The sequence below is a fragment of the Streptomyces sp. NPDC048507 genome (assembly GCF_043199995.1).
GTDB lineage: Bacteria > Actinomycetota > Actinomycetes > Streptomycetales > Streptomycetaceae > Streptomyces.
On sequence record NZ_JBICWZ010000013.1, the window covers coordinates 1 to 56,616 of the forward strand.

Here is a 56,616-nt window from a genome sequence, read left to right on the forward strand (position 1 = left end):
GGCGTGCCGGGCGGAAGCCCTCGTACTGGACGTACTCGGGATTTCGCCCGGTGCGGCGAGAGTGCGTGCCGGGCGTCGCGGGGCAGACACGACTTCGACGACAGCCCCTAGGGCGCCCCCGCCCGGCCGTGCGGGGCGGGGCGGGCGTTCCTACGATGGAACCGACCGTGCTCGGGGCCTCGGGGAGCGGAGGCGAGCCACCATGCCCACACCCCGACGCGCCGCCCCGCCCCGGCCCCGGCCCCGCACCCGTCGCGGCGGGGCCCCGGCGGCCGTCGCGGCCGCGCTGCTGCTCGTCCTCGCGGGCGCCGGAGCCGCCCCCGCGGCCGCCGCCCCCGCTCCCGCCACCGCCACGGCGGTGCGCGCGGACCTCGACCCGGTTACCGTGCGACGGCTCGACGCGGCGATCGGGGCGGTGATGGAGAAGACCGGGATCCCGGGCGTCAACATCGGCCTGTGGATTCCCGGGCGGGGCCAGTACGTGAAGGCCTTCGGCGTCGCCGACACCAGGAACCGCACGCCCCTGAAGACCGACATGTACAGCCGGATCGGCAGCGTCACCAAGACCTTCACCGTCACCGCGGTCCTCCAGCTCGTCGACCGGGGCAAGGTCGGCCTCGACGACCCCGTCTCGAAGTACGTCGACGGGGTCCCCGGCGGCGAGCACGTCACCGTGCGCCAGCTCGCCGCCATGCGCAGCGGGCTCTACAACTACACCGAGGACCCGCGGTTCCTCGACGCGCTGCGCGCCGACCCGCACCGGGCCTTCACCCCGCGCCAGGTGCTCGGGTACGCCTTCGCCCATCCGCCGAACTCCGCGCCGGGCACGAAGTGGCAGTACAGCAACACCAACACGGTGCTCCTGGGCCTGCTGGTGGAGAAGGTCTCCGGGCAGCCGCTGGCCGGTTACCTCCGGGAGCACGTCCTCGACCCGCTGAAGCTGTCCGCCACCTCGCTGCCGGCCGGGAGCGCCCTGCCCGAGCCGCACGCCCACGGCTACACGGACTTCGCCCCCGGCGGGGCGGTGGTCGACGCCACCGACTGGAACCCGTCCTGGGGCTGGGCGGCCGGGGCGATGATCTCCGGCCTGGAGGACCTGCGGACCTGGGTGCCCGCCCTGGTCGGCGGCGCCCTGCTGAAGCCCGCCACGCAGGCGGAACGGCTGCGCATGGGCCCGACGGGCGTCCCGGACCTCGGGTACGGCCTCGGCATCGCCGACTTCAACGGCTGGACCGGGCACAACGGCGACCTGCCCGGCTACGAGACGATCGCCGCCGGCCTGCCGGGGAACAAGGCCACCCTGGTGATCCTGATCAACTCCGACACCGACCGGGGCGGCTCGCTCAGCAGCCAGGTCGCGCACGCCGTCACGCGGATCGTCACCCCGGACCACGTGTGGAGCGCCCCCGCCCCCGTACCCGACACCCAGAGCTCGCCCTAGGGCCTTCCCGGCCCGCCCGCCGCCAGGTCGAGGTCGGCAGCGACGCGGGCCGCGACCTCCTCCGCGTACAGGGCGTCCGCGCGGTCGAAGGCGGGGCGCGAGGGGCCGCGCAGGAAGGTCAGGGCGCCCAGGGTGCGGCCGCGGCTGCGGAGCACCGTGCACAGGGCGTGGGCGGCCCCCTGCGGCCATTGGCGGGCGCCGGCCCAGTCGTCGGCCGGGCCGCCGGCGGGGGCGCTGGCCCGCACCGGGCCGATCCGGTCCAGCGCCTGGAGCGCCGGGTGGGAGGCCCCGTAGCGGACGGGGATCGCGCCGGGCCCGGGCAGCAGCAGGGCCAGGCCGGAGGAGGAGACGCCCGAGCGGACGAGCCGCCGCTCGGGGCCCGCCGTCCGCACCAGGTCGACCAGCGCGTGTTCCGCGAACCCGGCCAGCGCGAAGTCCAGCCGGACGGCGGCCGCCTCCGCCGGGTCCTCGCACTCGGCGGCGGCCCGTCCCGCGCGGTACAGCTGGTTGGCCCGGAACCGCAGCTGCCCGGTGTCCAGCTCGGCCTGCCGGGCCTCCGTGACGTCCTGGAACAGCCAGCCGACCCCCAGCGGTACGGGCTCCTCCGCGAGCGGCGAGGACAGCCGCAGGAACCCGCAGCGCCAGCAGCGCCGGCGCACGCCCTCCGGGGTGTTCACCGACACCCACAGCTCCATCGGGGCGGGCGGCGCCCCCTCGGCCAGCACGTGCTGGAGCGCACCCTCCAGTTCCTCGACGCCCTGCGCGAGCAGGTCGGCGAGCGGCCGTCCGAGCAGGGCGGTGCGGCCCGCTCCGAAGGCGCGGGCCGCGTGGGTGTTGACCACCGCCGGGCGCAGGTCCACGTCGACGAGGACGACCCCCCAGGAGGCGTCGTCCATCAGCGCCTCGCTGAGGGCGATGGAGCGTTCCAGATCGATCTGGGCGTGCACCTCGCTGAAGGCGCAGTAGACCCCCGCCGGTTTCCCGTCGGCGCCCGGCACCCCGGCGGACTGGGTGCGGACGAGGATCCGGCCACCCTCCTTGGTCAGCAGGGCGAACTCGTGGACCTGGCGGCCCGCCGCGTGCTGGGCCGCCATCAGCCGTTCCTGCACGTCGTCCGCGTCTGCGGGGCGCGCGGCCCAGCCCGCGAAGCCGCGGCGGCCGACGGCTTCGGCGGCGCTCCAGCCGAGGACCCGCTCGGCCTCGCGGTTCCAGTGGGTGATCACGCCGTCGGAGTCGAACGCGCACAGGGCGGCGTCCATCCCGTCGAGCAGCGCTGCGAGCAGATCGTCGGCGGCGGTATCGGAACGTCCGGAAGCACTCACCTGGCACCCCCTGCAGGTGTTCGCGTGTGCGGCACGTCAGATCATTGAACTGGAACGTGACCCACACCACACCCGCTTCCCGGAATCGTCCCGGAATGTCCGCCCGGCCGGGCGCCGGTTTCCGGCGCCGTCAGTCGAGGCTGACGATCAGGACCAGCGCGACGACGAAGACCACGAGGAAGATCCCGCAGCCCCACAGCATCCCCGCCATCACCCGGCCCTCCCGGACCACCTGGCGCTCCATCCGGGCCCGCGCCCGCGGGTCGGGGGCCCAGTCCGGGCCGCGCAGCTCCTCCCAGGCGGCCCTGATCAGGCCGATCTCGCGGACGACGTCCACGTGGTTGTCGTCCACGTACATGAGCTGGACCCGGCGCCCGGTGGCGTCGTACGCGTACGAGATCGTGCGCGGCTGGTTCTTGGCCATGGCCGCGCCGGGATTGGGCACGGCCCGGATCTCCTGGATGTCCTCCCAGGCCAGCCGACGGCTCCCGGTGAAGCGGCGCACCCTGATGCCCTTGAGGTCGGCGGAGGTCGCGCAGCGCTTCGAGGCCCACAGCAGCCAGCCGAAGAGGGCCAGCACCAGCGCGATGAGCAGCAGCTTCACCTCGCCGGGCGCGCCGTCCAGGGTGACCACGGACAGCACGATCCCCGGCGTGCCGATCCCCGCGGCGACGTAGACGGCGGACATCTGCTGGGACCGGATCCGGTAGTCGCGCGGCAGCAGCTCGGCGTTCATGACACCCCTCCCCCGATGGCGGAGGAGCCAGTGTAGGGACCGACTCCCTTGCGGAGAAGGGTAGTTGGGAGGGCCACTCGAAGCCGAGGGAGGGGCGCGGAGGGGCGCGGAGGAGGGCCGGAAAAATAAGGTTGAGGACCTCCGCGGGGAGGCCTAGGCTCTGCCGTACACGAGAAGGGAGGTGGTTCCCGAAATGTACGGAAACCGGACGCGTGAGGTGACTGCGGGCTAACGGCCCGTCGTCGCACGCACCCAGTGCGGTGCCCGGCGGGTTCGCCGAGCGCCAATCCCAAGCAGTCACCCGACCCGCGGGCTCGCCGGTACGTCCGGCCGGCTCCTCTCACTGCAGGAGAGGAACCCGAGCCCGCGGGTCGTCTGCATGTCCCGGCCCTCAGGGGCAGAGGCGCTCCACGTGCCACCTGCCGCCGTCCAGGACGTAGCGCAGCCGGTCGTGCAGCCGGTTCTCGTGGCCCTGCCAGAACTCCACCGCGTCGGGCACCACCCGCACCCCGCCCCACTGCGGCGGCACCGGGACCTGCTCGCCCTCCGGATAGCGCGCCTCCAGCTCCGCGTACCGGCGGTCCAGCTCGGCGCGCGAGGCGATCACCGCCGACTGCTCGCTCGCCCAGGCGCCCAGCTGGGAGCCGTGCGGACGGGACCGGAAGTAGGCGGCCGTCTCGTCCCGGCCGGTCCGGGCGGCGCTGCCGGTGACGATGACCTGCCGGGCGATCGGATGCCAGGGGAAGAGCAGCGAGACGTACGGGTTCGCGTCGATCTCGCGGCCCTTGCGGGATCCGTAGTTGGTGAAGAAGACGAAGCCCCGCTCGTCGAACTGCTTGAGCAGCACCGTACGGGAGCTGGGGCGGCCCTCGGGGGTGGCCGTGGAGACGACCATCGCGTTGGGCTCGAAGACGTGCGCGACGGCGGCCTGCTGGAACCAGCGGGCGAACTGCGCCATGGGCGTGTCCGCCAGGGCCCCCTCCTCGACGAGCTCGGAGCGGTACTGCCTGCGCATGACGGCGGGGTCAAGGTCCTGATGGGTCACGCGGGCCATCCTGCCGCAGGACGGCTGCGGCGGGTGTGCCGTATGTCACGCTTCCGAAGCCCGGGCGGACCGGACAAAATCTTGGGGCCGGTCCGAGGGTCCCCGCACGGATGACCATCGGCCGTGCCGGGCATCAACGGGGATGACCGCGCCGGACCGCGAATCACGCCGGGAGCCGCGCGTGTTCGCACTATCTGAGGAGCCGCCTGATGTCCGATTTCGTACCCGGACTCGAAGGGGTCGTCGCGTTCGAGACGGAGATCGCCGAGCCCGACAAGGAAGGCGGATCGCTCCGCTACCGGGGGGTGGACATCGAAGACCTGGTCGGCCACGTCTCCTTCGGGAACGTCTGGGGCCTGCTGGTCGACGGTGCGTTCAACCCCGGCCTGCCGGCCGCCGAACCCTTCCCCATCCCGGTGCACTCGGGCGACATCCGCGTCGACGTCCAGTCCGCGCTCGCCATGCTCGCGCCCGTGTGGGGCCTGAAACCGCTGCTCGACATCGACGTGGCGACCGCGCGCGACGACCTGGCGCGGGCCGCCGTCATGGCGCTGTCCTACGTCGCCCAGTCCGCCCGCGGCCAGGGCCTGCCGATGGTCCCGCAGCGCGAGATCGACAAGGCCGAGTCCGTCGTCGAGCGGTTCATGATCCGCTGGCGGGGCGAGCCCGACCCGCGCCACGTCAAGGCCGTCGACGCCTACTGGACCTCCGCCGCCGAGCACGGCATGAACGCCTCCACCTTCACCGCCCGGGTGATCGCCTCGACCGGCGCGGACGTCGCCGCCGCGCTGTCCGGCGCGGTGGGCGCGATGTCCGGGCCGCTGCACGGCGGGGCGCCGTCCCGCGTACTCGGCATGATCGAGGAGATCGAGCGCACCGGCGACGCCGTGGCGTACGTGAAGAAGGCCCTGGACAAGGGCGAGCGCCTGATGGGCTTCGGGCACCGCGTCTACCGGGCCGAGGACCCGCGCGCCCGCGTGCTGCGGCGCACGGCCAAGGAGCTGGACGCCCCGCGCTACGAGGTGGCCGCCGCGCTGGAGAAGGCCGCGCTGGAGGAGCTGCACGCCCGCCGGCCCGACCGGGTACTGGCGACCAACGTGGAGTTCTGGGCCGCGATCATGCTGGACTTCGCGGAGGTCCCGGCGCACATGTTCACCTCCATGTTCAGCTGCGCCCGTACCGCCGGCTGGTCGGCGCACATCCTGGAGCAGAAGCGCACCGGGCGCCTGGTGCGGCCGTCGGCCCGCTACATCGGGCCGGGCCGGCGCAACCCCGCGGACATCGAGGGGTACGCGGACATCGCCGAGACCGCGTAGGCCCGCGGCGGGCGGTCCGGACGCGGCGCCGTGTCCCGATGGGGGCGCGGCGCCCCGGGTCGTCCGGGGGGCCTCGGGGCGCGGGCCCGGCGGGCCGCCCCGGGGGCCTCGGGTCAGGGGCGGGCCGTGAAGAGGGCTTCGGTGATCTCCGTGACCTCGCTGAAGCCGAGCCTGCGGTACAGGCCGACGGCGGTGGCGTTGTCCGCGCGGACGTTCAGCCCGATGTGGTCCACGCCCCGCGCCAGCCGACGGCACAGCTCGGCGACGCACGCGCCGCCGGCGCCCCGCCCGCGCACCCGCGGGTGCGTGGCGACGTTCCCGATCGCGGCCACCCGGTAGGTGAGCGAGTGGACGTGCACGCCCGCCACCGCGACGAGCCGTCCGTCCTGCCTGGCCCCGACGTACTGGCCGGTGTCGAGCATCCGGTGGTCGAACCAGTTGCCCGGGTACGCCTGCGCGAACAGCTCGGTCAGCTCCGGCAGGTCGGCACGGGACAGCGGGGCCGGCCGCCACGGTCCGGCCGGATGCCGCGCGGCCCGGTCCGGTTCGGTCAGCTCCATCCGCAACAGGGTTCCCTGCGGCCGTACCTCGTACGCGGACTCCAGCGCCTTCGCGGCGGTTCCGGTCAGGTGCCCGAGGAAGCGCCGGGGCAGCACGGGCAGCAGCGCCTCGGCCAGTTCCTCCAGGGCGGCGGCCCGCTCGGGGCGGGTGAAGCCGAGCAGGGTCGGCGTCTCGCCGACCGTGTACAGCAGCGCCACCGGCCCGTCCTCCCCGACCGTGTACCAGCTGGTGTGCGGCCACAGGAGGTCGTCCAGGTCACCCAGCTCCATCAGGTGCAGGGCCGGATCGCGGGCGAAGCGGTCGGCCAGGGCGGATCGGTCGTGCAGGCTGCGCAAGGTCACCCGCACACCCTACGGGCGGCTCAGGCGAGGGCCGCGTCGAGGATGCGCGACCACTGCGCGACCACCCGGGCCCGGCGGGCCGTGTCGTCGGTGAGGACGTTGGCCAGGCCGAGGCCCCGGGCCATGTCCAGGAGGCCCTGCACGGTCTCCCGTACGCCGGGCACCGACTCGTCGGCGCCCAGCAGCTCCACCGCGATGCGATGGGTCTCCCGGCCCACGCGGGCCTCCAGCTCGGTGACGCGGGGGCGCAGCTGCTCCTCGTTGGAGGCCGCCACCCAGAGCTGGAGGGCGGCCCGGAAGAGGGCGCCGGTGTACAGGTCGATCAGGGCCTCGACGACCGCCGGACGTGGGGCCGGAGCGGCGTGGAACAGCTCTCGCAGGGCGGTGGAGCGCTCCTCGGCGACGTACTCGACGGCCGCCGTGAAGAGCTCCTCCCGGGTGCGGAAGTGGTGCTGGGCGGCGCCGCGCGAGACCCCGGCGCGTTCGGCGACCACGCCGACGGTGGAGCCCGCCCAGCCGTGGTCCGCCAGGCAGGACACCGCCGCCTCCAGGAGGTGGCGGCGGGTGACCCTGCTGCGGGCCTGCTTCGGCTCCTGGCGGGGGGTGGCGGCGGGCTGGGGGGCGGCGCTGGGCCGGGGGGCGCTGGGCTGGGGGGCGCCCGTGGTCAGCGTGCCCACGAGGGCTCCCGGCGTTCGAAGCGGGCGGTGATGCCCTCGCGGGCCTCGTCGGAGGCGAAGAGCCGGGCGGAGAGTTCGCTCAGGCGGGAGCCCTGCTCAGCGAGGTCGGCCCGGAGGCCGGCGGTGACGAGCGCCTTGGTCTGCGCCAGTGCGCCGGGGGCGGCCTTGCGGAGCCCGTCGAGGACGGGCCGCAGGGCCTGGTCGAGGTCCTCGCCGGGGCCGGTGTGGAGGGTGAGGAGGCCGATGCGGGCCGCCTCGGCGGCGTCGAAGCGTTCGCCGGTCAGGAAGTAGCGGTTGGCCGCGCGCGGGTCGAGCCGGGGCAGCAGGGGGATCGAGATGACCGCGGGGGCCAGGCCGAGGTGGGTTTCGGTCAGCGCGAACGAGGCCTCCGGACCGGCTGCCGCGATGTCGCAGACGCCGAGCAGGCCGAGGCCGCCCGCCCGGACGTGGCCGCTCACGCGGGCGACGACCGGCACGCGCAGCTCGGCGATCTCGCGGAGCAGGGCGAGGAAGTCGGCGGGGTCGCAGGGGGACTTGAGGTCGGCGCCCGCGCAGAAGGTGGTGCCGGTGTGGGTGAGGAGGACGGCCCGGGTGGCGGGGTCGGCCGCGGCGGCGGCGAGGGCCGCCCGGAGGGCGGCGACGAGGGTGCCGGAGAGGGCGTTGCGGTTGGCCGGGGAGTCCAGGGTGAGGGTGGTGATGCCGGACGCGGGGGCGGCGGCGTGCACTGGTGGGGCCATGTCTCCTCCGGAGGGGGGCGGGTGGGGCGGGGGCCGGGGCGGGTCGGGGGTGGGGCCGGGGCCGGTGCCGGGGCGGGGCACCGTCCGGGACGGGCATGATTTATGGCGCCCTGTCCGCGTCCGAGTGTGCGGGCGGCACCGCGCGCCAACAAATCACGTTTTAGTCCCGGACGGCACCCCGCCCCGTCCCCGTCCCCGGCCTGGGGAGCGGACCGTGGGCCCGTCCGTGGCCTGGGCCTGGGGAGCGGACCGTGGGCCCGTCCGCGGCCTGGGCCTGGGGAGCGGACCGTGGGCCCGTCCGCGGCCTGGGCCTGGGGAGCGGACCGTGGGCCCGTCCGCGGCCTGGGCCTGGGGGCGGTGCGGTCAGTACGACTTGGGGAGGCCCAGGGTTTGGTGGGAGATGAAGTTGAGGATCATCTCGCGGCTGACCGGGGCGATGCGGGCCACGCGGGAGGCGGTGATGAGGGAGGCCAGGCCGTAGGCGCGGGTGAGGCCGTTGCCGCCGAGGGTGTGGACGGACTGGTCCACCGCCTTGACGCAGGCTTCGCCGGCCGCGTACTTGGCCATGTTCGCCGCCTCGCCCGCGCCCATGTCGTCGCCCGTGTCGTAGAGGTGAGCCGCCTTCTGCATCATCAGGCGGGCCAGCTCCAGGTCGACGTGGGCCGCCGCGAGGGGGTGGGCGACGGCCTGGTGGGCGCCGATGGGGTCCTTCCAGACCTGGCGGGTCTTCGCGTAGTCCACGGCCTTGGCGAGGGCGTAGCGGCCCATGCCGATCGCGAAGGCCGCCGTCATGATCCGCTCGGGGTTCAGGCCCGCGAAGAGTTGCAGGAGGCCCGCGTCCTCGTCCCCGACGAGGGCGGAGGCGGGGAGCCGGACGTCGTCCAGGGTGAGTTCGAACTGCTTCTCCGCCGCCTGGAGTTCCATGTCGATCACCGAGCGGCCGAAGCCCGGGGCGTCGCGGGGGACGATGAACAGGCAGGGCTTGAGGCGGCCGGTGCGGGAGTCCTCGGTGCGGCCGACGATCAGGGTGGCGTCGGCGATGTCCACGCCGGAGATGAAGACCTTGCGGCCGGTCAGGAGCCAGTCGTCGCCGTCGCGGCGGGCGGTGGTGGTGATGCGGTGGGAGTTGGACCCGGCGTCGGGTTCGGTGATGCCGAAGGCCATCGTGCGGCTGCCGTCGGCGAGGCCGGGGAGCCACTCGCGCTTCTGGGACTCCGTGCCGAAGCGGGCGATGACCGTGCCGCAGATGGCCGGGGAGACCACCATCATCAGCAGGGGGCAGCCCGCGGCGCCGAGCTCCTCCAGGACGATGGAGAGTTCCGCTATGCCGCCACCCCCGCCGCCGTACTCCTCGGGGAGGTTGACCCCGAGGTAGCCGAGCTGCGCGGCGTCCGCCCACAGCTCGTCGGGGTGGCCGCCCTCGCGGGCGCGGCCGGCCAGGTAGTCGCGGCCGTACTTGCGGCCGAGGGCGGCCACCGCCGCGCGCAGGGCCTGGTGTTCGTCGGATTCGATGGGGCTCATGCTTCCTCCTGGACTACGGCGAGCAGGGCGCCGAACTCGACCTGTTGGCCGGTGGCGGCGTGGAGCGCGGTGAGCGTGCCGGAGGCGGGGGCGAGGATGCGGTGCTCCATCTTCATGGCCTCCAGCCAGAGCAGGGGCTGCCCGGCGGTGACGGCGGTGCCGGGGGCGAGTCCCTCGGCGACGCGGACGACGGTGCCGGGCATGGGGGCGAGCAGGGAGCCCGGTGCGGTGCGGTCCTGGGGATCGGGGAACCGGGGGACGGGGACGAGGGCGTGGGCGCCGAGCGGGGAGTCGACGTAGACCGTGTCGGCGGTGTGTTTCACGTGAAACACGCGCCGGACGCCGTCGACTTCGAGGGTGACCAGGGCGGAGGTGGCGGCCAGGACCCGGACCCCGGGGTGGTCCACGGGCCCGTACTGGACCTCGTACTCGGTGCCCGCGGCGGTGTAGCGGCGGGTCTGCGGCTGCGAGCGCAGGTTGCGCCAGCCGCCGAGGCGGGCGGCGAGCGGGGCGCCCTCGGCCGGGGCCGCGCCGGCGAGGGCGGCGGCCAGGGCCGCGAGGGTGGCGTCCGGGGCGTCCCCGGTGAGGGCCGGCAGGTGGCGTTCGTAGAAGCCGGTGTCGGGCGCTCCGGCGGTGAACTCCGGGTGGCGCAGGGAGCGCACGAGGAGGTCGCGGTTGGTGGTGAGGCCGTGGATGCGGGCGCCGGCCAGGGCGCGGGCCAGGACGCGGACCGCCTCGGCGCGGGTCGGTGCGTGGGCGACGACCTTGGCGAGCATCGGGTCGTAGTGGATCCCGACCGGGTCCCCGGCGCTGAAGCCGGTGTCGACGCGGACCCCGTCCGGGAGGTCGAGGGTGTGCAGGGTGCCGGTCTGCGGGCGCCAGTCCAGGGCCGGGTCCTCGGCGTAGAGACGGGCTTCGACGGCGTGCCCGGAAGGCTCGGGGGGTGTGGGCGGCAGGGCCGCGCCCTCGGCGATGCGCAGCTGGAGGGCGACCAGATCGAGGCCGAAGACGGCTTCGGTGACGGGGTGTTCGACCTGGAGGCGGGTGTTCATCTCCAGGAAGTACGGGCGGCCGTCGGCGGTGACGAGGAACTCGACGGTGCCCGCGCCCCGGTAGGCGACCGCGCGGGCGGCGGCGACGGCGGCCTCGTGCAGGGTGGTGCGCAGGGGGGCCGGGAGGCCGGGGGCGGGGGCTTCCTCGATGACCTTCTGGTGGCGGCGCTGGAGGGAGCAGTCGCGGGTGCCGAGGGCCCAGACGGTGCCGTGGGCGTCGGCCAGGACCTGTACTTCGACGTGGCGGCCGCGCTCCACGTACGGCTCGGCGAAGACCTCCCCGTCGCCGAAGGCGGAGGCTGCTTCGGCGGTGGCCGCCTCCAGGGCCTCCTTGAGGGCGTCGAGGTCGCGCACCACGCGCATGCCGCGGCCGCCGCCTCCCGCGGCGGCCTTCAGGAGGAGGGGCAGGTCGGCGGGGGTGGCGGTGGCCGGGTCGACGGGGTCGAGGAGCGGGACCCCGGCGGCGCGCATCAGGTCCTTGGCCCGGGTCTTGGAGGCCATGGCCTCGATGGCCCCGGGCGGCGGCCCGATCCAGGTGAGACCGGCGGCGATGACCTGCCGGGCGAAGTCCGCGTTCTCGGAGAGGAAGCCGTAGCCGGGGTGGACGGCGTCGGCTCCGGCGGCGAGGGCCGCGCCGATGACCAGGTCGGCGCGCAGGTAGGTGTCGGCGGGGGCCGCGCCGGGGAGGCGGACGGCGGCGTCGGCGGTGCGCACGTGCAGGGCGTCAGCGTCGGGGTCGGAGTGGACGGCGACGGTGGCCAGGCCGAGGGCGCGGGCCGTGCGGAAGATCCGTACGGCGATCTCGCCCCGGTTGGCGACGAGGAGGGAGCTGATCGGGTTCGTCATCTGCGGGCTCACATCCGGAAGACGCCGAAGCCGCCACGGGCGCCCTCGACGGGGGCGTTGTGGACGGCCGACAGGCACAGGCCGAGGACGGTACGGGTGTCGCGGGGGTCGATGACCCCGTCGTCGTACAGCCGCCCGGAAAGGAAGAGGGGGAGGGATTCGGACTCGATCTGCGCCTCGACGAAGGCGCGCATCCCGGCGTCCTGTTCCTCGTCGTACGGGAGGCCCTTCGCGGCGGCCGACTGGCGGGAGACGATCGACAGGACGCCGGCGAGCTGGGCGGGGCCCATGACGGCGGACTTGGCGCTGGGCCAGGCGAAGAGGAAGCGGGGCTCGTAGGCGCGTCCGCACATGCCGTAGTGGCCGGCGCCGTAGCTGGCGCCGATGAGGACGGAGAGGTGCGGGACGCGGGAGTTGGACACCGCGTTGATCATCATCGAGCCGTGTTTGACGATGCCGCCCTGCTCGTACTCCTTGCCCACCATGTAGCCGGTGGTGTTGTGGAGGAACAGGAGCGGGATGTCGCGCTGGTTGGCGAGCTGGATGAACTGGGCGGCCTTCTGCGATTCGGCGCTGAACAGGACGCCCTGGGCGTTGGCGAGGATGCCGACGGGGTAGCCGTGGAGGCTGGCCCAGCCGGTGACGAGGCTGGTGCCGTAGAGGGGCTTGAACTCGTCGAAGTCGGAGGCGTCGACGAGGCGGGCGATGACCTCGCGGGGGTCGAAGGGGGTCTTCAGGTCCGCCGGGACGATGCCGAGGAGTTCCTCGGGGTCGTAGAGGGGTTCGGGGGCGGGCGGCGGATCCTGGTGCGGTTTGCGGTGGTTGAGGCGGGCCACGATGCGGCGGGCCTGGCGGATGGCGTCGTACTCGTCGACGGCGTAGTGGTCGGCGAGGCCGGAGGTGCGGGCGTGCATGTCGGCGCCGCCCAGGGACTCGTCGTCGCTCTCCTCGCCGGTGGCCATCTTCACGAGGGGCGGACCGCCGAGGAACACCTTGGAACGGTCCTTGATCATGACCGTGTGGTCGGACATGCCGGGGATGTACGCGCCTCCGGCGGTGGAGTTGCCGAAGACGACGGCGACGGTCGGGATGCCGTCGGCCGAGAGCCGGGTGAGGTCGCGGAAGACCGCCCCGCCCGGGATGAAGATCTCCTTCTGGGAGGGCAGGTCGGCGCCGCCGGACTCGACGAGGCTCACGCAGGGCAGCCGGTTCTGTCGGGCGATCTCGTTGGCCCGCAGCGCCTTCTTCAGGGTCCAGGGGTTGCTGGCGCCGCCGCGGACGGTGGGGTCGTTGGCGGTGATCAGGCAGGCGACGCCCTCGACGGTGCCGATGCCGGTGACCATCGAGGCGCCGACGGGGTGGTCGCTGCCCCAGGCGGCGAGCGGGGACAGCTCCAGGAACGGGGTGTCGGGGTCGAGGAGCAGCTCGACGCGCTCGCGGGCCAGCAGCTTGCCGCGCTGCCGGTGGCGGGCCGTGTACTTCTCGCCGCCGCCCGCGAGGGCCTTGGCGTGCTCGGCGTCGAGTGCGGCGAGGCGTTCCAGGGCGGCCGTACGGGCCCGCTCGTGTTCGGGGGCGGCGGGGTCGACGGCGGTGCGCAGACGGGTCATGAGCGGGGCCCCTCCGGGGTGGCTGACGGGTCGACGGGGGCGGGCGCGGGGGCCGGGGCGGGGGCCGGGGCGGGCGGCAGGAGGTGGGTCGGGACGTCCAGGTGCCGGGCGCGGAGCCATTCGCCGAGGGCCTTGGCCTGGGGGTCGAAGCGGTGGCCGGACGCGACGCCGTCGCCGAGGAGGCCGGGAACGGTGAAGTTCAGCGCGCGCAGGTTCGGGAGTTCGTGGCGGGTGACGGGCAGCGCGGCCGTCTCGGGGAGCAGCGCCTGGAGCCGCGCGGTGGTGAGGGTGGCGCGCAGCCACGGCCAGGCCGCCTCGTCGGCGGCCCAGACGCCGATGTTGGCGTCGCCGCCCTTGTCCCCGCTGCGGGCTCCGGCCACCAGGCCGAGGGGGGCCCGGGTGGTGGGCACCCCGGGATCCGCACCGGGGGCCGCTCCGGCGGGGCCGGGGTCCGTGGCGGGCGGGTCCGTGGCGGGCGGGTCCTGGGCGGGCCGGTCCGTGGCGGGCGGGTCCGTGGCGGGCGGGGCCGTGGCGGGCGGGTCCTGGGCGGGCCGGGCCGTGGGGGGCGGGTCCTGGGCGGGCCGGGCCGTGGGGGGCGGCGTCCGGGACACCGGCGGGGCGGGCGGGACCGGGAGGCGGGCGCCGTCCGGGAGGACCGCCGTGTGCGGGACCCGGCCGGCGGGGACGGTGGCCGCGGTGAAGACGCCATAGGGCTGGGCCGGGCCGGGCGGGGAGGTGACGTGGAAGCCCGGGTAGCTGCCCAGGGCCAGTTCGACCGCCGCCGAGGTCAGGGCGCGGCCGACCCGGTCGGGAGAGGCGTCGCGGACCACCAGCCGCAGCAGGGCGCTGGCCGTCTCCTCGGTGGCGGCGTCCTCGTGGTCGGTCCGGGCCAGCGTCCACGCGGCGGAGGCCACCTCCGCGAGGGGGCCGGCCAGCTGCTCGCGCACCAGGGCGGCCTTGGCTTCGACGTCGAGGCCGGTCAGCACGAAGACGACCTCGTTGCGCCAGCCCCCGATGCGGGTCACGCCCACCTTGAGGGTGGCCGGCGGGGGCTCCCCCACGGTCCCGCTGATGCGCACCCGGTCCTCGCCGTCGGGCTCCAGGCGTACGGTGTCGAGCCGGGCGGTGACGTCCGGGCCGAGGTAGCGCGCGCCCTGGGTCTCGTACAGGAGCTGCGCGGTGACCGTGCCAGGGGTGACGGCCCCGCCGGTGCCGGGGTGCTTGGTGATCACCGCCGTGCCGTCCTCGGAGATCTCCGCGAGCGGGAAGCCGGGGCGGCGCACGTCGTGGGCGGTGAAGAAGGAGTAGTTGCCGCCGGTGGCCTGGGTTCCGCACTCCAGGACGTGTCCGGCGACGACCGCTCCCGCCAGCCGGTCGTGGTCCTCGGGGCTCCAGTCGAACCACCAGGCGGCGGGCCCGCTGACCAGGGCCGCGTCGGTGACCCGGCCCGTCACGACCACGTCCGCGCCCGCCCGCAGGCAGGCGGTGATCCCGGCGCCGCCGAGGTAGGCGTTGGCCGTGAGCGCGCCCTCCTCGTACGGCATGAGGTCATCGCCCTCGACGTGCGCGACGCTGACGGGGACGCCCGCCTTCGCGGCGAGTTCCCGTACGGCGGCCGCCAGCGCGGCGGGGTGCAGGCCGCCCGCGTTGGTGACGATCCGCACGCCCTTCTCGTGCGCGAGGCCCAGGCAGTCCTCCAGCTGCCGCAGGAAGGTCTTGGCGTAGCCGAGGCCGGGGTCCTTCAGGCGGTCGCGGCCGAGGATGAGCATGGTCAGCTCGGCCAGGTAGTCCCCGGTCAGCACGTCCAGCGGACCGCCGGTCAGCATCTCGCGCAGGGCGCCGAGCCGGTCCCCGTAGAAGCCGGAGGCGTTGGCGATGCGCAGCGGGCGGCGGCCCATCAGGCCCCCCGCGGGGCGCGGCCGGAGCCGGCCGGGCCGGCGAAGGCCTGGGCGATGTCCAGCCAGCGGGCGGCGTCGGGGCCGGTGGCGGTGAGGCCGAGGTCGGCGCGGTGGGCGCGCTGGGTGACGAGGAGGCAGAAGTCGAGGGCGGGGCCGGTGACGCGCTGCGAGGCGTCGGCGGGCCCGTACACCCACACCGCGCCGCCGTCGGGGGCGCCGAGCTCGACCCGGAACTCCCCGTCGGGCAGCGGAAGTCCCCGTACGGCGTACGCGTAGTCGCGGGCCCGTACGCCGATCCGCGCGACGTGCCGCAGCCGGGCGGTCGGGGTCCGGGAGACGCCGAGGGCGTCGGCGACGTCCTGGCCGTGCGCCCAGGTCTCCATCAGGCGGGCGCTCGCCATGGAGGCGGCCTTCATCGGGGGCCCGTACCAGGGGAAGCGGGCGTCGGCCGAAGCCTCGGCGAGCGCGGCGCCGAGGGTGCGGCGGCCCTCGCGCCAGCGGGCGAGCAGGGCGGCCGGGTCCAGCCGGGCTCCTTGCGCCGCGCCGTCGTCGACGAACGTGCCGGGGGCCTTCAGGGCCTCCTCGGCCTGGCGCGCGAAGCCGTCGGCGTCGGTGAGGGCGAGCAGCGCGGCCCGGTCGGTCCAGTGCAGGTGGGCGATCTGGTGGGCGATGCTCCAGCCGTCGGCGGGCGTGGGCCGTGCCCAGTCGGGCCCGGGCAACGCGGCTACCAGAGCGTCGAGTTCCCCACCCTCCTCCCGTAGATCGGCGAAGACGGCGACGGCGGACGGATCGGGCACGGCGTGCTCCCCTCTCGGCGTGGGGGGAAGCCTGGCAGCCACCGGCAAAACAATCAAGCATGCTTGCATGATTTTCGCCGGGCCCACCCGATTCCCGCCACGGCCGCCAACTTCCTTCGACTGCGGGCCGGTTGGCCACCGCCGTCCACCGCCCGCGCACCGCGCTCCGGCGGCGGTAGCACGGCCGGAGGGATCCGGCCGTGCGCCGGGAAGCGGCGGGAGGCCGGGCGGGGGCGCGCCGATACTGGGGCTCCGCCACCCGCCCGCCCCCACGCGCCGGCACAGCCACATCCCCATCCGCACCCGTCCGTCCGCACCGATCGACGACCGCCGGCATCGACGACACCCGACGACGAGGATGAAACGCCGTGTATCCAGCAGCGCTCTCGCTCCATCCCGAACTCGACGCGACCGCCCTCGCGGTGTTCGCCGCCGCCCTGGAGAGCGGCGACACCGCCGGGCTGCCGCCCGCCCGCGCCGCGGAGGTGGAGGCCGTCCGGGAGGCCGCGGTCTTCAGCCGCGGCAAGGTGGCCGGTACGGGCGGGGACCTGCTCGACGCCGCGCTCTGGCGGCACACCGGCTCCGCGCCCCGCGCGGCCGTGGTCATGCCCGCGTCGTGGACGCCGCTGGGCTGGGTGCTGTACGCCGTCCAGGCGAGCGTCCTCGCCGCCCGCGGCTACGACGTCCTCGCCTACACCGCCCGCGGGTTCGCCGCCTCCGAGGGACAGGCGGACGCCGCCGGACCGCTCGACGTCGCCGACGGCGGCCGGGCCCTGGACCACCTGCTGGAGCGCACGGCCGGTCCCGTCACCCGGATCGGCTTCCTCGGCCAGTCCTTCGGCGCGGGCATCGCCCTGCTCGTCGCCGCGCACGACCCCCGGGTGGACGCGGTGGCGGCGCTCGGCGGCTGGGGCGACCTCGCAGAGGTGTTCCACGAGAACGACACCCCGCGCGCCTCCGCCGTCCGGGCCCTGCACGCGGCCGCGGCCCGGGCCCGGCTGAGCCCGCGCACCGAGCGGGTGCTCGCGGACGTGCCCGCCGGGCGGGACGCCGGGGAGGGCCTGCGGTGGGCGGAGCAGCGCTCGCCCACCGCCCACGTCAAGGAGCTCAACCGGCGCCGGGTGCCGGTGTTCCTCTCCCACGCCTGGCACGACACGCTCTTCCCGGTCAACCAGACCCTGGAGCTGTTCGGCGAACTCACCGGCCCCAAAAGGCTCGACCTCTCCATCGGCGACCACGGGGCCGCCGAGGCCCCGGGCCTGGCCGGCCTGCCGAACCGGATCTGGACCGACGCCCACCGCTGGTTCGACCACCACCTCGGGGACGCCGGCAACGGCATCGCCGACGAGGGCCAGATCCTCGGCGAGGTCATGTGGAGCCGCACCCTGGAACCCCGCCCCACCTGGCACGCCCTCACCCGGCGGGTCCGCCGCCTGCACCTGAACGGCTCCGGGGAGCTGGCCGAGGCGCCCGAGGCCGGCTGGACGGCCGGGGTGGTGTGCGGGGTGGACACCCCGGTGGTGGTCGCGGACGAGCACGTGCGCTCCGGGTACGCGGAGCTTTCGGGCCGGCCGAAGTCCTACCCGGCCGGCGCCCTCGACCGTACGGTGGCCGCCGTCTGGACCGCCGCGCCCGCCCGCGAGACCACCCGGCTGCGCGGCACCCCCCGGCTCCGCGTCACCTACCGGGCCGCGAACCCGGGCTCCTCGTTCGTCGCGTACCTGCTGGACCTGGCGCCCGACGGCTCGGCGCGGCTCGTCTCGCACGCCCCGTACAGCGACCTCGGCTCCGCCCCCGACAGCCTGGTCGGCGCCGGCCTCGACCTCCAGGCCACCGCCTACGACGTCCCGCCCGGCCACCGCCTGATGCTGGTGGTGTCCGGACGGGACCCCTTCTACGGTGACGCCAACCTCCCCCGCGCCACCCTCGCGTTCACCTCCCCCGAGCCCACCCCCTCGTACCTCGACCTGCCCCTGGACTGACCCCCGTACAGATCAGGGCGCGAGGTCGCCGACCGTGGCCGCCACCGGGCCGAAGACGTCGGCGATGGTGGTCAGGCTCGCGGTCTGGAGGGTGGCGGCGGGCACGAGGGTGCCGTCCGGCGCGGCCAGCGACCGGGTGGCGGTGGCCTCGGCGACGACCGTGGGCCGGAAGCCGAGGTTGAAGGCGCCCTGCGCGGTGAACTGGACGCACATGTGGGTCATGAACCCGGCCAGCACCAGGTCGGTTCCGGCCCCCAGGTCGCGCAGCGTCTTCTCCAGGCCGGTGCCGTGGAAGGCGTTGGGGACCTGCTTGACGACGACGGGCTCGCCCTCGGCGGGCGCGACCTCGGGGCTGATGGCGCCGAGCTCGGAGGTGAGGTCGTAACCGGCGTCCGCGACGTGGACGACCGGGATGCCGGCCGCACGGGCGGCGGCGAGCAGCCGGGCCCCGGCGGCCAGGGCCTCCTCGGCGCCGTCGAGGGCCATGACGCCGCTGCGGTAGGTGTTCTGGAAGTCGATCAGGACCAGGGTGGTGTCGGCGAGGCGGGGCAGCGTGTTGTCGAGGCCGATGACGTCGCGCAGGGTCTTGGAGGCGGTCACGGAAGGGTCCTTTCGGTGGACGGATGCGGCGGGAAGGCGGTGGGTGGAGCGGGAACGGGGCACGGCGGAGCCGCGGGTGCGGCCCGCGTACCGGGTCGGGAAGCGAAGGGGCGCCGGGGCGCCGGGGCCGGAGCTCCGGGGCGCCGGGGCCGGGCGGGCCGGGTCGTCCGGGCGGGCCGGCGGGCCGGGTCAGGAGGCGGTGCGGAAGCGGCGGCGGTAGGTCGCCGGGGTGGTGCCGAGCTGCTTGCGGAACGCGCGGTGCAGGGTCTCCACCGAGCCCAGCCCGGTGGCCGCCGCGATCCGCTCCAGCGGCTCGTCGGTGGTCTCCAGCAGCCTGCGGGCCGCCTCGACCCGGGCGGCCTCCACGTACCCGGCCGGGCTGGTGCCGGTCTCCTGCCGGAAGACCCGGGCGAAGTGGCGCTCGCTCAGGCACATCCGCCCGGCCAGCGCCGCTGCCGACAGATCGGCGTCGAGGTGCTCGGTGACGTACACGCGCAGCTCGTCGATGTCCCGGCGGGCGGCGGCCGGGCGGCTCAGCGGCACGCTGAACTGGCTCTGGCCGCCCTGCCGCCTGAGGTACATCACCAACTGCCGCGCCACGGCGAGCGCGAGCTCCTCTCCGTGGTCCTCGGCCACCAGGGCCAGGGCCAGGTCCATGCAGGTGCTGATGCCCGCCCCGGTCCACACCCGGCCGGACCGGACGAAGATCGGATCGGCGTCGACCCGTACCTCCGGGTGGTCGGCCGCGAGCTGCGCGGCCGTCGACCAGTGGGTGGTCGCCCGGCGGCCGTCGAGCAGCCCGGCGGCCGCGAGCAGGTGCGCCCCCACGCACACCGACGCGATCCGCCGGGCGTGCGGCGCGGTGGCCCGCACCCACTCCACGACGGTGGCGTCGACCCGGGCCACCGGCCCGTCCGGGCCGGGCTCGACCGCGCCGGGAACCAGCAGGGTGTCCACGGCGGCCCCCACCTCCGCGAAGGTCAGGTCCGCCAGCAGCCGCACCCCGGCCGCCGTGACGACCGGGCCCGGGCCGGGGGCCGCGAGGCGGACCTCGTAGCCCGCCCGGCCCGCGGTCTCCCGGTTGGCCAGGGCGAAGACCTCGGCCGGGCCGGTGACGTCGAGCAGGTCGACGTCGGGGAAGACCGCGATCACGACGCGGTGGTGAGTGGGCATGCGTCCATGGTCGCGGCGCGGCCCGATGGCCGCAATGACGGCTCTCTGTCACATCCGGACACGGCGCCGGGGCCGCGCGGACGCGGCCCCGGCGCCGGCGCCGTGCGGCCCGGCGGCGATCAGGTGCTCACTGGTCGTTCTGGATCTTGTCCTGGCAGAACTTGGAGTTGATGGCCGCGTCGACGCCCTGCTTGAAGCCCTTCTCGAAGTTCGGGTCGAGCGGTGCGACGCCCTGCGGCGGCGCCTTCTCGGTGCAGGCCGTCCTCGTCGCGGCGAAGCCGGCGGCGAAGCCCTTCTTCAACTGGTCCTGCGCGTCCTTCTGCTGGGCCTGCTGGGCGGTGCCGCACGACACCGTCTCCTTCGGGTTGCTCTTCTTGCCGACGATCAGGGTCACCTTGCTGTTGTTCGGGAAGACGCTCTTGACGGAGACCGACCCGTTGGCGTCGGCCGTCTTCGAGATCTGGTTCCCGCCACCCCGGATGATCACCTTGGCGCCGGGCGTGAGCCCCTTGCCGGAGACGTCGAACTGCCCCTCGGTGAGCGATTTCGTCACGGTGCACGTCGTGGTGGGGACGGCCGCCTCGGCGGAGCCGGCCGTCAGGAACGCGGCCGGACCGAGCACGAGGGACGTCGCCAACAGGGGAGCGGCTGTACGGAAGCGCCGGTTCATTGCTCTTCCTCACTGTGCGGTGATGGAGAACCGGACAGGGGGACCGCGGACGCCGCGTCGGGCGGTCCGGCATTCCCGCGGGCGTGGTGTGCCGCGCGGTCCCGATCCCCGGGGCCGCGCGGGGCGGCGGGTCCGGGGCGTTCCAGGAACTCCTCCCATCCTCTCCCCGCCTCCCTGAACGGGCACCTCGAAGACGTCCCCGGCGGGCCGGGGCCGGTCACTGGCGCAGGTCGCCGCCCCCGCCGATCTGGGAGCGGACCGCGCCCATGCTGGCCGCGATCACGAGGGCGATGGCGACGGCGTCGAACAGGGACATCGCCTGGTGCAGCACCAGGAACCCGGCGCTCGCCGCGATGGCCGGCTCCAGGCTCATCAGGATCGCGAAGGTCGGCGCGGGCAGCCGGCGCAGGGCGAGCAGTTCCAGGGTGTACGGCAGCACGGAGGACAGCACCGCGACGCCGAGGCCCAGGGCGAGGGTGCTCGGCACGAGCAGGTCGGAACCCGCCTGGACCGCGCCCAGCGGCAGCGAGATCACGGCCGCCACCGCCATGGCCAGCGCCAGGCCGTCCGCCTGCGGGAAGCGGCGTCCGGTCCGGGCGCTGAAGACGATGTACGCCGCCCACATCGCGCCCGCTCCGACCGCGAAGGCCGCGCCCGCCGGGTCCAGGGAGCCGAAGCCGAAGCCGCCGCCGCCGTGCCCGGAGAGCAGGACCACGCCGGCCAGGGCGAGGCCCGCCCAGAGCAGGTTCACCAGCCGGCGCGAGACGATCACCGACAGGGCGAGCGGGCCGAGGACCTCCAGGGTCACGGCCGGGCCGAGCGGGATGCGGTCGATGGACTGGTAGAAGAGGCCGTTCATGCCCGCCATGGCCACGCCGAACGCGACGACCGTGCCCCAGTCGGAGCGGCTGTAGCCGCGCACCTTGGGCCGGCACAGGACCAGCAGCACCAGCGCGGCCGCGGCCAGGCGCAGGGTGACCACGCCCGCGGCGCCCGCCCGGGGCATCAGGGTGACCGCGAGGGCGGCGCCGAACTGCACCGAGACCCCGGCGGAGACCACGAGCGCGACCGGACCGAAACGGGTCCGGGCCGAGGCCGCCGCGGTGGGGGCGGGGGCGGCGGCGGAGACGGCGGCCGGTGCGGCGGTGGTGTCCGGGGACGGGGACGGGGAGGGTGCGGGCATGAATCCAGCCTAAGGGGTACGTAAGGACCGACCATCCGTGTTTTGCCTTACATCCCGCACGCCCCGCCCGGCCGGTCCTCCGCGGGCCCCGCCGCCAGTCCCTCCGCCAGCAGCTCCGCCAGGTGGCGGGCGCGCCGCCCGTCGGACAGCTGCGCGATCTGGGTGCGGCAGGAGAACCCGTCGGCGAGGACCTCGGTGTCCGGACCGGCGGCCCGCAGCGACGGGAGCAGCCGTTCCTCGGCGCACGCCACGGAGACGGCGTGGTGGCCGGGTTCGAAGCCGAAGTTGCCCGCGAGGCCGCAGCAGCCGCCGCTGAGCTCCCCGGTGAGCCCGGCGCGCTCGCGCAGCCGGCGGTCGGCGGCGTCGCCGAGGACGGCGTGCTGGTGGCAGTGGGTCTGGCCGGCGACGGGCCGGTCCAGGCGGGGCGGGGCCCAGTGCGGCGCGCACTCCTCCAGGGTCTCCGCGAAGGTGCGCACGGCGGCGGCCAGCCGGTGGGCGCGGGGGTCGTCGGGGAGCAGGGCGGGCAGGTCGGCGCGCAGGGCGGCCGCGCAGCTGGGTTCCAGGACCAGCACGGGTCCGCGTACCTCGCCCACGGCGTCCAGGGTGCGCCGCAGGACGCTCCGGGCCCGGTCCAGGCGGCCGGTGGAGACGTACGTCAGGCCGCAGCACACCCGCCCGCCGGGCAGCCCGACGGTGAGCCCGGCCGCCTCCAGCACGCGCACCGCCGCCCGTCCCGCCCCGGGGGCCAGGTACTCGGTGAAGGTGTCGGGCCACAGGGTCACCCGGGGCCCGGAACCGGAACCGGAACCGGAACCTGGCCCGGCACCGGCACCGGCTCCGCCGCCGCCCGGGTCCGGCGCCGCCGCCGCGCCGGGGCTCCCCCCGTGCGCGCGCCGCCACCACCGGGTGAACGGGGTGGCCGCCAGCGCGGGCAGGGGCCGCTCCCGCGTCAGGCCCGGCAGCGGGAGGCGGCCCGCGGCCGCGTTGGCGGGGCGCGTCGCGCGCAGCGCGGTGATCAGGCGCAGCCAGGCCGGGAGGCCGCCGAGGAGGTAGTGGGAGGCGGGGCGCACGCGCCCGGCCCAGTGGCGGTGCAGGAACTCCGCCTTGTACGCGGCGACGTCGACGCCCACCGGGCAGTCGCTGCGGCAGCCCTTGCAGCCCAGGCACAGGTCGAGGGCCTCGGCGACCTCCTGCGAGCGCCACCCGTCGGTGAGGACCTCCCCGGCGAGCATCTCGTGCAGCAGCCTGGCCCGGCCGCGCGGGGAGTGGCGTTCCTCGCCCGTGGCCCGGTACGAGGGGCACATCACCCCCGCCCCGCCGGTCCCGGTGGAGCGGCACTTGGCGACGCCGACGCAGCGCGCCACCTCCCCCGCGAGCGGCGTCGCCGGGAGCACGGCGAAGCGGAGGTTCTCGTCGAGGCGGGCCGGGCGGACCAGCGTGCCGGGGTTCATCCCGCCCGCCGGGTCCCAGAGGTCCTTGTACGCGGCGAACAGGGCGATGACCTCGGGCCCGTACATCCGGGGCAGGAGTTCCGCCCGCGCCTGGCCGTCGCCGTGCTCCCCCGACAGGGAGCCGCCGTGGGCCACGACGAGGTCGGCGAGCTCCTCGGAGAACGCCCGGAAGCGGGCCACGCCCGGCGCCGTCACCAGGTCGAAGTCGATCCGGACGTGGACGCAGCCCTCCCCGAAGTGCCCGTACGGGGACCCGCGCAGTCCGTGCCGCGCCAGCAGGGCGCGGAACTCCCGCAGGTACGCGCCGAGCCGCGCGGGCGGTACCGCGCAGTCCTCCCAGCCGGGCCAGGCCATGGTGCCGTCGGGCATCCGGGTCGCCGTGCCCGCCGCGTCCTCCCGGATCCGCCACAGGGCGCGCTGCCCGGCCGGGTCGGCGACCACCGTCGCGTCGAGGGCGTCGGCGGCCCGGACCAGGGCGCGGGCGGCCCCCTCGTCCGGCATCTCCACGAACAGCCAGGCCCCGCCCCGGGGGAGTCCGGCGGCGCCGCGGACCAGGTCCTCGGCCATCCCCTCGACGGTGAGCGGCCCGTACGCCAGCAGCCCGGCGGCGGCCTCGGCGGCCGCGCTCTCGTCGGCGTACCCGAGGACGGCGAGGGCGGGCGCGGCCGGGAGCCCGACGAGCCGCACGACGGCCTCGGTGACCACGCCGAGGGTGCCCTCGCTCCCGCAGAACGCGCGGGCCAGGCCGGTGCCCCGCTCGGGCAGCAGCGCGTCGAGGCCGCCGTAGCCGGAGATCCGGCGGGAGAAGCCGCCGGCCATCCCGGTGCGCAGGACGGCGAGGTTGCCCTCGACGAGCTCCCGCAGGCCCGCCGGGGCGCCGCTCCAGCCGCTGCCGATGCGGTGCGCGGCGCCCCCGTACGCGGTGACGGCGAGCTCCGCGACGTTGTCGGCGGTGGTGCCCCGGGCCACCGAGTGGGCCCCGCACGCGTTGTTGCCGATCATCCCGCCGAGGGTGCAGCGGGAGTGGGTGGAGGGGTCCGGGCCGAAGGTGAGCCCGTGGGGGCGCACGGCCTCCAGCAGCCGGTCCAGGACCAGCCCGGGCTGGACGACGGCGGTGCGGGCGACGGGGTCCACCGACAGGAGGGCGTTCATGTGCCGGGTGAGGTCGAGGACCACGCCGGTGCCGGTGGCCTGTCCGGCGATGGAGGTGCCGCCGCCGCGCGGGACGACGGGCACCCCGGCCGCCGCGCAGAGCGCGAGGGCGGCGGCCACGTCGTCGGCGTCGCGCGGGGCGACGACACCGAGGGGCACGCGCCGGTAGTTGGAGGCGTCCATGGTCACCAACGCCCGCGCGGCGGCCCCGAAGTCCACCTCCCCGCGCACGTTCGCCCGCAATGTCCGTTCCAGCTCCCCGGGTGACGTCACGGGGTCCAGCCTGCCACCGCCGGAACGCGTCTCACCGGGTGGACGCGCCTCGGAGCGGCGGCGGCGGACCCGATACGCTCCGCTCGTGGCCGAGATCCAGATTCCCGCTGACATCAAGCCCGCCGACGGACGCTTCGGCGCGGGCCCCTCCAAGGTGCGGACCGAGGCGCTGGACGCCCTCGCCGCCACCGGTACCTCCCTGCTCGGAACATCGCACCGCCAGGCTCCGGTCAAGAACCTGGTCGGCTCGGTGCGGCAGGGACTCCGGGACCTCTTCTCCCTCCCCGAGGGCTACGAGGTGATCCTGGGCAACGGCGGCTCCACCGCCTTCTGGGACATCGCGACGCACGGGCTCATCGAGCAGAAGTCGCAGCACCTCACCTTCGGCGAGTTCTCCTCGAAGTTCGCCAAGGCCGCCAAGCTCGCGCCGTGGCTGGACGCACCGTCGGTGATCTCCTCCGAGCCGGGCACGCACCCCGAGCCGGCCGCCGAGGCGGGCGTGGACGTGTACGCGTACACGCACAACGAGACCTCGACGGGTGTGGCGGCGCCGGTCAAGCGCGTCGCGGGCGCCGATGCCGGTTCCCTCGTCCTGGTGGACGCGACCTCGGGCGCCGGCGGACTGCCGGTGGACATCACCGAGACCGACGTCTACTACTTCGCCCCGCAGAAGTCCTTCGCCTCCGACGGCGGCCTGTGGCTGGCGGCGTTCTCCCCGGCGGCCCTGGAGCGCGCGGCGCGCGTCCACGCGTCCGGGCGGCACATCCCCGAGTTCTTCTCGCTGCCGACGGCGATCGACAACTCGCTGAAGAACCAGACGTACAACACCCCCGCGCTGTCCACGCTGTTCCTGCTGGACCAGCAGCTGCGGTGGATGAACGCCCAGGGCGGCCTGGAGTTCACCACCGGGCGTACGGCGGCCAGCGCGCGCAACCTGTACGGCTGGGCCGAGGCCTCGAAGTACGCGAGCCCGTTCGTGCAGGACGCCGACAAGCGCTCGGCCGTCATCGGCACGATCGACTTCTCGGACGACATCGACGCGGCCGCGGTCGCCAAGGTGCTGCGCGCCAACGGCATCGTGGACACCGAGCCCTACCGCAAGCTCGGCCGCAACCAGCTGCGCGTCGCCATGTTCCCGGCGATCGACCCGGCGGACGTGCAGGCGCTGACCGCGTGCATCGACTACGTCATCGAGCAGCTCTGACCCGAGCGCACCAGCCTTCCACCGGGCCCCCGGCGACCCCTGGTCGCCGGGGGCCCGTGCGTTTGCGGGGGCCCGGGGCCGGGACCTTGGTCCCAAAAATCGGGGCAAAGAGTCCGCAAACGGGCGCTCCTCGCATACCGCGCGGCCTGCGCTTTCCCCCTCCGGGACCTTCGGCAGGGGGCCCGCGGGGCCCGGAAGCCGGGTGCAACCAAAGCGCCCAGGATGTCCCTCATGTCTGGTGTGCCGGGAAAAACCCCCGGCCCGTTCAGGAGGAAACCCATGCGCAAGGCACTCACCATCGCGGGCGTCGCCCTGGCTTCGACGATAGCCCTCGGCGCCACCGCCGCCGCACCCGCTTTCGCCGCCGCGACCCCCTCGGCCGGCCCGTCGGCGAGCCCGTCGGCGAGCACCGGCTCCGGCACCGGCTCCGGTTCCGGTTCCGGCTCGCACGCGGCGGCCGACGTACGGCTCACGGTGCCGTCCTCCCCCGTCAAGCCCGGCGACGCGATAAGCATCCGCGTCTCCGCGCCCGCCGGGTCGAAGTTCAGCGTGTCCTCGGCCGCCCTGGACGGGGTCAAGCTCACCGAGGACAAGGGCGGCTGGAGCGGTACCGGCACCGTCGCCCGCGTCCAGGACGGCGGCTACGGCGTCTCCCTCACCGGGACCGGCCCGGACGGCGCCAAGATCCAGGCCACCGCCCAGCTGAACGTGCGGGCGGGCACCTCCCCGAAGCCCACCCCGGCGCCGTCCACCGTCCAGCTCTCCAAGGACTTCGGTCGCCCCGGCGACAAGGTCGTCGTCACCGTCAAGACCTCCGAGAAGGACGCGTACGTCTCCTCCCGCGCCTTCGCCGGCGTCCGCGTCAACCTCAAGGGCGACGGCAAGGGCACCTTCACCGGCACCGCGACCGTCGCGGGCGACGTGCAGAGCGGCTACTACGGGGTCGACGCCTTCGCGGGCGGCAAGAAGTTCGACACCGTGAAGTTCTCCACCGAGGCCGAAGCCGCCCCCGTGAAGCCGCACGTCGACCCGAGCGTCAAGCCGCTGCGCCCGGCCGACCACAAGGTGCCCAAGGGCTCCGTGAACACCGGCCAGGCCCCCGCCGCCACCCCGGTCACCGCCACCGCCGCGTCCGCCGAGGCCTTCCGTGGCTGAGTGCGCCCCTGCCGCCCGCCGGAGCGGCCGCACCCGCCGTGCGGCCGCCCTGGCGGGGGTCTCGGCCCTCGCCGTGGTCCTCGTCTCCGGCTGCTCCTCCGGCGCCACCGCCGCCACCGGCACGTCCGGCGCCACGACGGCCGCCGCCGCCCTCGCCCCGTCCGTGCCGGACCGCGTCACCATCCCCGCCGTCCACGTCGACGCTCCCCTCGACACCGTCGGCGTCGACGCGCAGGGCGTCATGCGGGAACCGGACTTCGCCAAGCCCGACGACGCCTCCTGGTACAAGGACGGCCCCACCCCCGGCGAGCCCGGCGCGGCCGCGATCGTCGGCCACATGGACACCCCCCAGGCCCCGGAGGCCGTCTTCTTCAACCTCAAGGAGCTGAAGAAGGACGCGAAGATCGAGGTCCACCGCACCGACGGCAGCACCGCCGTCTTCGCCGTCGACGCGGTCGACACCTTCAAGAAGGACGCCTTCCCCACCGACAAGGTCTACGGCGACACCCACGGCCGGGCCGAACTCCGGCTGATCACCTGCGGCGGCGGCCTCACCGCCGACCGGCACTGGGACTCCAACGTCGTCGTGTTCGCCCACCTGACGGGCGCGGCATAGGGGCCCTCCCGCCACGCGATACCTTCAGACCGTCCGGGGCAGAAGATCAAGGCCCAGCACATCTTGGAGGCAGCGGCGTGAACGTGCGAGTGACGGCGGCCCAGAGCGGCGTGGACCCTTTCAGCACGGCCCGGCTGCGGCGCTCGGTGCTCGACGCCTGGGGCGCCGGCCCGGCCCGCTTCCGCGAGGACGCCAACGCCGAGGAGGACCTGGCGCTCGGCGGCTACCGGGACCGGCTCGTCGTCGAGCTGGCCCAGAACGCCGCCGACGCCGCGGCCCGCGCCCGCGTCCCCGGCCGGCTGCGGCTCACCCTGCACCCCGCCGGCCCGGACGGCCCGGCGGTGCTCGCCGCCGCCAACACCGGCGCCCCGCTGGACGCGACGGGCGTGGAATCGCTCAGCACCCTGCGCGCCTCCGCCAAGCGCGAGGAAGCCCGGGACTCCGTCGGCCGCTTCGGCGTCGGCTTCGCGGCCGTCCTCGCCGTCTGCGACGAACCGGCGGTGCTCGGCCGCCACGGCGGCGTCCGCTGGTCCCTCGCCGAAGCCCGCGAAATGGCCCGCGAGGCCTCCGCGTTCAGCCCCGGCCTCGGCGACGAACTGCGCCGCCGCGACGGACACGTCCCGCTGCTGCGCCTGCCGCTGCCCGCCGAGGGCACCGCCCCCGAGGGCTACGACACGGTCGTCGTCCTCCCGCTGCGCGACAGCGCCGCCGAGGACCTGGTCCAGCGACTGCTGTCCGGCGTCGACGACGCCCTGCTCCTGACCCTGCCCGGACTGCGCGAGATCGTCGTGGAGAGCCCCGCCGACGGCCCCCGCACCCTCTACCGGCGCACCGAGGGCCCGTACACCGTCATCGAGGACTCCGCGCACGGCACCCACCGCTGGCGCACCACCCGCCACCACGGCCCCGTCGCACGGGAACTGCTCGCCGACCGGCCCGTCGAGGAACGGCTGCGCCCCACCTGGTCCGTGACCTGGGCCGTCCCCGTCGACACCGACGGCGCGCCCGAACGCCCCCGCACCGCGGCCGTCTTCCACGCCCCGACCCCCACCGACGAGCCGCTGGGCCTGCCCGCCCTGCTCATCGCCTCGCTGCCGCTCGACACCACCCGCCGCCACCCCGCACCCGGCCCGCTCACCGACTTCCTCATCGAGCGCGCCGCGGACGCGTACGCCGAACTCCTGGGCGCCTGGGACCCGGTGAGCACCGCCCTCGTGGACCTCGTCCCCGGCCCGCTCGGCCAGGGCGAACTCGACGGCGCCCTGCGCGCCGCCGTCCTGACCCGGCTCCCCCGCACCGCCTTCCTCGCCCCCGCCGCGCACCCCGAGACCCCCGAGGAACGGGCCGCGCTGCGCCCCTTCGAGGCCGAGGTGGTGGAGGGCGCGGGCGCCGAGACCGTACGGGTCCTGGCCGAAGTGCTGCCGACCCTGCTGCCCGCCGGACTGGAACGGCGTCCCGAGCTGCGCACCCTCGGGGTGGGCCGGCTGCCGCTCGGCGACGCCATCGAGCGGATCGCCGGCATCGAGCGGACCCCCGAGTGGTGGCACCGCCTGTACGACACCCTGGCCGGGGTGGACCCCGACCGGCTGTCCGGGCTGCCCGTACCGCTCGCCGACGGCCGCACCACCATCGGACCCCGCCACGTCCTGCTCCCCTACGCCGACACCCCGGTCAACCTGGCCCGCCTGGGCCTCAAAGTGGCCCACCCCGACGCCGCGCACCCGCTGCTGGAGAAGCTCGGCGCCCTCCCGGCCACGCCCCGGGCCGTCCTGACGACCCCCCAGGTCCGCGCGGCCGTCGCCGCTTCGCTGGACGCCGGGGACATCTGGGACGAGGACGCGGACACCGTGGACCCGCAGGAGCTGGCCGAGACCGTACTGGCCCTGGTCCGCGACGCGCGGCTGTCCCCCGGCGACGAACCCTGGCTGGGCGCGCTGGCCCTGCCCGACGAGGACGGCGAACCGACCCCGGCCGGGGAACTCCTGCTCGCCGGGAGCCCGCTGGCCTCGGTGCTGCGCGAGGACGAGATCCCGTACCTGGACCCCGCGCTCGCCGAACGCTGGGACGCCGGCGTCCTGGCCGCCTGCGGGGTGCTGACCGCCTTCCAGCTGGTCCGCGCCACCGACCTGGTCCTCGACCCCGACGAACTGGAGCCCCGCGACGGGGACTTCGCCGAGCCCGACGACGCCGGACTGCTGGACGCCGTCGACGTCTGGTGCGAGGACCTGCGCGACCAGCTGCCCGACACCCCGGTGCCGCCCGTGGCCACCGAACTGATCGCCGTGCGCGACCTGGACCTCGTCGACGACGACCGCTGGCCCGAGGCCCTCGCCATGCTCGCCCAGCCGCCGCTGCGCGACGCCCTCACCCAGCCGGTGCGGATCCTGCTCCCGGACGGCACCACCCGCTCCGTGCGCCCGTACACCGCCTGGTGGCTGCGCGACCACCCCGTGCTCGACGGCCGCCGCCCCGCCGGACTGCGCGCCGCGGGCGGCGACCCGCTGCTGGAGGGGCTCTACACCCCGGCCGACGCCACCGGCTTCGAGGACGAGCAGGTCCTGCGGGCCCTCGGCGTACGCACCTCCGTGGCCGCCCTCCTCGACGAACCCGGCGGCGCGGCCGAGCTCCTGGCCCGGCTCGCCGACCCGGACCGCGAGGTCACCGGCCACCAGCTGCACGGCCTGTACGGGGCCCTGGCCGATCTGGACCCCGAGCAGGTCACCCTCCCCGACGAGCTGCGCGCGGTGCTGGACGGGGAGGTGCTCGTGGTGGACGCGGCCGACGCCCTCATCGCCGACGCCCCCGACCTGCTCCCCCTGACCGCCGGACTGCCCCTCCTGCCGGTCACCCCGTCCCGGGCGGCCGACCTGGCCGACCTCCTCCAGGTGCGCCGCCTCTCGGACACCGTCGCGGCGGAGGTGAGCACCCCGGGCGAGGAGCACGAGGTCCCGGCGCCGGTCCGCGCCCTGCTGGGCCCGGCCACCCCGCACACGTACCTGGAGCACGAGGAACTGGTCGCGGGCGGCACCGAACTCGACTGGCGCCGCACCCCCGACGGCACCCTGCACGCCGCCACCCTGGAGGGCGTCGCGGCGGGCCTCGCCTGGTCGGCGGGCCAGTGGCCCCGCCGCTTCGAGGTCGCCGCCCTCCTCGAAGACCCCTCCCGCACCCCGGAACTCGCCCGCGACCGCTGGTTCGACTGACCGGCCCCGTACGGGTGCCTCAGGCGGGGAACCTGCGGGTGACCCAGCGGAAGGCGAACTCGATCGCGGCGGCCGCGGCCGCCGCGATGGCCACCGCGATCCAGGGCATCGTGACGCCCTCCAGCTTCAGCTGGAAGAACTCCTGCAGCCAGGGCACCACGAGGACGATCAGGAAGGCCCCGCCCATCGCCCCGACCAGGGCGACCCGCCACCAGGTGTACGGGCGGGCGATGATCGCCAGGACCCACATCGAGGTGAGGAACAGCGTCAGCGTCGCCGCGCTGGTCTCCGCCTGGAGGGCGTCCGGGCCGGAGTAGTGGGCGCGGGCGAGCACGTACGTCACGAAGGTGGCGACGGCCGCGATGACCCCGCCGGGGATCGCGTAGCGCATGACGCGCTTCACGAAGTGCGGCTTCGCGCGCTCCTTGTTCGGCGCCAGCGCCAGGAAGAACGCCGGGATGCCGATGGTGAGCGTCGACAGCAGGGTCAGGTGGCGGGGCAGGAACGGGTACTCGACCTGGGAGCAGACGACCAGCACGGCCAGCAGGACCGAGTAGACCGTCTTCGTCAGGAAGAGGGTGGCGACGCGGGTGATGTTGCCGATGACGCGGCGGCCCTCGGCGACCACCGAGGGCAGGGTGGAGAAGCTGTTGTTGAGGAGGACGATCTGCGCGACGGCGCGGGTGGCCTCCGAACCGGAGCCCATCGAGACGCCGATGTCGGCGTCCTTGAGGGCGAGCACGTCGTTGACGCCGTCGCCGGTCATGGCGACGGTGTGGCCCTTGGACTGGAGGGCGGCGACCATGTCCCGCTTCTGCTGCGGGGTGACGCGGCCGAAGACGGCGTTCTCGTCGAGGACGGCGGCCATCTCGGCCCGCTCCGCGGGCAGCTTGCGGGCGTCGACGGTGTTCTCGGCTCCGGGGAGGCCGAGCTTGCCGGCCACCGCGCCCACCGAGACCGCGTTGTCCCCCGAGATGACCTTGGCCTTGACGTCCTGGTCCTCGAAGTAGCGCAGGGTGTCGGCGGCGTCGGGGCGCAGCCGCTGTTCGAGGACGACGAGGGCGGTGGGCCGGGCGCCGCCGGCCACGGCCGCGTCGTCGAGCTCGCGGGCCGCGCGGGCCAGCAGGAGGACCCGCAGGCCCTGTTCGTTGAGGCCGTCGATCTCCTCCAGCGCCGGGTCCCCGGCGGGCAGCAGCACGTCGGGGGCGCCGAGCAGCCAGGTGTTGTTCTCGCCGTCGCCCTCGCTGAAGCTGGCGCCGCTGTACTTGCGGGCGGAGGAGAAGGGCAGGGACTCGGTGCAGCGCCACTCGGCGCTGTCGGGGTAGGCGTCGATGATGGCCTGGAGGCTGGCGTTGGGCCGGGGGTCGGACTCGCCGAGGGCGCCGAGCACCTTCTGGACGTAGGCCGGGTCGGCGCCGCCGAGGGGGCGCAGCTCGGTGACGTCCATGCCGCCCTCGGTGAGGGTGCCGGTCTTGTCGAGGCAGACGACGTCGACGCGGGCGAGGCCCTCGATGGCGGGCAGTTCCTGGACCAGGCACTGCTGGCGGCCGAGGCGGATGACGCCGATGGCGAAGGCCACGGAGGTCAGCAGGACGAGGCCCTCGGGGATCATCGGGACGATGCCGCCGACGGTGCGGGCGATGGCGTCCTTGAGGTTGTTGTCCTTGACGACGAGCTGGCTGATGATCAGGCCGATCGAGGTCGGGACCATCATCCAGGTGACGTACTTGAGGATGGTGGAGATGCCGGAGCGCAGCTCGGACTGGACGAGCGTGAAGCGGGAGGCCTCTTCGGCCAGCTGGGCGGCATAGGCCTCGCGGCCGACCTTGGTGGCGGTGAAGGCGCCGCCCCCGGCGACGACGAAGGAGCCGGACATGACCGGGTCGCCGGGCTTCTTGAGGACGGGATCGGCCTCGCCGGTGAGCAGGGACTCGTCGATCTCCAGTCCGTCGGCCTCGCCGACGGTCCCGTCGACGACGACCTTGTCGCCGGGGCCGAGTTCGATGACGTCGCCGAGGACGATCTCGGAGGTGGAGATCTCGGCGGTGGCGCCGTCGCGGCGGACGCTGGGTTTGGCCTCGCCGATGACGGCGAGACCGTCCAGGGTCTTCTTGGCGCGCATTTCCTGGATGATGCCGATGCCGGTGTTCGCGATGATCACGAAGCCGAAGAGGCTGTCCTGGATGGGCGCGACGAAGAGCATGATCACCCACAGCACGCCGATGATGGCGTTGAAGCGGGTGAAGACGTTCGCGCGGACGATCTCGGCGGTGGAGCGCGAGGAGCGGACGGGGACGTCGTTGACGTCGCCGCGGGCGACCCGTTCGGCGACCTCGACGGTGCTGAGGCCGCCCGGTTTGAACCGGGGGGCGGGGGGCTTCACCGGGTGTACGGGATCCAGCTCGGCCCCCGCGTCGATGGCGGGGCCGGCGCCGGAGCGCTCCGGCCCGTCGTGGTCGATCCTCGCCCGCTGCGTCATGGTTTCGACGGTAAAGGGCGGCGGGACGCTTCACCCGCCGAGAGGCCGGAAGATCCGACTTCAGGATGAGCGGAATCGTCCCCTGGTCGGGTGCCTAGCGCTCGGAGTCGGGCGCCGCGGGGGACGCGGCCGCGCGCTCCGCGGCGTGGCGCTTGAGCGCGGCGTCGCGGCCGCGGACGTACCAGATGCCGATCAGGCCGAGGGCGCCGCCGGCCGCGCAGGTCCAGGGCCACCACAGCAGGTCACGGTCGGCGAACCAGCCGTAGAAGGGCAGCTGGACCACGAACAGGGCGAACCAGAGGATCGTGCCACCGGTGACGGTGGCGACCACCGGACCCTCAAGGGGTTCGGGCGCCTCGTGCTGAGCAATCCACTTCGCCATGGCACCAGTCTAGGCGGCGCGTTTCGGGGTCTACGCGCGGAGATGGACCGGCCGCCGTTCATGTGTTCATACTGAAACGGTTTGCCTACGGCCGGATTCGTTCGTATGAACCACCAATCGACCCGTTTGAGGACCGCATGAGCACCTCGGCACCCGCCGCGGCCCCCACCAGCAGTCTCGACCGCTACTTCAAGATCTCGGAGCGCGGTTCGACCGTCGCCCGCGAGGTCCGCGGCGGCTTCGCGACGTTCTTCGCGATGGCCTACATCATCGTGCTGAACCCGATCATCCTCGGCAGCGCGAAGGACATGTACGGTCACCAGCTCGACGGCGGCCAGCTCGTCACCGCCACCGTCCTGACGGCCGCCTTCACCACGCTCCTGATGGGCGTCATCGGCAACGTGCCGATCGCGCTGGCGGCGGGCCTCGGCGTCAACACCGTCGTCGCCCTCCAGCTCGCCCCGCGGATGAGCTGGCCCGACGCCATGGGCATGGTCGTCCTGGCGGGCTTCGTGGTGATGCTGCTGGTCGCCACCGGCCTGCGCGAGCGGGTCATGAACGCCGTCCCGCTGGGGCTGCGCAAGGGCATCGCGATCGGCATCGGCCTGTTCATCATGCTGATCGGCCTGGTCGACTCCGGCTTCGTCTCGCGCATCCCGGACGCCGCGCACACCACCGTCCCGCTCCAGCTCGGCGGCACCGGGCACCTGCTCGGCTGGCCGGTCCTGATCTTCGTGGTCGGCGTGCTGCTCACGCTGGCGCTGCTGATCCGCAAGACGCCCGGCGCGATCCTGATCTCCATCGTGGCCATGACCGTGATCGCGGTCGCCGTGCAGCTGATCACCGACCTGCCCGACCTCGCCTGGGGCCTGACCGTGCCGCAGTGGCCCGGCAACCCGGTGGCGGCGCCCGACTTCGGGCTCGTCGGCCAGGTCAGCCTGTTCGGCGGCTTCGGCAAGGTCGGCGTGCTGACCGGTGTGCTGTTCGTCTTCACCGTGCTGCTGTCCTGCTTCTTCGACGCGATGGGCACCATCCTCGGCGTCGGCGACGAGGCGAAGCTGATCGACAAGGAGACCGGCGAGTTCCCCGGCATCAACAAGGTCCTGCTGGTCGACGGCCTGGCCGTCGCCGCGGGCGGCGCCACCTCGTCCTCCGCGACCACCTGCTTCGTGGAGTCCACGGCGGGCGTCGGCGAGGGCGCGCGCACCGGCTTCGCGAACCTCGTCACCGGCGGCCTGTTCACCGTCGCGCTGTTCCTGACCCCGCTGGCCACGATGGTGCCCTCGCAGGCGGCCACCCCCGCCCTGGTCGCGGTCGGCTTCCTGATCCTGGCCGGCTCGGTGCGGGACATCGACTGGAGCGACTTCACCATCGCCGTCCCGGCCTTCCTGGCCATGGTGATGATGCCCTTCACCTACTCGATCACCAACGGCATCGGCATCGGCTTCATCAGCTTCTGCGTGCTGCGCCTGGCGACCGGACGGGGCCGCGAGGTCCCGGCCGCCATGTACGTGGTCTCGGCGGTGTTCGTCTTCTACTACGCGATGCCGGCCCTCGGCCTCACGTAGGACCGCCGGGTCCGGTCGGCTCCGGTCGGCTCCGGCCCCTGCACGGCCCTCCCGTCAGGTGAGGCCGTAGAACTTCTCCGTCTCGTCGACCGCGGTCTTGAACCGCTCGTCGAAGTCATCGCGAATGAGCGTCCGGACGACATAGTCCTGGACGCTCATTCCGCGTTTGGCGGCATGGAGGCGGAGCCGCTCCAGCAGCTCCCCGTCTATGCGCATGCTCAGCACATGTGTCCCCATGGCGAAAGGGTCGGGGCAGACGGTGCGGACGCGTGTCACTTTCCGCTGCCGACTCACCCGTACGAGTGACGGGGGATACCCGGTGTTCTTTAGGTAGAGTAATGAGTTATTCTAAGTACATGCATGACCTCTCCCATGGCGACGATGCTGCCGCCGTGAACGACCTCCGCTCCGCCGTCATGCGGCTGGGCCGGCGCCTGAAGCACCAGCGCGTCGACGAATCGCTGAGCCCGACCGAGATGTCGGTGCTCGGCACGCTCGCCCGCTGCGGCCAGGCCACCCCCGGTGAGCTGGCCCGGCGCGAGCACGTCCAGCCCCCGTCGATGACCCGCATCGTCGCCCTGCTGGAGGCCAAGGGACTGGTCAGGCTGGAGCCGCACCCCGACGACCGCCGCCAGAAGGTGGTCAGCCAGACCGAGGAGGCCGAAGCGATGCTCGAAGAGAGCCGTCGCAAGCGCAACGCCTTCCTGGCAGGGCTCGCGGCCGAGCTCACCGAGGACGAATGGGCCAAGCTCCGCGAGGCCGCTCCCGTCCTGGAGAAGCTCGCGCACCTGTAGGAACGACGCCCAGGAGGCGAACGCTTTTGAGTACGGGAACCGGAGCAGACTCCGCACCCGGCCACACATCCACCCCCTCTGCCGCGGCACCCGCGGGCCGGAAGAACTCGATGTTCTCCTCCCTGCGGATCCGCAACTACCGGCTCTTCGCGACCGGCCAGGCCGTCTCCAACACGGGCACCTGGATGCAGCGCATCGCACAGGACTGGCTGGTCCTGTCGCTGACCGGCTCCGCTTCCGCCGTCGGCATCACCATCGCGCTGCAGTTCCTGCCGATGATGCTGTTCGGCCTCTACGGAGGCGTCCTCGCCGACCGGCTGCCCAAGCGGCCGCTGCTGCTCGCCACGCAGGGCGCCATGGGCCTGACCGGCGTCGCGCTCGCCGTCCTCACCCTGGCCGGACACGTCCAGGTCTGGCACGTCTACCTCGCCGCCTTCGTCCTCGGCCTGGTCACCGTCGTGGACAACCCGGCGCGCCAGACCTTCGTCCCCGAGATGGTCGGCCCGGCGCAGGTCGCCAACGCGGTCAGCCTGAACTCCGCCAACTTCCAGTCCGCGCGGCTGGTCGGCCCGGCCATCGCCGGTGTGCTGATCACCGCCGTCGGCTCCGGCTGGGCGTTCCTGCTCAACGGGCTCTCCTTCGCCGCGCCCATCGCCGCGCTGCTGATGATGCGGACCGCCGAACTGCACCCGGTGGCGCCGCAGCCGCGCGCCAAGGGACAGCTGCGCGAGGGCCTGCGCTACGTCGCGGGCCGGCCCGAACTGATCTGGCCGATCGTGCTGGTCGGCTTCATCGGCACCTTCGGCTTCAACTTCCCGATCTGGCTGTCCGCGTACGTCAGCGAGGTCTTCCACGGGGACGCGGGCACGTACGGGCTCTTCAACACCCTGATCGCGGCCGGATCCCTGGCGGGGGCGCTGCTCGCCGCCCGGCGGGGCCGGGCCCGGCTGCGGCTGCTCGTCGCGGCCGCCGCGCTGTTCGGCGGCCTGCTGCTGGTGACCGCGTACGCGCCGGGCTTCTGGCTGTTCGCGGCGCTGCTGGTGCCCGTCGGCATGTTCGGCCTGACCGTCAACGTCGTGGCCAACTCCAGCGTCCAGCTGGCCACCGACCCCGAGATGCGGGGCCGGGTCATGGCCCTGTTCATGATGGTCTTCACCGGCGGCACCCCCGTCGGGGCGCCGCTCGTGGGCTGGATCACCGACACCTACGGCGCCCGGGTCGGCATGGCCTCCGGCGGCCTGATCTCCCTGGCCGCCGCGCTCGGCGTCGCCGTGGTGCTCTCGCGCGTCGGCAACCTGCGCCTGCGCGTGAACCGGCACGGCGTCACCTTCGTGCCGTCCGCCCGCCGCGAGGAGCTGGTGCCGGCCGCGTAGCGCCGGTCCGGGCCCGCGGGATCCCGGGCGGGGATAGGTTGGGGGGCATGAGGCTGTTCGCCGCCGTACTGCCCCCCGCCGGAGCCGCCCGGGAACTGCGGGAGGCCCTCGCCATCGTGGACCGGGGCACGGGGCTGCGCTGGACCGCCGAGCCGGGGTGGCACGTCACCCTCGCCTTCATGGGCGAGGTCGCCGAACCGCTGCTCCCCGACCTGCACGCCCGCCTCGGCCGCGCGGCCTCCCGTACCGCCCCGTTCGCGCTGCGCCTGCACGGCGCGGGCCACTTCGGCGAGCACGTCCTGTGGGCCGGGGTGGCCGGCGCCCTGGACTCCCTGCGCCTGCTCGCCGAGCGGGCCGACGCCGCCGCCCGCCGGGCCGGCGTACCGATGGAGCAGCACCGCCGCTACACCCCGCACCTCACCCTCGCCCGCGGCCACGGCGACGGCAGCGGCGACGGCAGCGGCAGCGGCAGCGGCAGCGGCAGCGGCAGCGGCCTGGGAGCGTACGTCGACGCGCTGGCCGGCTTCGAGGGCACGCCCTGGCGGGCCGACACCCTGAGCCTGGTCCGCAGCAACCTGCCCACCAGCGGCGTCCCCGGGGAGCAGCCCCGCTACGAGGTCGCCGCGGCCTGGCCCCTCACGGGCTGACCCCCGCCGCCCCCGGCCGGCCCGGCACGAGCCCGCCAGGGTCCGTACGCCCCCACCCCCGCCGGACCGGAGCCCGTACGGCTCCGCCGGCCCCCGCACGCCCGTACGCCCCGCGCGCCGACCGCGCCCGGACCCCCGCCCGGGGGCCGGGCGCGGTCGCACGTCCGGCGGCGGCCGGGGGGGCCGGCGGAGCGTTCCGGCACGGTTCACCGGGGCGTGGCCCGGTCTTCGGGGGGCCGAATCCGGATTCCGGTGAAACAGAACCAGTAGAGGCGATCCCGGCATGCTCACGCCGAGTACCGCCCGCCTCCGCCCGCTGACGCACCGCACCACCGGTCGCCCCGCGCCACCCCGCGGACGACCCGGAGTCCCTCCGGCCACCCCTCGAAGGAGTCCCCGTGCCGTTCACCGAGCCCGCCGCCACCCTCCCGGCCCCCGCCCGCGCGGCCACCCGGCGAAGGCTGCTGATGTGCCGTCCCCAGCACTACGACGTCACGTACTCGATCAACCCCTGGATGCACCCGGACCGCAGCACCGACCCCGCCCTCGCCGTACGGCAGTGGGAGCGGCTGCGGGACACCTACCTCGGCCTCGGCCACCTCGTGGAGGAGATCGAACCGGTCCGCGGCCTCCCCGACATGGTGTTCGCCGCCAACGGCGCCACCGTGGTCGACGGCAAGGTCTACGGCGCCCGCTTCCGGCACGCGCAGCGCACCGCGGAGGGCCCGGCCTACCTCGACTGGTTCGAGCGCCGGGGCCACGAGGTGCTGTGGCCCGAGTTCATCAACGAGGGCGAGGGCGACATCCTGACCGTCGGCCGCCGGCTGCTCGCCGGCACCGGCTTCCGCACCGACCCGCGCTCGCACGCCGAGGCCCAGGAGTTCTTCGGCCTGCCAGTGACGAGCCTGACCCTCGTCGACCCGGAGTACTACCACCTGGACACGGCCCTGGCCGTGCTCTCCGACGACGAGGTCATGTACTACCCGGCCGCCTTCTCCGAGGGCAGCCGGTCCGTGCTCCGCACGATGTTCCCCCACGCGATCCTCGCCACCGCCGAGGACGCGGCGGTCTTCGGGCTGAACGCCTTCTCCGACGGCCGCCACGTGCTGCTGCCGGACGCGGCCACCGGCCTGAAGGCCCAGCTCAGCGCGCGCGGCTTCGAGCCCGTCGGGGTCGACCTCTCCGAGCTCCTCAAGGCCGGCGGCAGCGTGAAGTGCTGCACCCTGGAGCTGCGCGAGCGCTGAGTCACCGCCCACGAAGTTTCCCGAAAGGAACGCTGTGACCTCTGCGACCGCGATCGCGGACAGCTACACCCGCCTCCTCGACCTGCTGGGGGAGGGCGGCGCCGACTACCGGCTCCTGCGCCACGCCCCCGAAGGACAGACCGAACTCGCCAGCCTGCTGCGCGGCCACCGCCTCGAAGAGGCCGCCAAGTGCCTGGTCATCCGGGTCGCCCTGGGGCGCAAGCGGCGCCGCTACGTCATCGCCGTGGTGCCCGGCCACCGCCGCGTCGACCTGGATGCGGTGCGGGCGGCCTACGGGGGCACCAACGCCTCCTTCGCCGTGCGGGCGGTCGCCGAGGAGCTGACGGGCTGCGCCAGCGGTTCGATCATGCCGGTGAGCTTCGACCCGTCGGTGGAGGTGGTGGTCGATCCGGAGCTGCTGGGGCAGGAGGAGATCTGGTTCAACGCGGGCCGGCTCGACGTGTCGGTGGCCCTGCGCACGTCGAGCTACCTCGCGCTGGTCCGGCCGCGGCCGGCCCCGATCGCCGAGCTGCCCGCCCTCGTCCCCGCGGCCGGCTGAGCCGGGCCGGTCGGGGCGGTCTGCGGCCCGGGCGCCCTCAGCCGCTCCGGTGGCTGAGGGTGACGTACACGTACTCGTCGAGCACCTTCGCCAGCGGCAGCCCGGGCCGGCCCAGCCACGCCGTCAGCGCCTCCTCGTCCAGGCCGCTCCCGTCGAGCGCGGCCCGCGCCCAGGCCCGCCCGGTGCGCAGGTGGCGCTCGAAGGCGGCGGCGTCCCGGCCGCCGTGCAGGCGGGTGGCGATGGCCGCGTCCCAGGGCATCACGGTGCGCGGCCGCAGGGCGAACAGGGCCTTGGCGGCGGCGGTCGGCCCGAGGGTGCGGCGGCCGAGCGGGAGCGCGGCCAGGTCCCCGTACGCGGCCGCCAGCAGGGCGCACTCCCGCTCGGTCAGCGCCGCGAGCGGGGCCGCGGGCAGCTCGTGGCGCTCCCACCAGGCGCCGAGCCCGCTCCCCAGCGGGTCGGGCTCGCCGTCGCGCGGGTAGCGGATGCGGCAGCCCCAGGCGTTGAGCCAGCGGTGCAGGGCGTCGCGGTGCGCGGGGCGGGAGAGGTCGGGCCCGGGGGCGGTGGCGGCGAGGAGCGCGAGCCAGCCGCGGTCCACGCCGGGGAACGCCGCGAACACCCCGGCGGCCTCCCGCAGCCGGTCGGGGCCGGGTGCGGGCGGCAGCCCGGCGTCGAGGTGGGCGCGGGCCACCTTCGCCGGTACGCACATCCGCCAGGCGTCGGTGACCAGTCCGGCCAGCTCCCCCGGTCCGAGGGCGGCCATCCGGGCGTGGACCCAGTGGTAGCGCATGTCGCCGGGGCCCGGCAGCGAGAAGGTGTCCGGCTCGGAGGCGACGAGCGCGGCCCGCTCCTCCTTCGGGAAGGCGAGGCCGAGCTCGCTCTCGTCCCGGGAGAGCGCGAGGTAGACGATCCGCCCGATCCGGAACTTCACCCGGTCGCGGACGAGGTGCTCCTCGGTGCGCGGCAGCGCGAGCGCGAGCCGCCGTACGTCTTCCACGGTCACCACCATGACCGAAGTCTCGCAGCCCCTGGCGGAAGGGCCAGGGGCTGCCGCGTTAGTCTCGACGGGTGGATCCGAAGACCAGAAACCGTGTCATGGCCGGTGTGCTCGTGCTGATGTTCGTCGTCGTCGCCGTGGCGGCCGCCGTCGGGCAGTAGCGGCCGCGCGGCCGCGCGGGCCCGGCGCCGCTACCAGGCGAAGGCCTCCGGGGAGGCGCCCGGGCCGGGGAAGATCTCGTCGAGGGCGGCGAGGAGCTCCTCGGAGAGCTCCAGCTCCACCGCCCGCAGCGCGGACGCGAGCTGCTCCGGGGTGCGCGGGCCGACGATCGGGCCGGTGACCCCGGGGCGGGTCAGCAGCCACGCCAGCGCGACGTCGCCGGGCTCCAGGCCGTGCTTGTCGAGCAGGTTCTCGTACGCCTCCACCTGCGCCCGGACCGAACTGTTGGCCAGGGCGTCGGCCGAGCGGCCGCTGGCCGTGCGCCCGGTCCCGGCCGACTTGCGGATCGCGCCGCCCAGCAGCCCGCCGTGCAGCGGGGACCAGGGGACGACGCCGAGCCCGTACGCCTCGGCGGCCGGGATGACCTCCATCTCGGCGCGCCGCTCCGCGAGGTTGTACAGGCACTGCTCGCTGACCAGGCCGAGCCGGCCGGCGCGCGCGGCGGTCTCGTTGGCCTGGGCGATCTTCCAGCCGGGGAAGTTGGAGGAACCGGCGTAGAGGATCTTGCCCTGCTGGACGAGGACCTCGACGGCCTGCCAGATCTCCTCGAAGGGGGTCTGCCGGTCGACGTGGTGGAACTGGTAGATGTCGATGTGGTCGGTCTGGAGCCGCTTGAGGCTGGCGTCGACGGCGCGGCGGATGTTCAGCGCCGAGAGCCGGTCGAAGTTGGGCCAGGGCGCGCCCTCGGCGGCCATCGAGCCGTAGACCTTGGTGGCCAGGACCGTCTTCTCGCGGCGGCCGCCGCCCTGGGCGAACCAGGTGCCGATGATCTCCTCGGTGCGGCCCTTGTTCTCACCCCAGCCGTAGACGTTGGCGGTGTCGAAGTAGTTGATCCCGGCGTCAAGGGCCGCGTCCATGAGGGCGTGGCTTTCGGATTCGCCCGTCTGGGGGCCGAAGTTCATGGTGCCGAGAACGAGGCGGCTGACCTTGAGGCCGGTGCGTCCGAGCTGCGTGTACTTCATGGGTCCCTAGCCAACTGCTTGGAGTGCGCTCGAAGCAAGACCCCGTCGTGACGGGCGTGTTACGCGTCGTCGGGCGCGGGCCGGTAGGGGCCGCCGATGCCCCACGCCTGGTGCAGGACGGCCGCGAACTCGCCGGCCAGGCGGTGTTCGCCGGAGGCGTTGGGGTGGGTGCCGTCGTAGGTGTCGCGGGTGATGTCGTACCCGTCGGGGCGGGCGGCCAGCAGGATCGGCGAGGCGTCGGTGGTGAGGTCGGCGACGGCCTTGGCGAGCAGTTCGTTGAACCGGGCGACCTCCACCGCGAACGGCGGGTCGTCCTGGGCCCGGACGTTCGCGATGACGGGCAGGAACACCATGCGGATGCCCGGGCGGGCCCGGCGGGCGGCGTCGACGAAGCGGCGGACGTTGCCGGCGGTCTGCTCCGCCTTGGTGTAGAAGCCGAGGTCGATCAGACCGAGGGAGACGAGCAGCACGTCGGCGCGGCCCTCGCGGGCGGCGGGGCCGATGAGCGGCGCCATGTGCTGCCAGCCCTCGCCCCAGCCGGCGAGGTGGCGGCGGGCACCGGCGGGGAAGCCGGGGTCGGCGTAGGCCTGCGCGGCGGCGGACGCGGGCACGGCGGGCGCGGCGGCGTCGTCGTAGAGCTCGCTGCGCGGGCCGACGATCTCGAAGGGGCTCTCCAGGGTGGCGCCCAGGTGCTGCCACATCCGGTAGCGCCAGGTGTAGTCGCCGGCGCGTCCGATGGTCATGGAGTCGCCGACGAACATGAAACGCATCCGGTCATCATCGCGGATCGCGCGACAGGTACTCCTGTGATGCCGGACACGCGCGGCGGGCTGGCAGGCTGGGGGGATGCGCCTGTTGCCCGTACGGACCGCCCTCCGCGTTCCCGCCGTCGCCGCCGTCACCGCCGCCCTCGCGCTCGCCGTCCTGCCGGCGGGCCCCGCGGCGGCGGACGAACGCCCCGGCGCGGCCGGGTTCACGATCGCCGACCCCCGGATCAAGGAGTCCAGCGGGCTGGCGGCGAGCCGGATCCACCCGGGCGTCTACTGGACCCACAACGACAGCGACGACGGCCCGTACGTGTACGCGGTGGACTCGGCGACGGGCCGGACCGTGGCCCGGGTGACCCTGACGGGGATCGGCACGCCGCGCGACGTCGAGGCGATCTCGCTGGGACCGGACGGGCAGTTGTACGTCGGCGACATCGGGGACAACCGGGACGGCACCTGGGACCACGTGTGGATCTACCGCTTCCCCGAGCCGAAGGAGCTGCACGACGCCACCGTCAGGGCCGAGCAGTTCACCGTGACGTACGCGGACGGGCCGCGCAACGCGGAGGCCCTGATGGTCCATCCGGTCACCGGCCGGGTGTACATCGCGAGCAAGAACGAGCAGCGGGGCGGCCTGTACGAGGGCCCGGAACGGCTCTCGGCGGACGGGAACAACGTGTTCCGGCGGATCGCCGACGTGCCGTGGGTGACGGACGGGGCGTTCTCCCCGGACGGCGGCCGGCTCGCGCTGCGCGGCTACTTCTGGGCCCGCACCTACCCGTGGAGGGACGGGCGCCCGCAGGGCGGGGGGGACCGGGTGGACGCGCCCTGGCAGGGGCAGGCGGAGTCGGTGACGTACACGCCGGACGGCCGGACGCTGATGTTCGGGGCGGAGGGGGCCAACAGCAAGGTGGTGGCCGTCCCGGTGGCGCCGGACGCGGCGGGCTCCCCGGCCCCGTCCGGCGCGGCCTCCCGCCCCGCCACCGGGGGCGGGGCGGGAAGCGCGGCGGACGGCCCCGCCGACGGGCCGGGCGGCGGTTACGGCAAGGGCGCCCTGGTGCTGGCCGTCGGCACGGCCCTGGTCCTCGGGGGCAGACGGCTCCTGCGCCGCCGCCCGCGCGGCTGACCGCCGCCGGGTCCGTCAGGGCCGTCCGTCGACCGGGATGCGGGCCGTGGGCGGGCCCTCGCCGGGCGCGGGGACGGCGACGGGGGGCTGCGGGGCCGCCATCGAGGCCAGCAGCTGGCGGGCCACCCCCAGGCCCGTACCGCCCATCGTCAGGGCCTTCGCGAACATCTCCGACATCCCCTCGGCCCCGTTCAGCAGCACCATGTGCTCGACGCTGCCGAAGGCGCCCGCGCCCGCCTCGACGATCGCCGGCCAGTTCTCGGCGAGCTGCTGCGCGACCACCGCCTCCTGGTTCTCCGCCAGCGCCGCGGCCCGCGCCTTGATCGCCTCGGCCTCCGCCAGCCCCCTGGCCTTCGCCGACTCCGCCGCCGCGAGGCCGTTCGCCCGCGCCGACTCGGCCGCCGCGAGACCCTTGGCCTGGGTCGCCGCCGCCTCCGCCTCACCGCCCGCCCGGGTCGCCGTCGCCGCGGCGAGCCCGCGCGCTTCGGTGGCCTGGGCCTCGGCGGCCGCGGCCGTCCGCACCCGGGTCGCCTCGGCGGCCGCCGCCAGCTCGGTCTCCTTCGCCTTCGCCTGCGCCGCCGAGATGCGGGCGTCGCGCTCCGCCTCGGCGAGGGTCCGCGTCTGGTAGGCGGCCGCGTCCGCGGGCTTGCGCACGTCGGCCTGGAGCTGCTGCTCGCGCCGGTGCGCCTCCAGCTCCGCGACCCGGGTCTCCTGGACGACGACCTCCTGTTTGGCCGCCGCCTCCGACAGCGGGCCCGCCTGGCGGGCGGTGGCCGCGGCCTTGTCCCGTTCGGCCTGGTAGCCGGCCTGGAGGATCTCGCTGTCGCGGGTGGCCTCCGCCATCCGGGCGAAGGCCGTCTGCTCGGCCTCCGTCGCCAGCCGGTTCGCCTCGGCCTGCGCGATGCGCGCGTCCCGCTGCACGGCGGCCGCGTGCGGCATCGCCAGGTTCTTGATGTAGCCCGTCGGATCCTCGATCTCGTGGATCTGCAGCGAGTCCACGATCAGGCCCAGCTTCTCCATCTCGGTCCCGCACGCCATCCGGGTCTGCCCGGTGAGCTTCTCCCGGTCGCGGATCATGTCCTCGACCGTCAGACCGCCGACGATGGACCGCAGATGGCCCGCGAAGACGATGTGCACCCGTTCGGGCATCATCTTCTGCTGGTCCAGGAAGCGGCGCGCGGCATTGGCGATCGAGACGAAGTCGTCGCCGATCTTGAAGATGACGACGCCCTTCACGCGCAGCGGGATGCCCTGGTGGGTGACGCAGTCCACGTTCAGCTGGGTCTCGTTGAGGTCCAGGGAGAGCTTGCGGACCGCCTGCACCCCCGGCAGCACCAGCGTGCCGCGGCCGGTGACGATCCGGAACCCCATGCCCTCGCCGATGCCCTCGGTCTTGTGCGCGGAGCCGGAGATGACGAGTGCCTCGTTCGGTTCGGCCACCCGCCACATGAGTTTGAACAGGCCGATCAAGGCCGTGATGGCGGCGAGAACGACTCCCGCCACGACGCCGATGGTCATCGGCAACGCCCCCTTATCGCGGTGCCGTTCGACACCGACGAGGGCGAGTGTGCGCCCGTGGGGGGCGCGGGAGAAGTGGCGCGATCGTTCTTGTCGCCATCTTGGTACGCGACCCGGCGGGAGAGCGCCGCGCGGGAGCCGTGCCGGGGTCAGGGGGCGGGGTAGGCGGCCATCACGTACACCGTGCGGGGCGGCAGGTACTCGACCACCGTCACGACGGTACCGACCGTCAGCGGGCCCTCGCCCGGGGCCGGATGCGCGAGGAAGGCCTCGGCCCCGCCCCGGATCCGTACGATGACCTCCCCGACGGTCCCGGGCCCCACGGCCCCGGTGACCCGCCCGCTCATCCCCACCATGTCCACCCCCCGACCCTACGGCCGGCGCACCCGGACGGGCAGCCCCGGAGGGCGAGCGGCTACGAGTGGCCCAGGTCCGCGGTCGGCAGGTCGGCGGAGGGGACCGAGCCGGTGTCGGCGGCGGGCCGCAGCGGGAAGTCGTCCGTCGCCATGGAGTCGAGCACCGGCGGCGCCGGCCGCAGCGGCTTCGGCATGACGGCGGCCTCCGAATGGCCCCCGCACCCGTACGACAGGGACACCAGCCGCCCGTCCGCCGGTCCGAACTCGTTCGCGCAGACGCCGAAGGCCTGCCCCAGCGAGCCGCCGATCGCGACGAGGAACCCGCAGGAGACGCAGGACGCCGGCGCCGCCTGCGCCATCGGGGTCTTCGCGCCGAAGGACTCGTCCCAGCGGTCGGCCGCGCTGTGCAGCCCGTACCGCGAGAGGACCCGCGCCCGCCGCATGCCGAGTTCCTCGGCGACGGCCGCGATGGAGCCCCGGGCGGGGACGACGACCCGGTCGGTGACGTCCGCGTCCTCGGCCTCGACCAGCTCGGCCATCTCGGTGGAGACGACCGCGTTCGGCGGCGGCGCGTCCTCGCCGGAGTAGCCCTGCTCCAGCCGCAGGTCGTCGGCCTCGGTCGGCAGCAGGTCGCCGGGGCCCATGTCACCCGGCCGCAGCCGCTCGCTCCACGGCACCCATTCGGGCGCCAGCAGCGCGTCCTGCCCCGGCAGCAGCACCGTTTCGTTGAGGGTGACGTTCTTCGCGCGGGAGGCGCGCGTCACGGTCACGGCCCAGCGCCAGCCCCGGTAGCCCGGTTCCTTGCACTCGAAGAAGTGCGTGACGACCCGGTCGCCCTCCGCGAGGACGGAGACGTGCTCGCCCACCACTCCGGGGAAGGCGGCCTCCTCGGCCGCCGCACGGGCGAGCTCTACCGCCTCGACGCACAGGCGGTCGGGGGTACGCGGGGTACGGCTTCGCGTCGTCGCAGCACTCACAGGTCTCGTTCTCTCCTACGCCGTCTCACGAGTGCGCCGTCCGTACTGTCGTCCACAACGACCCGTCGGTCTCGTCCGTACGTAGCGCGGGCGGAGCGGACCAGAGGGCCGCGTCGACGTCCGCGCCCGATCGGCCTCGGGCGCACCCCACTGCGATCCATTCTGCGGGATCGCGAAGAGGCGCGCGGCCAAGAGCAACCGCCGGTGGCGCGCTACGCACGCTACCTCCTCCGAAGCCTTCGGCCCACATGCGAGGTCCGATTCGCGGACAACGCCTTCGTCCGCGACGCGCCGGGGCGGGTCCCCGAGGGCCGAGTGGGGCACTATGGCCACGTGGCACCCGTACGGTCGTCCGCCGACGGCTCGGGACCGGCCAGGCGGGCCGGCCGGGCTGTCGGGCGCGCCCTGCACATGCCCTTCACCGGTACGGCGCGCGGGATCCGCCGGGTCACGCACGCCCACGGGGCCGGGGAATCGGGCCTGGGCCGGCTCATCGAACTGCACGCCATCAACGGCGCCGGCGATGTGATGATCACGGTGGCGCTGGCCTCGACGGTGTTCTTCTCCGTTCCCACGGACGAGGCGCGCGGCCGGGTGGCCCTGTACCTCGCGATCACGATGGCGCCCTTCACCCTGCTGGCCCCGGTGATCGGTCCGCTGCTGGACCGGCTGCCGCACGGACGCCGGGCGGCGATGGCGGGCGCCATGCTGACGCGGGCGCTGCTGGCGGTGATGATGTCGGGCGCGGTCGCCACCGGCGGGCTGGAGCTGTACCCGGCCGCGCTGGGCGTGCTGGTCGCGTCGAAGGCGTACGGCGTGGTGCGCAGTGCCGTGGTGCCGCGGCTGCTCCCGCCGGACTTCTCACTCGTCAAGGCGAACTCCAGGGTCACCCTGGCGGGCCTGCTGGCGACGGGCGCCGCCGCGCCGGTGGGGGCCGCGCTGCACACGATCGGGCCGCCGTGGCCGCTGTACGGCGCCTGCGCGATCTTCGTCTGGGGCACCTTCGCGGCGTTCCAGCTGCCGCACAAGGTGGACGAGGCGAAGGGCGAGCGGCGGGCCCGGCTCTCCACCCACGAGGCCCGCTCGAAGCGTCCGGGGCTGCGGACCGTGAGCCGGCCGGTGCTGTGCGGGCTGCTGGCGAACGCGTCGATGCGCGCCCTGTCCGGGTTCCTGATCTTCTTCCTGGCGTTCCTGCTGCGCGAGCACCCGCTGGCCGGGCAGAGCGCCGCGGTGTCGCTGGGGATCGTCGGCGTGTCGGCGGGGGTGGGCAACGCGGGCGGCACGGCGGTGGGCGCGTGGCTGCGGGCACGGGCGCCGGAGGCGATCATCGCGGCGGTGCTGTCGGTGACGCTCGGCGTGGCGGTGCTGGCGGCGCTTCTGTTCAGCGGGCTGTTCATGGCGGTGCTGGCCGGGACGGCCGGGTTCTGCCAGGCGCTGGCCAAGCTGTCGCTGGACGCGATGATCCAGCGGGACGTGCCGGAGGCGGTGCGGACGTCGGCGTTCGCCCGGTCGGAGACGCTGCTCCAGATGGCGTGGGTGATCGGGGGCGGGATCGGGATCGCGCTGCCGTTGAACGGGGTGCTGGGGATGGTGGTCGCCGCGGTCGTGGTGGCGCTGGGCACGGTGATGGCCCTGCGCGGCCTCCTGGCCACCCCCCGCCCCCACCACCCGGGCTCCACCCGCCCCCGAGTGGCCTGACCCCGCCCGCCCCCGCCCCGGACCTGCCCGGGACGGCAGGGCGCCGCACGGGTGGTCCCGGGGCGCCCGGCCAGGGCAACGGCGTGGCCGGGGACCCCCCGTGCGGCGGCGCGGGCCGGTGGCCCGATAGCCTTCGGCTCATGACCGCACCGCTTTTCCCGGGTAGGGCCCGCCGCAGCGTCGCGGCCCTCGGAGCCGTCTCCGCCGGCCTCCTCCTCCTGTCCGCCTGCGACAAGCCGACGCCGCTCGCGACGGTGACCGTCGGCAGCACGTCCGTCTCCGCCGAGTCCGACTGCCGCGCCGACGGCAAGGACCTCACGATGGACCGCGTCCAGGAGTGCCTCACCGGCCTCAAGGACGCCAAGACCGTCGACTACGCCCGCGGCGACACGCTGCGCCTGGGCGTCGAGCCCGACGTCGTCGAGGACGGCAAGAAGTGGCAGGCGGTCCTCGACGGACAGCCGATCACCGAGCCCTCGTCGAACACCTACCGCAGCTTCCAGGGCGCCGACGTCTTCGCGACCGGCGGCCAGGGCGAGGCCCCCGCCTCGAAGATGCTCGGCTTCGTCCAGGTCGGCGAGGACGGCAAGCCGCTCGCCGTCTGGTCCTTCAAGCTCAAGCTGAAGTAGGCCGGGCAACCCGTGCGCGCGCTCGTCGTGACCGCGGTGGCCGCGGAGGCGGACTCCGTGGCCGCCGGTCTGACCCCTCATGATCCGGTCACCCCCGAGCCGCGCGCCCTGCCCGGCGGCTACCTCATCAGCCGCCGGGACCTGCCCGGTCTCGCCGTCGACGTGCTCGTCGGCGGTGTCGGTCCGGCGTCGGCCGCCGCCGCCACGGCCACCGCGCTCGCGCTGGCCGACTACTCCCTCGTCGTCTCCGCCGGCATCGGCGGCGGGTTCGTGCCCGCCGCCCCGCTCGGTTCGCTCGTGGTCGCGGACGCGATCGTCGCAGCCGACCTGGGCGCCGCCACCCCCGACGGGTTCGTCTCCGTGGACGCGCTGGGCTTCGGCCGGAGCGCGCACCTGCCGCCCGCCGGACTCGCCGCGCACGCCGCCGAGGCCACCGGGGCGCTGCTCGCCCCCGTCCTGACCGTGTCCACCGTCACCGGCACCGCCGCCCGCGCCGCCGAGCTCGCGCGGCGGCACCCGCTGGCCGGGGCCGAGGCGATGGAGGGCTTCGGGGTGGCGGAGGCCGCCGCCGCGCACGGACTGCCCGTCCTGGAGGTGCGCGCCGTCTCGAACGCCGTCGGGCCCCGTGACCGGGACGCCTGGCGGATCGGCGACGCGCTGGGCGCGCTCACCACGGCGTTCCGCGCGCTGGGGCCCGTACTCGTCACCTGGGGAGAACGTCATGAACACCGCTGAGCCGCTCCGGATCGCCTATTCGCCCTGCCCGAACGACACCTTCGTCTTCGACGCCTGGGCGCACGGCCGGGTGCCGGACGCGCCCGCCCTGGACGTCACCTTCGCCGACATCGACATCACCAACGGCATGGCCGAACGCGGCGAACTGGACGTGCTGAAGGTGTCCTACGCGGTCCTGCCGTGGGTGCTGGAGGAGTACGCGCTGCTGCCCTGCGGCGGCGCCCTGGGGCGCGGCTGCGGACCGCTGGTGCTGACGCGCGAGCCGGGGCTGGACCTGACGGGCCGGACCGTCGCGGTGCCGAGCGAGCGCTCGACGGCGTACCTGCTGTTCCGGCTGTGGGCGGCGGACGTGCTGCCGGGCGGGGTCGGCGAAGTGGTGGTGCTGCCGTTCCACGAGATCATGCCGGCGGTGCGCGACGGGCGGGTGGACGCCGGACTGGTCATCCACGAGGCCCGGTTCACCTACCGGGACTACGGGCTGCACCGGCTGGCCGACATGGGAGAGCACTGGGAGTCCACCACCGGCCTGCCGATCCCGCTCGGCGCGATCATCGCCAAGCGGTCGCTGGGCGCGGACGCGCTGCGCGCGCTGGCCGCTTCGGCCCGGGCGTCGGTGCGGATGGCCTGGGAGGACCCGGAGGCGTCGCGGCCGTACGTACGGGCGCACGCGCAGGAGCTGGACCCGGCGGTCGCCGACCAGCACATCGGGCTGTACGTCAACGAGTTCACCGCCGACCTGGGGGACGCCGGCTACGCGGCGGTCCGCGGGCTGCTGACCAGGGCCGCCGCCGAGGGACTCGTTCCGGCCATCGGGCCCGCGGCGCTCGACTTCCCGTAGCCGCGCCCGGTCGTACGCGGCCCCGCGCGCCGGTGCCCCGCGGCTCCGGGGAGCGGCGGGGCACCGGCGGTGCGGACGGGGCTCAGACGTCGAGCTGGTCGGCGACCGCGCGCAGCAGTCCGGCGATCTTCGTGCCGTGCACCTTGTCGGGGTAGCGGCCCCGCTCCAGCATCGGCGTGATGTTCTCCAGCAGGGTCGTGAGGTCCTGCACGATCGAGGCGAGCTCGTCGGGCTTGCGCCGCTGGGCGGCCGCGACCGAGGGCGCCGGATCCAGTACCGTCACCGAAAGTGCCTGGTCACCGCGCTGTCCAGCGACGACGCCGAATTCGACGCGCTGTCCGGGCTTGAGGGCGTCGACCCCGTCGGGAAGCACCGACGAGTGGACGAAGACATCTCCGCCGTCGTCGCGGGAGAGAAAGCCGAAGCCCTTCTCGCTGTTGAACCACTTGACCTTGCCGGTAGGCACGTCCGTCCTCTGTCCTTGTGCTCGTCGGGTCCGGTGGGCCGGGTTGAAACGGCTCCGGGTAGCAGTGCGGCGGGTCCTTCGACCCGCCTCCTCCAGGCTAGTGGTCCAGAAACGGGTGACAAGACGTTCCCCGGTCCTTCCGGCTTCACGGCTTCGGCCAGGGAACTACCCTGGTGGGGTGACTGTTACTCCTCATCCCGACGACGCGCGGCCCGGCGACGGGCTCGTCCGGGCGGGCGGCATCGTGTTCATCGCCGGCGCCCTGGCGACCCTCGTGACGATGGCCCCGCTGTTCCTCGGCACCGACCCGTTCCCGTCGTACGCGTGGGCCGTGTGCATGCTCATGGGCGTCGGTTTCGCCCTCGCCGCGGCGGGCGTGGTCCGCTCGGCCGGCGCGCAGCGCAAGGCGGCCCGGGAGTCCCAGGCCGCCTGACGCGCTCGGTGCTCAGACCTCGCGGGTGCGGACGTACCCGGCGAGCCACTCGGGCAGCGCGGTGAGGTCCGGAAGGACCACGTCCGCGCCCGCGGCGCGCAATTCGGCCTCCGGGCAGGGTCCGGTGGGAACGGCCACTGAGAGCGCTCCCGCCGTGCGGGCGCCGCGGACGTCGCCCACGTGGTCGCCGACGTAGATCTGGGCCCCGTGCTCGCGCAGCGCCCCGGCCTTGGCCTCCGCCCACAGCCAGCCGATGACGGCGTCGGCCTCGATGCCGAGGTGCTCCAGGTGGTGCAGGGCGTTGGGGGTGTTCTTGGCGGTGACGACGATCGCGCGGCCGCCGAGGGCCTGGACGGCCTTGATCGCCTCGCGGGCGCCGGGCATCGCCGGGGTCGGCTCGATCGCGTACGTGGCGTACATCTCCCGGTAGCGGTCGCGCATTTCCGGGATCTCCTCGGGCTCGAACCAGTAGGCCAGCTCGTCCTCCAGCGGGGGCCCGAGGCGGGTGACGGCCTCGTCGGCGTCGATGAACCGGCCGGTGGCGGCGGAGAGCGCCAGGTAGTTGGCCCGGATGCCGGGCCGGGAGTCGATGAGGGTCATGTCGAGGTCGAACCCGACCGTCAGCGGAGCGGGAACCGTGGTCTCTCGGGGGGTGGAAGTCATGGTTCCCATTTTGCAGAGACCCGGCAAAGTCGAGGGAAAGTACACTTAAATCCGGATTGCCGGATCGTGACATCCGATGAAATATCAGCCCGGCACTGGGGCCCCTCTCAAGGAATCCTCCCTTCCGCCACGACGCCGCCACGTCCCGGCGCCCCCGCACCGCCCGCGCGGCGTCCGCGCACCGCCCGCGCACCGCCCGCGCACCGCCCGCGCGGCGTCCGCGCGCGCGTCAGGAGCGGCGGCGGGAGCGCCAGGCCACGTACGCGGCCGTCGCGAGGCCCGCCGTACGGGACAGGGCGGGCCACAGGTCGCGGAAGGCGGCGCCGAGTCGGTCGCGGGGCAGGGCCTCGCCCCAGTTGCCCCCGGCCCGGCCCCACAGCCACAGCACCGCCGCCGTGAACACCGCCGCGGGCAGCCCCAGCAGGGCCCACTTGCGCTCCCTCGGGCCGAGCACCCGGGAGGCGTAGGCCAGCAGCCAGCCGGCCGCGAGCAGCAGCCAGTACCCGGTGAGCGCCCCCACCGCGATCAGGGCCGCCGCCAGCAGCAGGAAGGGGTGCGGCCGGCGCCGGGGCACCACGGCCGCCGCGGCGGCCTCCTGCGGCGCGGCGGCCGCGCGCCGCTCGCGCACGAAGCGGGCCAGCCTGCGGGCGGTCCCCCGGGGCGACTTCTCCTCCGGCTCCGGGGCGGGCTCCTCCTTCGGCTCCGGCTCCTTGAAGAGGTCCGGGATCTCGATGCCGCCCGCGAAGCCCTCGACCTGCGGACCCGCCCCCCGGCCGCCGCCCGGCGCGAGGCTCCACCAGTCGGGGTCGACGCCGTCCCCTGGGCCGAGTTCGTCGAGCCCGGCGAGGTGCGGCGGCACGTTGCGCGGCTCCTCGGGCGGGGCCGCCGGCCGCTTGCGCCGCAGCCCCCCGCCCCGCTGCACGGGAACGGCCGGGACCGGCGGCGACGGGACCGGGGCCGCCGTCGGGCGGGGGGCCGGCGCGCCCAGGGTGTCCAGGACCTCCTCCGGCGTACCGATCCGCTCCAGGATGCGCCGGACGGCCGCCGGGGTGTCCGGGTCGTACTTGGCGCGCCGACGGTCGATCTCGTCCCGCAGCCCCGACACCAGCCGCATCCGGTCCCCCGACGGCAGATGCCGCCGCTGCGCCAAGTCCCCGACCCGGCTCAGATATTCGTAGACCAGATGGTCGCTCTCGATCCCCACGCCCCGGCTCCTCACGTCCCGCCTGACAGGAAGGTAGCGCGTGCGTCCGTGGAGCAGCCGTCGGCACAGCGGATACCGTGGACCGGATGGGGACCGGCCGACGACCGGCCGACGTGACCAGGAGGCGACCACCGTGCCCGAGGCAAGCACCGGCACCGCTGCGGCGAACGCCCCGCGCTCCCTCGCCGAGGCGCTGCGCGCCCGCGACGACGTGGCGCTCGCCGCCCTGCTCCACGCCCGGCCGGACCTGCTGAACCCGGTGCCCGGCGACGTCACCCAGCTCGCCACCCGGGCCGGCACCCGCGCCTCGGTGGTGCGCGCCCTGGACCGGCTGGACCGGTTCGCGCTCCAGACGGCCGAGGCCCTGGCGGTGGCCCCCGAGCCGTGCCCGTACCGGGTGCTGGAGTCGCTGCTGACCGGCGGCGAGGACGAGGCCGCGCGCGACGCCCTGCCCCGCGCGCTCGGCACCCTGCGCGACCAGGCCCTGGTGTGGGGGGACGAGGAGCGGCTGCGCCTGGTGCGCACCGCCCGCGAACTGCTGGCCCCGTCCGCGCAGCGGGCCTCGCCGACCGGGCTGGGCCCCACCGTCGCGGAGGCCACCGCCGGAATGTCGCCGACCCGGATCCAGGAGATCGTCGCGGCGGCCGGGCTGCCCGCCACCCACGACCCGGTGTCGGCGGTGACGGCGCTGACCGGGCTCTTCACCGACCCGGAGCGGATGTCGGCCCTGCTGGACGAGGCTCCGGCGGAGGCGCACCAGGTGCTGGGGCGGCTCGTGTGGGGGCCGCCGTACGGGGAGGTGACGCCGAATCCGACACCGCCGGTGCGCTGGCTGCGCGACCGGGGGCTGCTGCTGCCCGCGACGGCCCGGACGGTGGTCCTGCCCCGCGAGGTGGCGCTGCACCTGCGCGGCGGGCTCGCGCACCGGCGGACGGCGCCGCTGGCCCCGGAGGTCGGCGCGCACCGCGAGCACCGTCCACAGCTTGTGGACGCCAACGCCGCCGGGCAGGCGCTGGCCGCGCTGGGCACCGTCGAGGAGCTCGTGAAGTCCTGGGAGCACACCGGGCCGGCGGTGCTGCGGGCCGGCGGGCTGTCCGTGCGCGACCTCAAGCGGGCGGCGTCCACGCTGGACGCCACCGAGGCGGCGACGGCGTTCTGGGTGGAACTGGCCTACGCGGCCGGGCTGCTGGCCAGCGACGGCGAGGCCGACGAACGGTACGCGCCCACCCCCGCCTTCGACGACTGGTGCGAACGGGCGCCCGCCGAGCGCTGGTCGGCGCTGGCGGCGGCCTGGCTCGCGGCGACCCGGACGTCCGGGCTGGTCGGCGAACAGGACGCCAAGGGCCGCACCCTGTCCACGCTCGGCCCCGACCTGGACAGATCCGCCGCGCCCGAGGTGCGCCGCCGGGTCCTGACCCTGCTGGCCGACCTGCCCGAGGGCGCCTCCCCGGACCCGGACGCGCTGCTGGACCGGCTCGCGTGGGAACGGCCGGTGCGCGGCACGAGCGACCTGCGGGCCCGGCTGGCGCACTGGACCCTGAACGAGGCCGAGGTGCTGGGCGTCACCGGCCGGGGCGCCCTGAGCGCCTTCGGTCGGGCCCTGCTGACGGGGGCCGATCCGGCGCCGCTGCTGGAGCCGCTGCTGCCGGAACCGGTGGACCACGTCCTGCTCCAGGCCGACCTGACGGCGGTGGCGCCGGGACCGCTGCGCCGGCCGCTCGGCGACACCCTGGCCGTGCTCGCCGACGTCGAGTCGAAGGGCGGGGCGACGGTGTACCGCTTCACGCCCGGCTCCGTACGCCGCGCCCTGGACTCCGGGCACACCGCCTCCGACCTGCACGCCTTCCTCGTCGAGCACAGCCGCACCCCGGTGCCGCAGCCGCTCGCGTACCTGATCGACGACGTGGCCCGGCGGCACGGGCACCTGCGGGTCGGGGCGGCCTCCTCGTACGTGCGCTGCGACGACGACGCGATGCTCGGCGAGATCCTGGCCGACAAGCGGTCGGCCGGTCTGGGGCTGCGCCGCCTCGCGCCGACCGTGCTGGCCGCGCAGGCCGAACCGGGGGCGCTGCTGGAGGGGTTGCGGGCGATGGGCTACGCCCCGGCGGCGGAGTCCCGCAGCGGCGACGTGCTGGTGGCGCGGGCCGACGCGCACCGCACCCCGGCGCGTTCGGCGCCGGTGCCGGTCCCGGACGGGCCGCCGGCGCCGGACGCCACGCTGCTGGGCGCGGCGGTACGGGCGATCCGCGCGGGCGACCTGGCGGCGACGGCGGTCCGCAAGGAGCCCTCCCCGGACGGGGACCCGGGCGCGGTCCCCGCTCCGGGCGAACTGCCGCGCACGAGCGCGGCGGAGACCCTGGCGACGGTACAGGCGGCGGCGCTCACCGGCTCGGCGGTGTGGATCGGGTACGTGAACGCCGACGGGGCGGCGAGCCAGCGGGTCATCGCCCCGGTGCGGGTGGAGGGCGGCTTCGTCACCGGCTACGACCACACGGCGGACGAGGTGCGCACGTACGCCCTGCACCGCATCACGGGTGTGGCGGAACTGGCGGAGGACCAGGTCTGACCCGGCTCGCCCAGGCCCCGACGTCCGTCCGTCCAGTCGCCCAGTCGCCCGCCCGCCCAACCGCCGTGGAGCGGAAATCCGCTGGCCACCTGCCCCGCACGCGGGGCAGGCTGACGGGGTGTCCACCCCCGAACCGGTCCCCGCACGCCAGATCCGCGCCGTCCACGGCCCCGCCACGGTCACCGTCTACCAGGCCTACTCCCCCGCCCTCGGCCTCCCGGCGGCCCGCGACGGCCGCTTCCCGCCCGCCTGGAAGCGCGAGCGGATGACCTGGGTCAAACCGTCGTTCCTGTGGATGATGTACCGCTGCGGCTGGGCGTCGAAGGAGGGCCAGGAGACCGTGCTGGCCGTCGAGATCACCCGCGCCGGCTTCGACCGGGCCCTGGCCGGGGCCTGCCTCTCGCACTACGCGCCCCGCGTCCACGCGGACCGCGCGCAGTGGAAGCGGTCCCTGCGGCAGGCCGCGGCCCGGGTGCAGTGGGACCCCGAGCGGGACCTCCAGCTGAACCCGCTCCCCCACCGCTCGCTCCAGCTGGGCCTGTCGGGCCCCCTCTCCCGGGCCTACGCCGACGAGTGGACGGTCTCGATCCGCGACGTGACCCCGCTGGCCCGGGAGATCCACGCCCTGGTCCGCAGCGGCGACACGGACGCGGCCCGCGCCCTGCTCCCTCCCGAAACCCCCTACCCACAGCCCCGGCCGCCCCACCTGGACGCCTAGCCCGGCGCAGAACCACCCGGCCCGCGCGGCGATGCGGCAGACTGGAGGTTTGCCCCTCCGCGTCCGGACGGGCACCCCACGCCGGAAAGGGGCGTCTGTGAACGGGCCTCTCATCGTCCAGAGCGACAAAACCCTCCTGCTC

Annotated in this window: 50 protein-coding genes (1 of these 50 only partly in view); 22 read left to right on the top strand and 28 right to left on the bottom strand. The window is 74.9% G+C overall.

Annotated elements, in window-relative coordinates:
• Positions 1-202: 202 nt before the first annotated feature.
• Complete coding sequence (locus ACGFXC_RS28660; RefSeq protein ID WP_393717523.1) at positions 203-1,441, top strand: serine hydrolase domain-containing protein; 1,239 nt, start codon at positions 203-205, stop codon at positions 1,439-1,441.
• Here ACGFXC_RS28660 and ACGFXC_RS28665 read toward each other — a convergent pair.
• The 3 genes from ACGFXC_RS28665 to pdxH form a co-directional block, all read right to left on the bottom strand.
• Positions 1,438-2,763: a PAS domain-containing protein gene (locus tag ACGFXC_RS28665; RefSeq protein WP_393717525.1), complete on the bottom strand. Its 1,326-nt coding sequence runs from the start codon at positions 2,761-2,763 to the stop codon at positions 1,438-1,440. The genes ACGFXC_RS28660 and ACGFXC_RS28665 overlap by 4 nt on opposite strands.
• Positions 2,764-2,893: 130 nt before the next feature.
• Positions 2,894-3,499 (bottom strand): PH domain-containing protein, encoded by a 606-nt coding sequence (locus ACGFXC_RS28670; protein WP_393717527.1) that lies wholly within the window; start codon positions 3,497-3,499, stop codon positions 2,894-2,896.
• A gap of 391 nt (positions 3,500-3,890) precedes the next feature.
• Positions 3,891-4,553, bottom strand: coding sequence for a pyridoxamine 5'-phosphate oxidase (gene pdxH, locus ACGFXC_RS28675; RefSeq protein WP_393717529.1), 663 nt, complete (start codon positions 4,551-4,553; stop codon positions 3,891-3,893).
• A 200-nt stretch (positions 4,554-4,753) separates the two neighbouring features.
• Between pdxH and ACGFXC_RS28680 the strand changes: the two genes are divergently transcribed.
• Positions 4,754-5,860, top strand: coding sequence for a citrate synthase 2 (locus ACGFXC_RS28680; protein WP_362130779.1), 1,107 nt, complete (start codon positions 4,754-4,756; stop codon positions 5,858-5,860).
• Between the two features lie 113 nt (positions 5,861-5,973).
• Here ACGFXC_RS28680 and ACGFXC_RS28685 read toward each other — a convergent pair whose 3' ends face one another.
• The 8 genes from ACGFXC_RS28685 to ACGFXC_RS28720 all read right to left on the bottom strand — a co-directional run bounded on the left by ACGFXC_RS28685 (position 5,974) and on the right by ACGFXC_RS28720 (position 15,897).
• Positions 5,974-6,762, bottom strand: a complete 789-nt coding sequence (locus ACGFXC_RS28685; RefSeq protein WP_393717532.1) for a GNAT family N-acetyltransferase — start codon at positions 6,760-6,762, stop codon at positions 5,974-5,976.
• A gap of 20 nt (positions 6,763-6,782) precedes the next feature.
• The gene (locus ACGFXC_RS28690) at positions 6,783-7,313 is read right to left on the bottom strand and encodes a TetR/AcrR family transcriptional regulator (RefSeq protein WP_393717829.1); all 531 of its coding nucleotides are present in this window, start codon (positions 7,311-7,313) and stop codon (positions 6,783-6,785) included.
• A 113-nt stretch (positions 7,314-7,426) separates the two neighbouring features.
• Positions 7,427-8,176 carry an enoyl-CoA hydratase family protein gene (locus ACGFXC_RS28695; protein ID WP_393717534.1) on the bottom strand — a complete coding sequence of 250 codons (750 nt, stop codon included), beginning with the start codon at positions 8,174-8,176 and terminating at the stop codon, positions 7,427-7,429.
• A 363-nt stretch (positions 8,177-8,539) separates the two neighbouring features.
• The gene (locus ACGFXC_RS28700) at positions 8,540-9,697 is read right to left on the bottom strand and encodes an acyl-CoA dehydrogenase family protein (protein WP_393717536.1); all 1,158 of its coding nucleotides are present in this window, start codon (positions 9,695-9,697) and stop codon (positions 8,540-8,542) included.
• Positions 9,694-11,595 (bottom strand): biotin carboxylase N-terminal domain-containing protein, encoded by a 1,902-nt coding sequence (locus ACGFXC_RS28705; protein ID WP_393717538.1) that lies wholly within the window; start codon positions 11,593-11,595, stop codon positions 9,694-9,696. Before ACGFXC_RS28705 ends, ACGFXC_RS28700 begins: the two co-directional genes overlap by 4 nt.
• A gap of 8 nt (positions 11,596-11,603) precedes the next feature.
• Complete coding sequence (locus ACGFXC_RS28710) at positions 11,604-13,202, bottom strand: acyl-CoA carboxylase subunit beta (RefSeq protein ID WP_393717539.1); 1,599 nt, start codon at positions 13,200-13,202, stop codon at positions 11,604-11,606.
• Positions 13,199-15,100 carry an acyclic terpene utilization AtuA family protein gene (locus tag ACGFXC_RS28715; protein WP_393717540.1) on the bottom strand — a complete coding sequence of 634 codons (1,902 nt, stop codon included), beginning with the start codon at positions 15,098-15,100 and terminating at the stop codon, positions 13,199-13,201. The genes ACGFXC_RS28710 and ACGFXC_RS28715 overlap by 4 nt, the downstream gene beginning before the upstream one ends.
• Positions 15,100-15,897: a TIGR03084 family metal-binding protein gene (locus ACGFXC_RS28720; protein ID WP_393717542.1), complete on the bottom strand. Its 798-nt coding sequence runs from the start codon at positions 15,895-15,897 to the stop codon at positions 15,100-15,102. Before ACGFXC_RS28720 ends, ACGFXC_RS28715 begins: the two co-directional genes overlap by 1 nt.
• A 368-nt stretch (positions 15,898-16,265) precedes the next feature.
• On the opposite strand from ACGFXC_RS28720, the gene ACGFXC_RS28725 reads away from it, so the two are divergent.
• A complete protein-coding gene (locus ACGFXC_RS28725) occupies positions 16,266-17,879 on the top strand; it encodes an alpha/beta fold hydrolase (protein WP_393717544.1) in 1,614 nt (537 codons plus the stop codon).
• A 12-nt stretch (positions 17,880-17,891) separates the two neighbouring features.
• Here the strand turns inward: ACGFXC_RS28725 and ACGFXC_RS28730 are convergent, their stop codons facing one another.
• From ACGFXC_RS28730 to ACGFXC_RS28750, 5 genes are all read right to left on the bottom strand, one after another.
• Positions 17,892-18,479: an isochorismatase family protein gene (locus tag ACGFXC_RS28730; protein ID WP_393717546.1), complete on the bottom strand. Its 588-nt coding sequence runs from the start codon at positions 18,477-18,479 to the stop codon at positions 17,892-17,894.
• 189 nt (positions 18,480-18,668) lie between these two features.
• Entirely contained in the window at positions 18,669-19,652 is a 984-nt protein-coding gene (locus ACGFXC_RS28735; protein WP_393717548.1) for a GlxA family transcriptional regulator, read from the bottom strand.
• A gap of 127 nt (positions 19,653-19,779) precedes the next feature.
• Complete coding sequence (locus tag ACGFXC_RS28740) at positions 19,780-20,289, bottom strand: hypothetical protein (RefSeq protein WP_393717549.1); 510 nt, start codon at positions 20,287-20,289, stop codon at positions 19,780-19,782.
• Between the two features lie 250 nt (positions 20,290-20,539).
• Positions 20,540-21,505 carry a DMT family transporter gene (locus tag ACGFXC_RS28745; RefSeq protein WP_393717550.1) on the bottom strand — a complete coding sequence of 322 codons (966 nt, stop codon included), beginning with the start codon at positions 21,503-21,505 and terminating at the stop codon, positions 20,540-20,542.
• Positions 21,506-21,552: 47 nt separating this feature from the next.
• Entirely contained in the window at positions 21,553-24,381 is a 2,829-nt protein-coding gene (locus tag ACGFXC_RS28750; RefSeq protein ID WP_393717552.1) for an FAD-binding and (Fe-S)-binding domain-containing protein, read from the bottom strand.
• 85 nt (positions 24,382-24,466) lie between these two features.
• On the opposite strand from ACGFXC_RS28750, the gene serC reads away from it, so the two are divergent.
• From serC to ACGFXC_RS28770, 4 genes are all read left to right on the top strand, one after another.
• Entirely contained in the window at positions 24,467-25,585 is a 1,119-nt protein-coding gene (gene serC / locus ACGFXC_RS28755; RefSeq protein WP_393717553.1) for a phosphoserine transaminase, read from the top strand.
• Positions 25,586-25,864: 279 nt separating this feature from the next.
• Entirely contained in the window at positions 25,865-26,740 is an 876-nt protein-coding gene (locus tag ACGFXC_RS28760; protein WP_393717555.1) for a hypothetical protein, read from the top strand.
• On the top strand, positions 26,733-27,356 hold the full coding sequence (locus ACGFXC_RS28765; RefSeq protein ID WP_393717557.1) for a class F sortase: 624 nt from the start codon (positions 26,733-26,735) through the stop codon (positions 27,354-27,356). Before ACGFXC_RS28760 ends, ACGFXC_RS28765 begins: the two co-directional genes overlap by 8 nt.
• Before the next feature lie 77 nt (positions 27,357-27,433).
• Positions 27,434-30,559 carry a sacsin N-terminal ATP-binding-like domain-containing protein gene (locus tag ACGFXC_RS28770; protein ID WP_393717559.1) on the top strand — a complete coding sequence of 1,042 codons (3,126 nt, stop codon included), beginning with the start codon at positions 27,434-27,436 and terminating at the stop codon, positions 30,557-30,559.
• 19 nt (positions 30,560-30,578) lie between these two features.
• Here the strand turns inward: ACGFXC_RS28770 and ACGFXC_RS28775 are convergent, their stop codons facing one another.
• Both ACGFXC_RS28775 and ACGFXC_RS28780 read right to left on the bottom strand, forming a co-directional pair.
• Positions 30,579-33,038, bottom strand: coding sequence for an HAD-IC family P-type ATPase (locus tag ACGFXC_RS28775; protein WP_393717561.1), 2,460 nt, complete (start codon positions 33,036-33,038; stop codon positions 30,579-30,581).
• A 94-nt stretch (positions 33,039-33,132) separates the two neighbouring features.
• Entirely contained in the window at positions 33,133-33,420 is a 288-nt protein-coding gene (locus tag ACGFXC_RS28780; RefSeq protein WP_393717563.1) for a DUF2530 domain-containing protein, read from the bottom strand.
• 137 nt (positions 33,421-33,557) lie between these two features.
• Here ACGFXC_RS28780 and ACGFXC_RS28785 point away from each other — a divergent pair, with 137 nt between their 5' ends.
• Positions 33,558-34,988, top strand: coding sequence for an NCS2 family permease (locus ACGFXC_RS28785; protein WP_393717565.1), 1,431 nt, complete (start codon positions 33,558-33,560; stop codon positions 34,986-34,988).
• Positions 34,989-35,042: 54 nt separating this feature from the next.
• Here ACGFXC_RS28785 and ACGFXC_RS28790 read toward each other — a convergent pair whose 3' ends face one another.
• Complete coding sequence (locus tag ACGFXC_RS28790) at positions 35,043-35,225, bottom strand: ribbon-helix-helix protein, CopG family (RefSeq protein WP_393717567.1); 183 nt, start codon at positions 35,223-35,225, stop codon at positions 35,043-35,045.
• A 119-nt stretch (positions 35,226-35,344) separates the two neighbouring features.
• On the opposite strand from ACGFXC_RS28790, the gene ACGFXC_RS28795 reads away from it, so the two are divergent.
• The 5 genes from ACGFXC_RS28795 (at position 35,345) to ACGFXC_RS28815 (ending at position 39,605) form a co-directional block, all read left to right on the top strand.
• Entirely contained in the window at positions 35,345-35,782 is a 438-nt protein-coding gene (locus ACGFXC_RS28795) for a MarR family winged helix-turn-helix transcriptional regulator (protein ID WP_266574971.1), read from the top strand.
• Between the two features lie 26 nt (positions 35,783-35,808).
• On the top strand, positions 35,809-37,155 hold the full coding sequence (locus ACGFXC_RS28800) for an MFS transporter (protein ID WP_393717569.1): 1,347 nt from the start codon (positions 35,809-35,811) through the stop codon (positions 37,153-37,155).
• Between the two features lie 47 nt (positions 37,156-37,202).
• Positions 37,203-37,802: an RNA 2',3'-cyclic phosphodiesterase gene (thpR, locus tag ACGFXC_RS28805; protein WP_393717572.1), complete on the top strand. Its 600-nt coding sequence runs from the start codon at positions 37,203-37,205 to the stop codon at positions 37,800-37,802.
• 398 nt (positions 37,803-38,200) lie between these two features.
• Positions 38,201-39,046, top strand: a complete 846-nt coding sequence (gene ddaH / locus ACGFXC_RS28810; RefSeq protein WP_393717574.1) for a dimethylargininase — start codon at positions 38,201-38,203, stop codon at positions 39,044-39,046.
• 34 nt (positions 39,047-39,080) lie between these two features.
• Positions 39,081-39,605, top strand: a complete 525-nt coding sequence (locus tag ACGFXC_RS28815) for a YbaK/EbsC family protein (protein ID WP_393717576.1) — start codon at positions 39,081-39,083, stop codon at positions 39,603-39,605.
• 37 nt (positions 39,606-39,642) lie between these two features.
• Here the strand turns inward: ACGFXC_RS28815 and ACGFXC_RS28820 are convergent, their stop codons facing one another.
• The 3 genes from ACGFXC_RS28820 to ACGFXC_RS28830 all read right to left on the bottom strand — a co-directional run bounded on the left by ACGFXC_RS28820 (position 39,643) and on the right by ACGFXC_RS28830 (position 42,550).
• Positions 39,643-40,611, bottom strand: a complete 969-nt coding sequence (locus ACGFXC_RS28820; RefSeq protein WP_393717578.1) for an MmcQ/YjbR family DNA-binding protein — start codon at positions 40,609-40,611, stop codon at positions 39,643-39,645.
• A 179-nt stretch (positions 40,612-40,790) separates the two neighbouring features.
• A complete protein-coding gene (locus ACGFXC_RS28825; protein ID WP_393717580.1) occupies positions 40,791-41,780 on the bottom strand; it encodes an aldo/keto reductase in 990 nt (329 codons plus the stop codon).
• 59 nt (positions 41,781-41,839) lie between these two features.
• Positions 41,840-42,550: a GDSL-type esterase/lipase family protein gene (locus ACGFXC_RS28830; RefSeq protein ID WP_393717582.1), complete on the bottom strand. Its 711-nt coding sequence runs from the start codon at positions 42,548-42,550 to the stop codon at positions 41,840-41,842.
• A 76-nt stretch (positions 42,551-42,626) separates the two neighbouring features.
• Between ACGFXC_RS28830 and ACGFXC_RS28835 the strand changes: the two genes are divergently transcribed.
• Positions 42,627-43,673: a WD40 repeat domain-containing protein gene (locus tag ACGFXC_RS28835; protein WP_393717584.1), complete on the top strand. Its 1,047-nt coding sequence runs from the start codon at positions 42,627-42,629 to the stop codon at positions 43,671-43,673.
• Between the two features lie 15 nt (positions 43,674-43,688).
• On the opposite strand, the gene ACGFXC_RS28840 is transcribed toward ACGFXC_RS28835, so the two are convergent.
• From ACGFXC_RS28840 to ACGFXC_RS28850, 3 genes are all read right to left on the bottom strand, one after another.
• Positions 43,689-45,191 carry a flotillin family protein gene (locus ACGFXC_RS28840; protein WP_393717586.1) on the bottom strand — a complete coding sequence of 501 codons (1,503 nt, stop codon included), beginning with the start codon at positions 45,189-45,191 and terminating at the stop codon, positions 43,689-43,691.
• A 149-nt stretch (positions 45,192-45,340) separates the two neighbouring features.
• Positions 45,341-45,547, bottom strand: coding sequence for a hypothetical protein (locus ACGFXC_RS28845; RefSeq protein ID WP_393717831.1), 207 nt, complete (start codon positions 45,545-45,547; stop codon positions 45,341-45,343).
• 59 nt (positions 45,548-45,606) lie between these two features.
• Positions 45,607-46,524: a DUF3027 domain-containing protein gene (locus tag ACGFXC_RS28850; RefSeq protein ID WP_393717588.1), complete on the bottom strand. Its 918-nt coding sequence runs from the start codon at positions 46,522-46,524 to the stop codon at positions 45,607-45,609.
• Positions 46,525-46,839: 315 nt separating this feature from the next.
• On the opposite strand from ACGFXC_RS28850, the gene ACGFXC_RS28855 reads away from it, so the two are divergent.
• The 4 genes from ACGFXC_RS28855 to ACGFXC_RS28870 all read left to right on the top strand — a co-directional run bounded on the left by ACGFXC_RS28855 (position 46,840) and on the right by ACGFXC_RS28870 (position 50,424).
• Positions 46,840-48,222: an MFS transporter gene (locus ACGFXC_RS28855; RefSeq protein ID WP_393717590.1), complete on the top strand. Its 1,383-nt coding sequence runs from the start codon at positions 46,840-46,842 to the stop codon at positions 48,220-48,222.
• A gap of 140 nt (positions 48,223-48,362) precedes the next feature.
• A complete protein-coding gene (locus ACGFXC_RS28860; RefSeq protein ID WP_393717592.1) occupies positions 48,363-48,851 on the top strand; it encodes a DUF2771 domain-containing protein in 489 nt (162 codons plus the stop codon).
• A 12-nt stretch (positions 48,852-48,863) separates the two neighbouring features.
• The gene (locus ACGFXC_RS28865; RefSeq protein ID WP_393717594.1) at positions 48,864-49,586 is read left to right on the top strand and encodes a futalosine hydrolase; all 723 of its coding nucleotides are present in this window, start codon (positions 48,864-48,866) and stop codon (positions 49,584-49,586) included.
• Entirely contained in the window at positions 49,573-50,424 is an 852-nt protein-coding gene (locus tag ACGFXC_RS28870) for a 1,4-dihydroxy-6-naphthoate synthase (protein WP_393717596.1), read from the top strand. The genes ACGFXC_RS28865 and ACGFXC_RS28870 overlap by 14 nt, the downstream gene beginning before the upstream one ends.
• Before the next feature lie 82 nt (positions 50,425-50,506).
• Here ACGFXC_RS28870 and ACGFXC_RS28875 read toward each other — a convergent pair whose 3' ends face one another.
• Positions 50,507-50,890: a cold-shock protein gene (locus tag ACGFXC_RS28875; protein ID WP_030239227.1), complete on the bottom strand. Its 384-nt coding sequence runs from the start codon at positions 50,888-50,890 to the stop codon at positions 50,507-50,509.
• A 178-nt stretch (positions 50,891-51,068) separates the two neighbouring features.
• Here ACGFXC_RS28875 and ACGFXC_RS28880 point away from each other — a divergent pair, with 178 nt between their 5' ends.
• Positions 51,069-51,323: a hypothetical protein gene (locus ACGFXC_RS28880; protein ID WP_393717598.1), complete on the top strand. Its 255-nt coding sequence runs from the start codon at positions 51,069-51,071 to the stop codon at positions 51,321-51,323.
• A 12-nt stretch (positions 51,324-51,335) separates the two neighbouring features.
• Here ACGFXC_RS28880 and ACGFXC_RS28885 read toward each other — a convergent pair whose 3' ends face one another.
• Together ACGFXC_RS28885 and ACGFXC_RS28890 are read right to left on the bottom strand one after the other, a co-directional pair.
• Entirely contained in the window at positions 51,336-51,986 is a 651-nt protein-coding gene (locus ACGFXC_RS28885) for an HAD family hydrolase (RefSeq protein WP_393717600.1), read from the bottom strand.
• 229 nt (positions 51,987-52,215) lie between these two features.
• Positions 52,216-53,190 carry a hypothetical protein gene (locus ACGFXC_RS28890; protein WP_393717602.1) on the bottom strand — a complete coding sequence of 325 codons (975 nt, stop codon included), beginning with the start codon at positions 53,188-53,190 and terminating at the stop codon, positions 52,216-52,218.
• A gap of 133 nt (positions 53,191-53,323) precedes the next feature.
• On the opposite strand from ACGFXC_RS28890, the gene ACGFXC_RS28895 reads away from it, so the two are divergent.
• The 3 genes from ACGFXC_RS28895 to ACGFXC_RS28905 all read left to right on the top strand — a co-directional run.
• Entirely contained in the window at positions 53,324-55,756 is a 2,433-nt protein-coding gene (locus tag ACGFXC_RS28895) for a helicase C-terminal domain-containing protein (protein ID WP_393717604.1), read from the top strand.
• 118 nt (positions 55,757-55,874) lie between these two features.
• A complete protein-coding gene (locus ACGFXC_RS28900; RefSeq protein ID WP_393717606.1) occupies positions 55,875-56,474 on the top strand; it encodes a DUF4291 domain-containing protein in 600 nt (199 codons plus the stop codon).
• Between the two features lie 97 nt (positions 56,475-56,571).
• Positions 56,572-56,616: the 5' end (the start) of a DNA repair helicase XPB gene (locus ACGFXC_RS28905; protein WP_393717608.1), read on the top strand. Its footprint extends 1,599 nt past the window's final position; the window shows 45 of its 1,644 coding nt (coding positions 1-45); the start codon lies at positions 56,572-56,574; the stop codon falls past the right edge of the window.

Excerpts from the sequence above, each read along its gene's own strand:
- ACGFXC_RS28845 (WP_393717831.1), bottom strand. The coding sequence starts at position 45,547 with ATGGTGGGGATGAGCGGGCGGGTCACCGGGGCCGTGGGGCCCGGGACC.
- ACGFXC_RS28775 (WP_393717561.1), bottom strand. The coding sequence starts at position 33,038 with ATGACGCAGCGGGCGAGGATCGACCACGACGGGCCGGAGCGCTCCGGC.
- ACGFXC_RS28830 (WP_393717582.1), bottom strand. The coding sequence starts at position 42,550 with ATGCGTTTCATGTTCGTCGGCGACTCCATGACCATCGGACGCGCCGGC.
- ACGFXC_RS28790 (WP_393717567.1), bottom strand. The coding sequence starts at position 35,225 with ATGGGGACACATGTGCTGAGCATGCGCATAGACGGGGAGCTGCTGGAG.
- ACGFXC_RS28735 (WP_393717548.1), bottom strand. The coding sequence starts at position 19,652 with ATGCCCACTCACCACCGCGTCGTGATCGCGGTCTTCCCCGACGTCGAC.
- ACGFXC_RS28795 (WP_266574971.1), top strand. The coding sequence starts at position 35,345 with ATGCATGACCTCTCCCATGGCGACGATGCTGCCGCCGTGAACGACCTC.
- ACGFXC_RS28785 (WP_393717565.1), top strand. The coding sequence starts at position 33,558 with ATGAGCACCTCGGCACCCGCCGCGGCCCCCACCAGCAGTCTCGACCGC.
- ACGFXC_RS28745 (WP_393717550.1), bottom strand. The coding sequence starts at position 21,505 with ATGCCCGCACCCTCCCCGTCCCCGTCCCCGGACACCACCGCCGCACCG.
- thpR (WP_393717572.1), top strand. The coding sequence starts at position 37,203 with ATGAGGCTGTTCGCCGCCGTACTGCCCCCCGCCGGAGCCGCCCGGGAA.
- ACGFXC_RS28870 (WP_393717596.1), top strand. The coding sequence starts at position 49,573 with ATGAACACCGCTGAGCCGCTCCGGATCGCCTATTCGCCCTGCCCGAAC.
- ACGFXC_RS28840 (WP_393717586.1), bottom strand. The coding sequence starts at position 45,191 with ATGACCATCGGCGTCGTGGCGGGAGTCGTTCTCGCCGCCATCACGGCC.
- ACGFXC_RS28780 (WP_393717563.1), bottom strand. The coding sequence starts at position 33,420 with ATGGCGAAGTGGATTGCTCAGCACGAGGCGCCCGAACCCCTTGAGGGT.
- ACGFXC_RS28660 (WP_393717523.1), top strand. The coding sequence starts at position 203 with ATGCCCACACCCCGACGCGCCGCCCCGCCCCGGCCCCGGCCCCGCACC.
- ACGFXC_RS28695 (WP_393717534.1), bottom strand. The coding sequence starts at position 8,176 with ATGGCCCCACCAGTGCACGCCGCCGCCCCCGCGTCCGGCATCACCACC.
- ACGFXC_RS28700 (WP_393717536.1), bottom strand. The coding sequence starts at position 9,697 with ATGAGCCCCATCGAATCCGACGAACACCAGGCCCTGCGCGCGGCGGTG.
- ACGFXC_RS28705 (WP_393717538.1), bottom strand. The coding sequence starts at position 11,595 with ATGACGAACCCGATCAGCTCCCTCCTCGTCGCCAACCGGGGCGAGATC.
- ACGFXC_RS28680 (WP_362130779.1), top strand. The coding sequence starts at position 4,754 with ATGTCCGATTTCGTACCCGGACTCGAAGGGGTCGTCGCGTTCGAGACG.
- ACGFXC_RS28860 (WP_393717592.1), top strand. The coding sequence starts at position 48,363 with ATGACCGCACCGCTTTTCCCGGGTAGGGCCCGCCGCAGCGTCGCGGCC.
- ACGFXC_RS28715 (WP_393717540.1), bottom strand. The coding sequence starts at position 15,100 with ATGGGCCGCCGCCCGCTGCGCATCGCCAACGCCTCCGGCTTCTACGGG.
- ACGFXC_RS28670 (WP_393717527.1), bottom strand. The coding sequence starts at position 3,499 with ATGAACGCCGAGCTGCTGCCGCGCGACTACCGGATCCGGTCCCAGCAG.
- ACGFXC_RS28885 (WP_393717600.1), bottom strand. The coding sequence starts at position 51,986 with ATGACTTCCACCCCCCGAGAGACCACGGTTCCCGCTCCGCTGACGGTC.
- ACGFXC_RS28760 (WP_393717555.1), top strand. The coding sequence starts at position 25,865 with ATGCGCAAGGCACTCACCATCGCGGGCGTCGCCCTGGCTTCGACGATA.
- ACGFXC_RS28825 (WP_393717580.1), bottom strand. The coding sequence starts at position 41,780 with ATGAAGTACACGCAGCTCGGACGCACCGGCCTCAAGGTCAGCCGCCTC.
- pdxH (WP_393717529.1), bottom strand. The coding sequence starts at position 4,553 with ATGGCCCGCGTGACCCATCAGGACCTTGACCCCGCCGTCATGCGCAGG.
- ACGFXC_RS28710 (WP_393717539.1), bottom strand. The coding sequence starts at position 13,202 with ATGACCCGTCTGCGCACCGCCGTCGACCCCGCCGCCCCCGAACACGAG.
- ACGFXC_RS28835 (WP_393717584.1), top strand. The coding sequence starts at position 42,627 with ATGCGCCTGTTGCCCGTACGGACCGCCCTCCGCGTTCCCGCCGTCGCC.
- ACGFXC_RS28820 (WP_393717578.1), bottom strand. The coding sequence starts at position 40,611 with ATGGTGGTGACCGTGGAAGACGTACGGCGGCTCGCGCTCGCGCTGCCG.